The organism is Streptomyces sp. NPDC046900 (genome assembly GCF_040644975.1).
Classification (GTDB): Bacteria; Actinomycetota; Actinomycetes; order Streptomycetales; family Streptomycetaceae; genus Streptomyces.
Genome location: NZ_JBEYXD010000046.1, coordinates 1 through 55,415 on the forward strand (window position 1 = coordinate 1; position 55,415 = coordinate 55,415).

The window sequence follows — 55,415 nt, forward strand, 5'->3', positions numbered from 1 at the left end:
CTGACGTGGGAGAACGCCGACCGGCCCGTTCATGGAGCGCTCCGGTGCTCCCTCGCCCCTGGCGTACCTGTCGAACGGGCACGCCACGGGCGCGGTGCCCCCTAACCGTCCGCTGTCGCCGGAGCGATGAGCGGCTCCGGCAGGCTTCCGACAAACTGCAGGATCACCGTGAGCCCTCTCGTTACGTCACGCAGTCCCATTCGGAGGCGTGGGCATCTGCGTGAAGGTGCACGGCACTGTGAGCGGCAGCGTTGAGCTGCAAGCCCCCTGCCACACCTGTGCCCTGCAGCTGGCGTCGGCCGTGACGGGTCCGGGGGCCACCCACCCGGTCTGCGAGACTCGCGCGGTGATGACCTCGAACGAAACTGCTCGAGCGAACCTGCTCCACCGAGGTTTCGCCCTGGAATACACCACGCTCGGCTGGAACGTGATCGGCATCGTAGTACTCGCGGTGGCCGCGATCTCCGCTCGGTCGGTCGCACTGGCCGGGTTCGGCCTGGACTCCTTGATCGAGATCGGTGCGTCGACGGTCGTGGTCTGGGAGCTGAGCGGCACTGGAGAGGAGCGTCAGCGCCGGGCGCTGCGTCTGATCGGCGTCGGCTTCGCGCTGCTGGCCGTCTACCTGCTGGTGCAGTCCACCTTCGTGTTGGCGACCGGCTTCCACCCGCACCACTCGCCCCTGGGCATCGTGTGGACAGCGGTGACGGCGGCCGTAATGTTCGCGCTGGCCGCAGGCAAGGCCCGCACTGGGGCGGCCCTTGACAACCCGGTGCTCAAGACCGAAGGCCGGGTGACCCTGATCGACGGTTTGCTCGCCACCGGTGTCCTGATGGGGTTGGTGCTGAACAGCGCGCTCGGTTGGTGGTGGGCCGACCCGCTGGCCGGGTACGTGCTTGTCCATTACGCGGTGCGCGAGGTGAAAGAGATCTTCGTCGGCGAGCGATGAGTGCGCCCCGAGCCCGGCCGCCTCCGCCCGCTCCTCGGGAACTGGAGTGTTAACGGGTCGGTAAACAGCACCGCGGTCGGCGCCACGACCGACCTCACCAGCCGGCCGCGGTGAAAGGCAGGCTGCGCCTCCACGCTATGCCATACCTCGGCCCTCGTCCTACCGGGTCCTTCCAACCCGAGCACATCCGTGACTGGGACCGCCAACTCGAAGAGGTCGTGGCCTCACCGTAGTACCGACGGCTCATCTTCGACGCCGTGTCCTCCGTACTGAACGCGACCGTGGATGACCGTCTGCTGGCCTCCGACCCCTCCCGGGCCCGATCCGGTCAAGGCCTCTCGTTCCGCGCCCGCACGCGTCCACCCGTGGTCCCTTGATCAGGTATTCGGCGTGCGCGCTGGGCTGCCCGAGCGGTACCGAGCCATCGTCGACCTGGGCGCCGGGTGCGGGCTGCGACAGGGTGAGATCTTCGGCCTGGCCCTCAACAACATCAGCGATCTCGGCTGGCTGTACGTCCGCCAGCAGGTCAAGAAGGTGCACGGAACGCTGGTCTTCGCCCCGCCCAAGCGCGGCAAGCTCCGTGACGTGCCTCTCGACCCTGAGGTGTAGGCAGCGCTCCGTGAGCACATGGCGCGCTTCCCGTCGGTCGACGTGACCTTGCCCTGGCTGACCCCGACCGGCCCCAGGATCACGCACCCACTCGTCTTCACGAGCGGCATCGACGCTGCCATGTGGAGTCAGGCCTTCAAGGACCAGGCATGGACGCCCGCGCTGGCATCCGCCGGCATCATCCCCACTCCCGAGAAGGGACAGCGGTACGCAGCGGCCGACCTGGGCGGGCATGTCGCGCCAGGCCACTCCCTTGCGTAACACGTAGATAATGCGGGCCAGCGCCACGCGGTCCGATACCGGCAGACGCACGGGGTTGGGAACGGTTCCGATGGCGTCGGAGCAGGCCGGATTGGAAGCAGCGGAGCTGTGCACTCCCAGAGGTCATCAGGCACGAGGTCACTGGACACGGCCGCAGAGTCTGCCCGGACATGCCGTCAGACGCCATCCCGAACCGGCCAAGATCGGCGCAGGGGCAAGCGGAGATCCGTCCGGTTCAACGCCAGCCGCCGCAGCGAGGTTCCGAGTACTCGCCGAACGGCGGGTCGTAGAGTTCTCCATCCTCGGTCATCACCACGAAGCCAGGCTCGGTCTTTGCGGCCGCCCTCTGCAAACGGATGACTAGGTCGGTGACAGGCAGGGCACTCAGGGCCAGCGCCGCAGCCACGCGTTCACGTTTCTCGGCGATCTCCGGATTGTCTTTGGCCAGGTGCCTTTCGAGATGCTGGGCGGTGGCCTGCATGACCTTCACATCGCCGCTGCCGGAAAAGCGAAGACAGTCCTGCCATTCCAGCCCGATGATGACCTCCAGCGCGCCCGCAAGGTCGTCGGCGATCAGCCCGCCTTCCCCTTCGGAGTTCGCGAACACCACGGGCCGGCGGCCGCCTTCCTCCGTGCACAGGAAGTACGCCCCACCGGAAAAATCCCCTGCAATCGCCTCCAGCGGCGCCCCCGAGGCAAGCCTCAAGCCATCACCGCACTGCTTCCGTTCGATGTCGAACCCGAAGGATGCCCGCAGCAGTTCCTGGACGTCTGGCGTGTTCTGAATCAGATGGAGCAGCTGATCGCTTGAGGCCATGACGTGGACGATAGCCCGGGCCGCCGACATGCTGGGCTCAAGCCCGACCCGTTGGTCTACGAACGCGACAGAGGCCCCACTGCATCCGCTACCGCTACAAGTCATGCTGAATCGATCAGTAAGGCACCTCTAGGAGGCCGTGCTGGTATGCGAACAGGACAGCGTGGACGCGATCGCGTAGGGCGAGTTTGTCGAGGGCGTGGTTGACGTGCGTTTTGACCGTGGTCTCGGCGATGAACAGGGTGCGGGCGATCTCCGCGTTGGTGTGGCCACGGACAAGCAGCCCGAAGACTTCGCGCTCGCGCGCGGTCAGCTGGTCGAGCACGGTGGGCTGTGGGACAGGCCGTGGCGGAGGGTGGGTAAACGCTTTGAGCAGGCGTTTGGTGATTGTCGGTGACACGAGGGCCCCGCCGTCCGCTGCCGCGCGCACTCCCATGATCAGTTCCTCTGGGGGCGCGTGTTTGAGGAGGAAGCCGCTGGCCCCGGCCCGGAGTGCGTCGTACACGTACTCGTCCAGGTCGTAGGTGGTGAGCATGACGACGCGGGCGTTGGTCGGCTCGCTGAGGATATGCCTGGTCGCCTCCAAGCCGTCCATGCGGGGCATCCGGATGTCCATGAGGACGACCTGCGGTCTCAGCTCCCGGGCCAGTGCCACGGCCTCTCTGCCGTCCGCTGCCTGGCCGACCACGGAGAATTCGGATTGGGCCTCGAGCAGGGAAGCGAGCGCGGTGCGGATCATCGCCTGGTCATCGGCGAGCAGGATGCTGACCGTCATCGGTGTACCTCGCTGCGGCCTGATCGGGATAGGGGAGGGCGGCAGTCACGGCGAAGCCGCCGTCCGGCGTGGGACCGGCGCCCATGTATCCACCGTAGAGGTCCACCCGCTCGCGGATGCCGCGCAAACCGCGGCCGCCGTTCGGGGTCGCGGGGGCCTCGGTCTGTGGCGGCTCGTTGACGACGGAGAGTTCCAGCTGGCCGGTTTGGTATCCGAGCGCGATCCGCACCGGGGCGCCGGGTGCGTGGCGGGCCGCGTTACTCAGGGCCTCCTGGGCGATGCGGTAGATCGAGAGCTCCAAGCCGGGGGTCAACGGCCGCGGGATGGATCCGCCGATCGCGAGTTCGACCCGCATCCCGCGGGCGCGTGCCCCGGCAACGAGTTCTTCCAGCTCGGCGAGCGATGGAGCGGGGCGGCGATCGGGTGCGTGAGAGTCATCCCGGCGCAGGGCGCCGAGAAGGTGGCCGAGTTCGGTCAGGGCCTCCCGTCCGAGCTGTTCCACTGCGGACAGTGCCGCGCCCTGGTCCGCCGACGGGGTAATGCGGGCGACCGCGGCCTGCACGGTGATGGCGGAAAGCTGGTGAACCAGTACATCGTGCAGTTCGCGTGCGATGCGGGCACGCTCGGCCAGATGCGCGGCTTCGGCGGCGGATGCCGCCTCGTGCCGCCGGGCGGTTGCCGCGTCACCAATGAGGAACGCCGCCCCCAGGAGCGCCCAAAAGGCCCCGTTCATCCGGTGATAGTTGTCGAACAACCCGATGCCCGCCGCCGCCGCAAGCGACAGCGCGCCCAGCGTCTGCGCAATGCGCCGGTGCGCACCGTGGGCGCCAACCCCGTACGCCGCAACCAGTACCGCCGCGCCCGCGGCGACCTGATGCTGGTGCAGCGCTCCGCGCAGCAGATAGGCGCCGATGGTGATCCCCCACAGCGTCAGGGGAATCCGACGCCGCCACAGGAACGGCACCGACTGGGCCAGGGCCAGCAGCAGATAGCCGACGACCACCAACGTGTCCGCGGAGTGCCCCGGAGGCCGCCACCACCAGGGCACGTCGGGCAGCGACCACAGCACCAGAACGACCGTGACCAAGTGGTCGGCCCTCCTAGGCGACATCCGCATGCTGCCAGCGTAGGTGCGCACGGCCGGGCCCGTGGCGGTCATCCGAGGATGTCACTGCGGCGGAAGACGACTACGGCGCTCACCATGCACGCGGCTGCCAGCCCGGCCAGGGCAGCGCCTTCCACATCGATCCCCAGGTGGGTCGGCGTGTTCCCCGAAGCGTCGAAGAACCGCGACCAGAAGTTGTCCGGGACCGTGGTGATCGATTGCTGACCGGCGCCAAAACCCATCCAGTTCTGCACCCACGTCGCAGGTGTCCATCGGCCCAGCCCCGGCAGCGAGGCGGTGGCCAGCAGCCCCAGAAACACTCCCGAACACGTGCCTAGAGCGCCGACCGCGCTGCGGGTGAGCACCGACGCCAGCAAGCCCACTGAGGTGATCACGGCCAGCACCAGCCCTGCGCGGCAGAACTGCCCTATCGAGTGGGTCAGGGAGGCGTGCGCGGCGGGAAGGCCATAGGCGTGCGCCGCGATCGGCCCGGCAACGGCAAAGACCACCCAGCCCGCGGCCATCACCGCGACGGAGGCCAGCCAGACGCTCGCCCACTTGGCTGCGAGCACCTGTCCGCGGTGACCGCACTGCGTGAGCAGGGACTTGAGAGTATGCCCCGACCACTCTGCGCCCACATGGCCGCCGACCAGCAGCGAGACCACCAGCACTCCGGGTAGCGAGGCCATCAGGCCGGCGGCCTCGGCGCCCGCACCGGACGGGCTGAGCCGCTCAGCGGCATGCCGCGCACTGGCGAGCCTCGCCGGCTGTGCCTGCCGGTCCCGCAGCCGTTCGGTTCGCTCAGCCTCTGCACAGGAGACGTCTGCCGGCAGATGCATCGCCGTGCAACTGGGGATCGCGGCGGGCCGGACGTACTCTTCGGCGTTGCTCGCGCCGCCGACGGCGAGGAACAGGATGAAAACTACGAAACCGAGCGCGCAGCACCACAGCAGGGGGCGGTGGAGCTTGCGGAGTTCAGCGTGCAGCAGGCGCATCATCGGAATCCTTCGGTGACCGGCATTCGGAGGTCAGGTGCAGGAAGCGGTTCTCGAGCGTGGCGCGCTCGCGGCGTATCTCGCGCGCCCACAGGCCTGATCGGCCCAGGGCCTGGTTCACCGCCCGTGGGTCGGCCTGCTCGACCAAAAGCGCGTCCGGACCGCTCACGTGCGTCTGCCACCCCGTCAGGACCTGCTGGGCGTGCGGTAGCTCGTCGGGGCCCAGGGTGACCCGGACCATGGCGTGTTGCGCGGCAAGGTCGGCCACCGAGCCCTCCTCTACCAGTTGTCCAGCGTGCAGCACGGCGACCCGGTCACAGACCTGCTCGATCTCCGACAGCAGGTGGCTGGAGAGGAAAACGGTGGTCCCGACGTCCGCGAGTTCGCCCAGCAAGGTCCGCATCTCCTGGATGCCGACCGGGTCCAGACCGTTGATGGGTTCGTCCAGGATGAGCAGTGACGGCTGCCGCAGGAGTGCAGCGGCGAGACCGAGCCGCTGCCGCATGCCCTGTGAATAGGTCCGCACCCGCCGACTGGCGTCGGACGCTAGGCCGACCCGGTCGAGGGCGACCCGAACAGCCTCTCGTTGCCTGAGCGGTGGGCCGCTCAGCGCCAAAAGTTCCAGGTTCTGCCGGCCCGTCGCCCAGGGGTGAAAGCCCGGTTCCTCGATCATGGCCCCGATCTCGGCCAGGCCGACTGGGTCGGGCAGCGGCCGGCCGTGGATCCATGCTTGGCCGGACGTCGGACGCACCAGGCCCAGCAGCATCCGCATAGTCGTGGTCTTGCCGGATCCGTTGGGCCCCAGAAAGCCGAATACCTGGCCGGGCTCCACCGCCAGATTCAGGCCGTGCACCGCAAGCCTTGACCCGTACCGCTTGGTCAGACCCGCACAGCGAATTGCGTAATCCATGGCGGAAGACGCTAGGCTGCCGGGACCGTCATGTCGTCAGCGCAGAGACGAGTTCGGCCTCGTCGATACGACGAGGCCAGGTCAGGCACCGGCATATTGAGATGCCCCGCGATGGGACACACGCGGCAATGGATCTTGTACCGCGGTGCTCCGCACCGCCCACCCGAGGTTGCGATTCCTCCCGGGCGTGAACGCCCCAGGGTTCCTCGCAAGCACCCGCTGACGGGGAAGACATGACGTGAGTGGAACAACAGGCTTCCCTCGCCCGTACTATTGCTCATCCGGGCTATTCTCCGCAGTTACTGCTTCGCCAGTCGGACACCGGCCCGAAGGCACATGCGCTGGGCTCTTTGCGCCTGCGCCATAGAGACTGAGACGCCCGGTCAGGAAACCGAAGAAAGGTAACCCCCCATGTCACAGAGCACGACGGCCGCCACGGAACTGACGTCGCAGTACGCGGCGCAGGTGACCAGCGACCTCGAACGCAATATGAAGGAGCAGGAACGCATCAGCGCGGACATCACCGCACTCCAGGAGCAACTGGCCGCCCTGCGGCACGACCACTCCGTGCTGATCAACGTGCAGCAAGTACTGGGCATTTCACCGGCACCCATGCAGCATGCCGCCCCTCACAGCACCACGGTGCCCACGCCCCGCAAGAAGACCTCCGATAACCTGGAATCTGGCAAGCGGACGCGCGCGAAGAAGGCCACCGACCCGCAAGGGAGCACCGCAACCAAGAAGTCGGCCGCCAAGAAGCCCGTGAACAAGACAGCGGACGCGAAGACGTCTCAGCCCACACTGGTGGAACTCGTCCGCCGTCATCTCACCCGACAGAGCGAACCGCGCTCCGCAGCGGACGTCGCCACCGCACTCGACACGGCCAACCCTGAGCGCAACATCAAGATCACCGTCGTGCGCACCACCCTGGAAGGCCTAGTCGCCAAGAACCACGCCCAGCGCAACAAGCAGGGCGCATCCGTCTACTACACCGCCCCCCACACGGCCGAGCAGACGGGCACCCCGGCCGACGAGGAGCCCCAGGCCGAGTAGGGCCAGTTGGTTGCGCCGGAGGTCAGCAGCCCGGTGGCGAGCGAGGCGGCGCCGGCGAGCCCCGCCCGGACCGGCCGTCAGCGCCATCCGCGGACCAGACACGAAGCCACCGCAAACACGGCGCCGGTGCCCGCGAGACTCGTGCGCCGAACCAGCCCCCACAGGGTTTTCGGCACGAAGGAAGCGTTGGTCGTGCGGTTCACCAAACGGCCGGCAGGCCCCGTGCGCGACCGGACCGTCCTCGTTGCGCCTCACCTGCAGGCCCAGCACCGCTTCGTGCTGCAACCGAACCGACGGGGCGCTTCAGGCCGGACAAAGCCCCTGGGGCACTACACGGGCCGGCGCCCACCGTGCCGTCGGTCACAGCATCGCGACCGTGCTGCATCGAAGGCGCCGGACCGCGGCGCGTGGCCGGTCAGGGTTCACGGTATGGGGCGGTCAAGGTTCACGGTGCTCGTGGGCCGCCTGCTCCAGCGCCTCGGCCTCGGCCTCGGCAAGCCGTTCTTCGGCCTGCACGTCGATCGAGCGAGTCAGCAGCCAGTAGAGCAGCGCGGAGACCGGCAGCCCGACGAACAAGGAGATGTCGGCACCGCCCAGGGCGCGCGCGACGGGTCCGACGTAAAGGGTGCCGACAGAGAAGAACGGCACCATGACGGCGAACCCCACCAGGTATGCGGTGATGCCATGCCAGCCCCATCGCCCGTAGATCCCACGCGGATTGAAGATCTCGGCAATGGCGTAGTGCCCGCGGCGCACGACGTAGTAGTCCATGAGGTTCACCGCGGTCCACGGGATGAACAAGTACAGCACCAGCAGCAAGAAGTTGTTGAAGTTCTCCAGGAAGTGCGACGTCGCGGCCAGCGCACCAACCAGCGAGAGCGCCGCCGTCAGCCCGATGGTCACCAGCCGCAGAGCCAGCGTGGGGCGCACTCTCGTAAACGAGTCGACGGCGCTGATGAGGGTCAGCGATCCGCCGTACATGTTGAGCGCGGTGACGGACACCAGGCCCAGGGCGGCAAACAGCAGCACGATCGCACCGAAGCCGTCGAACACCCCATCCCCCGCGGCGTTGATCGAGCGGATCGTGTCGAAGTCCTTTCCGGCCCAGGCTGCCAGCAGCGCCCCCAGCGTCATCAGCCAGACGCCGCCGAGCCCCGACCCGAAGTAGGTCCAGTAGAACGTCTTGGCGACCGTCACGTCGGGGGGCAGGTAGCGCGAGTAGTCCGAGACGTAGATGGCCCAGCTGATCTGGTAGCCGGCGACCACGCCGAACTGGGCGAGGAAGGGGGTCCACGCGAAGCCGCCGAGGTCGAAGGAGCCCGGCGGGTAGTGCAGGGTCAGCAGGACACCCACCGTGAAGACGCCGAAGACGACCAGAAAGAGGTAGGTCAGGACCCGCTCGGCCCGGTGGATGATGTCGTAGCCCACCAGCGCGACGGCGAAGGCGACCACGGTGACCACGACCACCCAGAGCTTGACGCCACCATGGACCGTGGTGTGCAGGGCTTGACCGGCGAGGATCGTGTTGAAGACGTTGAACCCCGCGTACTGCACATAGGCGAACAGCCACACCAGCAGGGCACCGACGTAGCCGAACTGGGGGCGTGACTGGATCATCTGCGGCAGTCCCAACTGCGGCCCCTGAGCCGAGTGGAAGGCCATGAAGAAGGTGCCGATCACGGTGCCGGCCACGATCGCAATGAGCGACCAGATCAGATTGCCGCCCCCGGTGATGCCGATGAGCCCCACCGCCAGCGTGGCGATCTGCGCGTTCGACATGAACCACAAAGGACCCAGATGCCACAGCCTGCCGTGCCGCTCGTCCAGCGGAACATAGTCGATGGAACGGACCTCCAGGCCCGACACCCTCGGCCCTGTCGATGTGCTCACGGCGCCTCCCGCGTACTGATCCACCCCTGTGGTCGCAGTCATTCCCCACAGGCGGCCGCTCAAGTGCGCCCGGCGCACGCTGTGCCAGGACTTTGCCGGTCGCCTCCCCTAGCCGACCGCTCCCCCGCCGGCCGGCACCAGAAGGATCACGAGGACGTCGAGGGCGAGCAGCGCCCGGGGCCGCGTGCCGCCCAGGTCCTCGGGCTCGAACTCGTAGACGTTCCGGGTGCGGAAGTGGTCCTTGAACAAGCCCTGGTGCAAGGAGCGTCGGCGTACGGACACCAGCAGGTGCTGTGCGAGCTCGTCGAGGCCCTTGCGGCGGGTCCGTCGCTCAGGTCGTAGCGCTCTCTGCCGACCGCGCAGGCACAGGGCCACTCCCTGGCCACCGCCAGCCTCCTGGCCGCCCTCTACGGCCTCTCCCCCGCGATCGGTCTCCCTGCACCCCTGCTCGCCACGCACACCTCCGCCCAGGGCCACCACCAAGCCGACATGGATCTCCTCGCCCGCCTGTGCGGCCACCCCCACCAGACCGCAGAACTGCTAGACAGGCTGACAACCAGCCGCATCCTGAACCGCCTGACACCACCACCGGGACACCGATGAAGCCCTATGGCATCCCCCCACGAGCTCCCAGCGGCTCACTCTGCAGTACACCCCCGACATCACCACGTGCGCCGCCCCTAAAGCTCACCTCGAACTAAAGACATCACTCAAGAGACACAACTGGCTTAGCCCATACGTACTATCTCCATGCCGGGCTCTATCTCCATGCTGGGCTATTGCAGCAGGGACCGGCGTCGTCCACGCACTCCCCGCGGATGTTCTTGAGGGCGACCCGTCGGCCCGACGGCGACACAGCCAGATAGGCGAGCCCCATGCCGCCCGCGCAGTTACGAGGTCCGATGCGGTACTCCCCGACCATCGACGGCATCTTCTCGTCCTGACAGATCAAGGCCCTCTCCAAGGGCTCAGCAGTGACCAGGTCCTCCAACCGTGCTTGTTGAGGACCTTCTCCAGCTTTTCGCCATCCAGGGCATGCCGATCAGAGACTCTCGGAAAGCAGACGACCTTGTAATAGAGCGTGTACGCGTTATTCATGACTGCGGGAACCTCCGGTGGTGGGATCCGACGCCTGGCGGGGCCGGACGGCCCCCAGTCAATTACTTGCGGGGCGGGTAGGTAAGTGTGTGAGGGCGCTGCGGCGTATAGGGGGTGTGAAGCAGTTGGAGTTCAAGGAGTTCTACCGAGCCAGCCAGGACGTCTGCCTGAGGGCGGTCCTGGCGAGTGTGGGCGATCGGCAGCTCGCCGAGGATCTGGTCGCCGAGGCGTTCACGCGGGCCTGGGTGTCCTGGCCGAAGGTCAGCCGGCACCCGGCGCCGCGCGCATGGATCGTGCGCACGGCGTTGAACGCCCGGGTGTCGTTGTGGCGGCGGAGACGGAAGGAGGTCGCGCTGGAGGACGGCGCGCCTGATGTGCCCGATCCGCGGGAGGCCGAGCCTGGACTGGACCCCGGTCTGCTCACCGTGCTGCGTCAACTGCCGCAGCGGCAGCGGGAAGTGATCGCGCTGCGGGTCTTCCTCGACCTCGACACCAGGGCCACGGCCAAGGTGCTGGGGATCGCGGAGGGAACCGTCACCGCCCATTTGTCGCGAGCCGTCTCGGCGTTGCGCGGCCAACTCGTCACCGTCGATGACGGCACCGCCAACGACCAGGAGGTCGGACCATGAGCGAGCACGAGGTACTCAACGCACTGAGGGATTCCCTCGACGACATCACCATGTCCACACCGGTGGAGCGGATCGAGGCGGCCGGCCGCGCCCGTCGCAATCGGCGGCGCCTCGTCGGCACGGCCGGGGTCGCGGCCGCCGCGGCCCTCGCTATCGGGGTGCCCGCGCTGAGCAACCCTTCGACGGCTCCACCGTCGGCCGACGACAGCACCGGCGCGGGGTCGGTGCACGTCCAGACGGCCGCGTACACCGTCGACACCAAGAAGGACGGCACCGTCGTCGCCACCTGGGACAAGGCCGCGTATTTCAGCGACCACGCAGGGCTGGAGAAGGCGCTGCGCAAGGCCGGGTTCCCGGTCCTGATCAAGGAGGGTGTGTTCTGCAAGGGGCCGCACGACGACGGGAAGCTGAGTCCCAGCGGGTCCGGTCCCGGGGTCACGAACGTGATGAAGGGCGAGAAGGGCCACGATGGCAGGGTGACATTCACCTTCATCCCGGCCGCGATGCCGACTGGGAAGCAGCTGTTCATCGGCTACCTCAACGCCGCGCAGCTGGCCTCGGTCCATATGAACCCCGGCTCGGTGGAGCGGATCGTCCCGGCGCACGGGCCGCTGACATGCACCACCACGCCGCCGCCTGAACACCACTACAACTGAGCGGGCGCGGAGGGGACACGCCGCTGCGGGCCGGCCTCAGCCGCTCAACCGGCCGCTGGTGCGCCCACAGTTGCAGCGTCGTCGCGTCCAGCGCGGTGTCGGTACGGACAGGGCCCGAGCCCTCCCCACCAGGTCCCCGAAGATCTGCTCGACCTCTGTCGGCCGGCCAACCAGCAGGTCCCGGTACAGGGACGAGGACGCCAGCTTCGGGTCCCGTTCCGTCACCGTCGCCTCCGCGAGCGCCAGCTCGCTGACTCCCGACCGGATTACCGGGGAGCTTCTACCGTCGATGCCCAGGCGCGGCGTGGGTGCGCGGGCGGCGGTACGGGCGGGCGCGACCACGCGGCGTCTTCCTGGGAGTAGGTAGTCCACTCCCAGGAAGACGCCGCCCCAAAAGGTCCTCTACGCCGTCGCACAGGCCGCCTTCAGCGCCTCGGCTCGAGCCGTAGCCGCCGGGCAACGGCCCAGCAGACCCATCTGATGGTCTACGCAATATTGACCGGGGCTCCGGCCGGTGCTGCCGACGCTGGGCGTAGCGGTCTTCCCGTGGGGGGATTCAGTCATGCCTGCTCTGGCTCTCCTACGGGACTCGGCTCCTCGGGTTCCAAGGTTCCTCTACCGGCAGTAGAGGAGTGTTGTAGAGTCGGGGTATGGCAGCAGACGAGACGAGTATCAAGGTGAGCGCGGCCGCACGTGACCGGCTGGCTGTCCTGGCAGCCGAGCACGGCACGACCATCCGGGGACTGGTCGAGGAGCTCGCGGAGGGCACGCCCACCCAAGCCGAGTACGCCGAGCGCGCCGAGCTGGCCCGGGCGGAGCTGGCTTCCGCCCTCGGCAGCGCGCCGAGTCCGGAGGCCGAGGCCAAGGCCCGCGGTCTCCTGCAGCGCCTGGGCGCGCCCCAGGGCCCCCAGGCGGCCGCGTAGTGGCGGCGATCCCGGTCGTCCTGGATCACACGACCGCCACGGCGCTGCACGACCCGAAGGATCCGTTCAACGAGGCGGTCGCGGCTTTCTACGTGCAGGCCTCGGGTGGGCTGGGGACGCTGTACGCACCGGTACTGTCGCTGACGGCCGGCGACGTCGAACGCCCCGGGCTGCTCGGCTACATCCAGGGGCTGCGGTTCATCACCATCGAGGCGTTCGACACCGACGCCGCGGTCACCGCCACCGCTCTGCTGCGTTTCGGCCACTCCTGGGCCACTGTGCACGCCATCCACGCCGCCCGGCCCTCCGCCGTCTTCCCGACGGGACGTTTTTTGCTCACCCTGACGCCGAAGGCGTACGCGGGCACCGGCGTGCAGGCCGTACACCCCGACCACTAGCCGGCGGGGCAGCTTCAGGGGGCACGACCCTGACCGCAGCTCACCGAGCCGCGTCGCACCCGGAATACCGTACGATCGCGCTTCTGGTTGACGGAAGCGACGAACTCCTGGCGTATTAGCCTCCCTGTTTCGCTTGAGGTGGCCGAGTTGGGCTCATCGCGGTGGACTCGTGATTTTGGGTGCTGGTCGCGGTGCGGGCAGGGCTGTGGCCCGACGCTCGGGTCGGGTGCTCCAGGGTTCCTCGGGTCGTGGGTGGGCAGGGAGGGTACCGCGGTTCAGGTGGCCGGCCGTGGCAGGGCTGTGAGGCGGGTGAATGCGCTGGTCAGCTCGTGTCGCCAGGGCCAGGTCGCGGAGATCCGCAGGTGGAGTCGGCGGCTTCCGCGGGTGATGCGGGCGGTGGCGTGCAGCAGCGGGTAGCGGAGCTTCTTCGGTTCGGCGGTGGCCAACTCGCCTTCGAGCAGCAGTGTTTGGGTCCAGGCGAGTAGGTCGACGGCGGTCAGAGCCAGTTCGAGCCAGGCGGCGTTGATGTGGAAGTGGCGGGAGGGGAAGCGGCCGAAGCCGGTGGCCTTTCCGCAGCGGATGCGGTCCTCGACGCGGGCGTGCGCGCGGTGACGGACCTCCAGCAGTTGCAGGGAGCCTTCGCCATAGGCGGTGTCGGTGAGGAAGACCTGATGGCGCATGCCTTCGTCGAGGTCGAACAGGGAGAGCTGGGCGCCTGGATGCGGACGCTCGCGCCGCACGAGGATGCGTGTGCCGTCGGGGTAACCGGCCAGGTCCACCATGCCGGTCAGCTCGGCGACCTCGGCCCCCTCGCGCAGGGTGCCGTCCTGTTCCAGCGCGGGATGCCAGACATGGTCGGGCAGGGCTCGGATTGCTTGGCGGACTGGTTCGGTGACGGGGTGTCCGACGGAGAAGGAAGCGTGGACGCCCTGGTCGCGCAGGGCGCGTATGCGGTGCAGGAATGCTTTCGAGCCTCCGGCGCTGTCGGTGCGGATGAGGATGTCGGTGCCGTGGCGGTGGGCGCCGGGGATCTGGGCCAGGGCGGCATCCAGGCCCAGTTGGCACTGGTCACGGTGCTGCAGTTCGCCGAGCACCTGTCCGATCGGCTGGCCGGCGAGGCCGTGCGTACCCGCATCGACTGGAAGTACGCACTGGTGCGCCATGAGGCGCCACCACTCCGGGCAGGGATGAAAGGGACCTGCCTCCGGCCTGTCGCAGCAGGTCGGTGAAGCTGAGGGTAGCCCGAACGCGGAGACGCGCGGGAGGGCGGCAAGCAGCCCTGATAAAGCCGGGACGTGTCGGCACTGCCAGACGGTGCGGGTCCGGCGAGCAAGACGAGAAGCCGTACGAGAGGAACCAGTGTCTGAAGCCCCGTAATACTTCCACCGGCTCGAATCTGGCAGATCTGGGCCGGGTGCAGTGCTCGCCACCTGGGATTGCGTTGGTGGCGTCTCCGAAGTCGGTTAAGAGTGCCGATCAGGAGGCCATGCCGAAGAACTGCGGCGTAGGCATGGCGATGCTGCCGGGGCACAGCTGGGCGGCTCACTCGACGACCGGGTGGTGGTGAACGTGGGAAGCGGTCCGGTGCCGCCCTTCCCGTCCGGCAGCCAGCTGGATGGAGGGCAGGTTCGTCGTCGGCTGACGGCACCGGGTCGTGGCGGAGTCCTCGTAGTAGTCGGAGCGCGCGAGAGGCGCATACGTGGCGAAGGAGGACAGCAAGTCAGCCGTGGAAGGACTGGAAGGCTAGGAGGGTGTCGCCGGTGAATACCGACGAGCTGGAGTACGTCCTGATGAGGGCGGAACGCCGGGTACTGGAGATCCAGACGAAGCTGCACCGTTGGGCCCGCGAGGATTCTCATCGCAGGTTCGATGATCTGTTCAACCTCGTTGCCGATCCCGCGTTCCTCCTGGTGGCGTGGGTTCGGGTGCGGGGCAACAAGGGAGCCCGCACGGCCGGAGTGGACGGTGAGACCGCCTACTACGTGGAGACCGTGCGGGGCGTCGAGAACTTCCTCGACGGACTGCGGAACTCGATCAAGGACCGCAGTTTCTGCCCGCTACCGGTCCGGGAGCGCATGATTCCCAAGGCGGGCGGCAAGAAGCGCCGCCTGGGGATCGCCACCGTCCGGGACCGGGTGGTGCAGGCGTCCCTGAAGCTGGTGCTGGAGCCGATTTTCGAGGCGGAGTTCCTCCCGTGTTCCTACGGGTTCCGTCCGAACCACCGGGCTCATGACGCGGTGGCCGAGGTGCGTCATCTCGCCTCTCACTCCTATGAGTGGGTCGTGGAGGGCGACATCAAAGCCTGTTTCGATGAGATCTCGCATCCGGCCCTGATGGACCGGGTCCGCAGACGCATCGCAGACAAGCGTGTCCTGGCTCTGGTGAAGGCGTTCTTGAAGTCCGGAATCCTCGGTGAGGACCGGGTACTTCGGGAGACCAGTGCCGGAACCCCGCAGGGGTCGATTCTTTCGCCGTTGCTCAGCAACGTGGCCCTGTCCGTCCTGGACGAGTACATCGTCCAGGGACCGGGCGGGCCTGCAAGTACCTTCAACGACCGGCAGAAACGCCGTCGTCGCGGGCTGCCGAACTATCGGCTCGTCCGCTACGCGGACGACTGGTGCTTGGTCGTGTCGGGCACCAAGGCCGACGCGGAGGCACTGCGCGAGGAGATCGCCGGGGTCCCGCCACGATGGGCCTGCGCCTGTCGCAGGAGAAGACCCTGATCACCCACATCGACGATGGCCTCGACTTTCTCGGATGGCGCATCCAGCGTCACCGCAAGCGAGGCACCAACAAGCACTACGTCTACACTTATCCGACTCGCAAGGCTCTCAAGGCCGTCACGGGCAAGGTCAAGACGCAGTGCCGCAGGACAGGCACGGACCTGCCATTCGATGCCCTGCTCATCTGTCTCAACCGGATGCTGCGGGGCTGGTGCGCCTACTTCCGGCCCGGGGTGGCCAGCACAGCCTTTCAGTACCTGAGCTCCTACACCTGGGGCCGGGTCATCTTCTGGCTGCGGCGAAAACACCCGGGACTGAACTGGAAGCAGCTGCGACGCCGCTTCTGCGGTGGCGGCTGGTGGCCGGCCAGCGAGGAGAGAGAACTGTTCAACCCGGCGAAGGTACGCACTACGCGCTACCGTTACCGGGGTTCAGTGATCCCCTCTCCCTGGCCGGTCACGGGATGAGACATCGGGCGGAACCCAGAGCGGGACTTGTGGAGCGCCCGTTGCGTTGAGAGGCGCACGGCGGGTGCGGGAAGCGGTCCGGAGAAACGGGCCGGTCGAAAGGCCGGAACCGCGCTCCGGGCCGACTTCACGGCGTGGCCCTGGACGATCCCGGCTTCGACCACTCGGTGCTGTGCGAGTTCCGCGCCCGCCTCGTCGCGGGGGACGCCACCGAACGCGTCTTGAACCTGATGCTGCGACGCCTGGTGGAAGCCGGCCTCCTCGCGGCGCGGGGGAGGCAGCGCACCGACGCCACCCACGTCCTGGCCGCGGTACGCCGCGTCAGCCGCCTGGAGTTGGTCGGCGAGAGCATGCGCGCAGCACTGGAAGAACTCGCCCGCCAGGACGCCGGCTGGCTGGCTCCGCTGATCGAACCGGGCTGGGACAAGCGCTACGGGCACCGCGTGGAGATCCGCAAGGTCCCCGGCGGCGCGGCCGGGGTCGTCGCGCTCGCCGAGACCTTCGGCAACGACGGGCGCAGATTGCTGACCGCGCTGTGGGAACCCGGGGCCCCGCCCCGGCTGCGCCGCCTGCGCCAGGTCGAGATCCTCCGGCAGGTGTGGACGCACCACTTCTACTGGGATGCCACCGGCTCGCTGCGCTGGCGCGACGGCCACGAACTCCCCCCGGCCAGCTTGCGCTTCGACTCCCCCTACGACACCGACGCGCACTACTGCGTCAAGAACGGCACCAAGTGGAGCGGGTACCGCGCACATTTCACGGAGGCCTGCGACCCGGACCTGCCGGAGGTCGTCGTGCATGCCGCCGCCACCATCGCCCCCGTCCAGGACGGCACCCTCCTCGACCAGATCCACGCCGACCTCGCCGACCTGCACCTTCTGCCCGGCGAGCACCTGGTGGACGCCGCCTACCCCACGCCCGCCCGGATCGCCCACGCCCGGCAGGCCCACGGCGTCACGCTGACCGGACCGCTGCCCACCGGGTCCGGCCGCAAGGCGCCCCCGGACCCGGCCTTCGGCAAGGCGGCCTTCGCCGCCGACTGGGACACCCACCAGCTGACCTGTCCCACGGGCCAGACGAGCCTGCCCTGGAAGACCCTGACACTCCGTTGTACCCGTGAGGTGTCCACCGCGGGGATCCCGGCCACATCGACGCAGGATGACCCCCGGCCCGGAGCTCCTCGTCGTGTTCTCGGGAGCGGGAATGCGCATCGTCGAGAAACGTGGCATCGCGCCCCGGCACATTCACACGCATGCATTCACCCGACCCCCTGCACACGTGCACGGCGCCGAGGTCACCTCCTTGTCGCGCCTGACGGCACGCCGACGAGGGAGGAAAAACTCGATTGCGACAGCAGGCGGTCGGGGACTACCCGGAGCCCGGCCAACGCGCCGCTCCACCACGCCGGTTCGACGAAGCCCTGGAACTGTGCAGCACGCGCATCCGGGGCCGGATCGGTGGCGGGTCGTCCCGCTCAAGTGTCGACACGGGAGTGGGAGACAGCACCAAAGGCCACCGACCGCACGCGCAGGGGCGGGACCTTGCGCCATCGACGCCCCCTTGGTGTCGTACACACCCGCGCCGTCGGCTCCGGTTGGACAGGGCCAGCGGCGCGCGGGTTTCGATGCGATCAGGCCTTACGGGCCTGGATCTCCTCCGTGAGACGGGGCACGACCTCGAACAGGTCGCCGACCACGCCGTAGTCGGCCAGGTCGAAGATCGGTGCCTCGGCGTCCTTGTTGATCGCCACGATCGTCTTCGAGGTCTGCATGCCGGCCCGGTGCTGGATCGCGCCCGAGATACCCGCCGCAACGTACAGCTGCGGCGACACGCTCTTGCCCGTCTGGCCGATCTGGTGCGCGTGCGGGTACCAGCCGGAATCGACGGCCGCACGCGACGCGCCCACCGCCGCACCGAGCGAATCTGCCAGCGCCTCGATGATCCCGAAGTTCTCCGCGCCGTTGACACCGCGCCCGCCGGCGACGACGGTCTCCGCCTCGGTCAGCTCCGGGCGTCCCGTCGACTCACGCCGGGTCCGCGCGGTGATCCTGGTGCCGATGGCCTGGTCCGAGAAGACCACCGCCAGCTCCTCGACCGTGCCGGCGGCCGGGGCGGCCTCCACCGGGGCCGAGTTGGGCTTGACGGTGATGACCGCGATGTCCCGGGTCACACGCGAGCGCGTGGTGAAAGCGGCGGCGAACACCGACTGCGTGGTCACCGGGCCCTCAGGGCCGGCCTCGACGTCGATGGCGTCGGTGATCAGGCCGGCGCCGACGCGCAGCGCCAGGCGGCCGGCGATCTCCTTGGACTCGGCCGAAGAAGGCAGCAGGACCGCGGCCGGGGACACGGCGGCGCAGGCAGCCTGCAGCGCGTCGACCTTTGCGGCCACCAGGTACTCGGTGTACTCGGAGGCGTCGTGCACGAGGACCTTGACCGCGCCGTTGTCGCCCAGGGTCTTGGCGGCGGCCTGCGCGCCGACGCCAAGATACACGGCGATCGGCTCGCCCAGGCGGCGGGCCAGCGTGAGCAGCTCGAGGGTGGGTTTGCGCACGGCTCCGTCGACGTGGTCGACGTAGACGAGGATGTCAGTCATGGAACGTGTCTCCTGCGAATGAAGAAGAAGGACGGGGGTGGGTGGGCGTCGGCCGACCTCAGAGGTACTTCTGGGCCGCCAGGAACTCCGCGAGCTGCTTGCCGCCCTCGCCCTCGTCCGTGACGATCGTGCCCGCGGTGCGGGCCGGGCGCTCGGCCACCGCCTCGACAGCGGTCCAGGCACCCTTGAGGCCCACCTCGTCGGCGTCGATGCCGAGGTCCGACAGGTCGAGGGCCTCCACCGTCTTCTTCTTGGCCGCCATGATGCCCTTGAACGACGGGTAGCGGGCCTCACCGGACTGGTCGGTCACCGACACGACCGCAGGCAGGAACGCCTGAAGCCACTCGGACGCCGCGTCGCTGTCCCGGCGGCCCGTGACCTGACCGTCGGTCACCGAGACCTCGGAGAGGAAGGTGGCCTGCGGAACGTCCAAGCGCTCGGCCAGCAGTGCGGGCAGGACACCCATCGCGCCGTCCGTGGAGGCCATGCCGCAGACGACGAGGTCATAGCCGATGTGCTCGACGGCCTTGGCGAGCACGAGCGAGGTGCCCAGTGCGTCCGTGCCGTGCAGGTCGTCGTCCTCCACGTGCACGGCGCGGTCAGCGCCCATGGACAGCGCCTTGCGCAATGCCTCCCTGGCGTCCTCGGGGCCCACCGTCAGTACGGTGATCTCGGCGTCGTCCGACTCGTCGGCGATCTGGAGGGCTTGCTCGACCGCGTACTCGTCGAGCTCCGAGAGAAGTCCTGCGACGTCTTCACGGTCGGCCGTCGAGTCGTCGGCGAAGTGCCGGTCGCCGGTCGCGTCAGGCACGTACTTCACACAGACGGCGATCCTCAGGGTCATGGCTGTTCTTCCTTCTGCTTGTGCGTTGTCGTGCGGTTCGATCGTTGTGTCGGGGGGCGCGAGTCGTAGCCCACCGTCCACTCCGGCAGGGTCCCGGGCCATCGGTTGCTTTCGGTGTTCGCCGGCCGGCAGCGGCTGGCTCCCGCCGCCTCCGCGGGGCCGGCGTCCGCGCTCCGTCCGAGGGGCCGGTGCCGGCGGTCCGGACCGCGGCCGCGCGGGCCGCGGCGATCCGTTCCCGGGTGCGGGCGGCGCTCGCCTAGGTGCCGGCGGTCGGCGGCACGGCGCCCAGTTCGGTGAGCGGCAGGCCGAGCTGCGCCCGCTCGGTGATCCACCGGGTCGGCCGGTACCGCGGGTCACCGGTGCTGCGGTGGAGCCCTTCCTGGAGGTGGAGCAGGCGCTGGGCCCCGATCCGGTCGCCCCAGGCCAGCGGGCCGACGGGGTAGCCGAGTCCCGCCGTCACCGCGACGTCGATGTCACCGGGGGCCGCGATGGAGCGCTCCGCGACGGAGGCCGCCACCGAGACGATCGACGCCAGCACCCGCTGGGCGACCGAACCCGCCGTGTCGCGCACGACGGACACCGGGACGGCCCCGGCACCGTCGGCCGCCCGCGCCAGCACCGCGCGCGCGTCGCACACCGCGGCCTCCTCGGACGCCGGGGTCATGGCCAGTACCCGGCGGCGGGCGGTGAGTGACAGTGGGTCGACGCCCAGGGTGCGCTCGGCCGGCAGGCCGCCCTCGGCGATCACGGCGGCGACGGTCGTTCCCCAGACCGGGGACAGCACGAGAGCCTGGTCCGAGGGCGCGGATCCCTTTTCGACGGCCGCCCCCGACTCGCCGAGCACCGTGCTCAGTGTGTCGCTGTCCCGGCCCTCACCAGCGACCCACACCGGCCGGTCGGCATCACCGGTGACCGGCTGTTCCGGCAGGTCGGCGGGCGCCGGGATGCCCGGGCCGTACGCGTAGAAGCCGCGCCCGGTCTTGCGGCCGTGCAGACCCGCCGCCACCCGGTTGGGAGCGAGGTAAGAGGGACGCAGCCGGTCGGAGTGCCGGAAGCCCTCCCAGATGGAGTCGGTCACCACGGCCGTCACGTCCAGGCCGGTGAGGTCCATCAACTCGAAGGGGCCCATGCGCAGTCCGAGGACGTCGCGGACGATGCGGTCGATGCCCGTCGTGTCGCAGACGGACTCCTCCAGCAGCGCGAACGCCTCGGTGACCAGGCCGCGGCCGACGTGGTTGATCAGGAAGCCGGGGGTGTCCGACACGACCACCGCGGCGTGTCCGGTACCCCGAACCAGCTCGGCGAGGGTCTGGGGGATCTCGGGGCGGGTCAGCGCACCCGGGATGACCTCGACGATCTTCATCAGTGGTACGGGATTGAAGAAGTGCAGGCCGCAAAGGCGGGACGGGTCGAGGAGTCCCGACGCGATCTGCGTCACAGGCAGCGAGGACGTGTTGGTCGCGAAGACCGCGCCCGCGGGCAGGACGTCCTCCATCTGCCGGAACAGCTCAGTCTTGGTGCCCAGGTCCTCGCGGACCGCCTCGATGACGAGCTCCACGTCGTCGCCCGGCGCGGCCGGCGAATCCACCGAGAGCATCCGCGCCGAAGCGGCTTCGGCGGCCTCATCGGTCATCCGCTGCTTCTGGACGGCGCGTTCGAGCATGTGCCGGACGAACCCGATGGCCTCGCCCACGGCCTCCTGCCGTACATCGGCGAGTTCGATGGTGTGGCCGGCGACCGCCGCCCACTGGGCGATACCGCGGCCCATGGCACCGGCACCGACAATCCTGATTCGCATGTGGATCTCGCGTCCCTCTCGGTTCTCGGTTGCCGGCTCCCGCCCCGGTGGGACGGGAGCCGGGGCCACCGTCCTCGCCCGGCCGTCGCGGTCCGCAGCCGCCGGCGGGACGCGTGCCCCTTACTGCCTCCCGTGCCCGGATCCCGTTGACACGCATCGAGGTCGAGCGCCTGCCGACGTGAGCGGCCGCGGTCCGAGCCGGACCGTGGGCTCCGCTCGTGCGCCACATCAGGACTCCAGTCCCCTTACGTCAGTCCAGACCTGCGCATCCGCGAGCCCCTCAGCCGCGAAGGCACCACCGCCGCGGACGGTCCAGGGGACCGCCTCCCACATCGTGTTCGTTCCGACCACGGCTGCACGCTGCTCGGAGCGGTTGCGTGGACGGTCTTACGGTGCCAGCCGCAATCCATTAGTGTCCAATACCAAATGGCACACGCTTTGAGACGTTCATTCGATGAATGACTGGGATCCGTCCCGGAGTCGGAACAGTGGGAACCACCATGGAACTGCGCCGCCTGGTCGCTTTCGTAGCCGTCGCCGAGGAGCTGCACTTCGGCCGTGCCGCCAAGCGGCTCCAGATGGCCCAGCCACCGCTGAGCCAGCAGATCCGGCAGTTGGAGAAGGAGCTGGGGGTCCAGCTCTTCGAGCGCAACACCCGCTCGGTCAAGCTCACCAGCGCGGGCCAGTCCTACCTGGAGCCGGTACGTACCGTGCTCAAGGACCTCGACCTGGCCACACGGGCCGCCAAGGCCGCCGGGCTGGGCCACTACGGGCAGGTGACCGTGGGCTTCGCCGGCGCCTCCAGTCATGAGAGCCTGCCCCGGCTGACCCGTGCCGTCAGAGCCGTCCACCCCGGCATCGAGCTGGTCCTGAAGGGTCAGACGTACGCCAACGCGGGGCTGGCGCGCGTCGCGGAGGGCTCGCTGGACCTCGCTTTCGTACGGCCGTCGGCCACGCACCCGGGCGTGAGACTGCGGGTCATCGGCGAGGAGGAGATGATCTGCGCGCTGCCCTCCTACCATCCCCTGGCCCAGCGTGATCGCGTCCCGATCGCCGCCCTGGCCGAGGAGCCCTTCGTGAGCTTCCCCGCCAACGCCGGGTCCAGCCTGCGCGACGCCACGTTCCAGGCGTGCGACTCGACCGGCTTCACGCCGCGGGTGGTCCAGGAGGCTCCGGACTCCCACACCATCCTGGCCCTGGTGGCCGCCGGAGTCGGGGTGACACTGACCCTGACGTCCTGCCTGCACGTCCAGCAGACCGGCCTGGTGTACCGCCCGCTGGCCGGGCCGCCCATCCGGCTCCAGGCGGCCCTGGCCTGGCGTACGGACAACCCGTCGGCCGCGCTGCGCTCGGTCCTCGCCGTGGCCGAGGAGGCCCTGCCGACCCCCACCCTGAGCATCTAGACGATTTTCGTCCGAGTTGGACGTGAATCAAGTATTGGATCTTCCTGGTGTCGTGGTGCGAGGCTCGGGGGTGAACGGCTCTGCCGGAGAACTTCCCCACCAGGGAAAGGCTGTCGCATGTCCGAACACGCCGACGTCGTCATCTGCGAGCCGCTGCGAACGCCGATCGGCCGCTTCGGCGGCGCGCTCGCGAACCAGCGGCCCGCCGACCTGGCGGCGCTCGTCATCGCCGAGATCGTCGGCCGCACCGGGATCGACCCCGAGCGGATCGACGAGGTGATCCTCGGACACGCCTACCCGACCTCCGACGCCCCCGCGATCGGGCGGGTCGCCGCCCTCGACGCGGGGGGCTGCCCGACTCGGTGACCGGCATCCAGATCGACCGCCGTTGCGGATCGGGCCTCCAAGCCGTGCTCGACGCCGCCATGCAGATCCGCAGTGGCTTCAGCGATGTCGTCGTCGCGGGCGGGGTGGACGTCATGAGCGCGGCCCCCTTCTACACGCACGACGGCAGGTGGGGCATCAGGAGGCCGAGCCTCGAACTCCACGACGCCCTGGCGCGCGGCCGGGCCACCGCCGGCGGCGTCAACCACCCGATCCCCGGCGGCATGATCGAGACCGCGGAGAACCTTCGCCGCGAGTACTCCATATCGCGCGAGGACCAGGACGCCCTCGCGGTGCGCTCCCAGCAGCGCACCGCGGCCGCCATGGCGGCCGGGCTGTTCAAGGACGAGATCGTCCCCGTCACCGCGCGCACCCGCAGGTGCGAGGTCACCGTGACCGAGGATGAGCACCCCCGCCCCGCCACGACGGCGGAGCAACTGGCCGCGCTCCGGCCGATCATGGGCAAGTCCGACCCGGAGGCGACCGTCACCGCGGGCAACGCCAGCGGTCAGAACGACGCGGCAGCCGCGTGTCTGGTGACCACCCGCGCCACCGCCGAGCGCCTGCGCCTGAACCCGCTGGTGCGACTGGTGTCCTTCGCCCGCGCCGGGGTGGCCGCCGAGACCATGGGGCTCGGCCCGGTGCCCGCCACCCGTAAGGCCCTGGAGAGGGCCGGGCTGTCCCTCACCGACATGGGCCTGATCGAGCTCAACGAGGCCTTCGCCGCCCAGGTACTGGCCTGCACGCGGATGCTGGGTCTGACCGACGGCGACCACGAGCGGATCAACGTCAACGGCTCCGGCATCTCGCTCGGCCACCCCGTCGGGGCGACCGGCGCCCGGATCCTGGCCACCCTCGTGCGCGAGATACACCACAGGGAGACCCACTACGGCCTGGAGACGATGTGCATCGGCGGAGGCCAGGGCCTGGCCGCGGTGTTCGAACGCATCACCGGCTGACGCCCCGCCGGACCGTACACACCGACCGGCCGATGGCCGGCCGTCGTCCAACGAGGCAATGAGCCAAGGAAATCGGAGCCCATCGTGACAGTGACCGTCAACGGCATACCGGAGATCGCGAAGCTGGCCGGCCGCGATCTCGGACACTCCGAGTGGAAGGAAGTCACTCAGGACCTCATCGATACCTTCGCGGCAGTCTCCGGCGACGGCCAGTGGATCCACACCGACGTCGCGCGCGCGGCCGAGGGCCCGTTCGGGCGCACGATCGCGCACGGCTACATGGTGCTCAGCTGGGGCATCCCCATGGTGGCGGAACTCCTGCAAGTCACCGGCGTGGGCATGGCCCTCAACTACGGTGTGAACAAGGTCCGTTTCCCCGCACCCGTGCCGGTCGGCAGCAAGATCCGCCTGCACGCCGAGATCACCGAAGTGCGCGAGGTGAGCCGGGGCGGGATCCAGGTACACCGCGCCTTCACCTTCGAACTCGAAGGATCCGAGAAGCCCGGCTGCGTCGCGGAGTCCCTCACGCACTACTACCCGTAAAGAGGCCATCCCGGAGAAACAACGACCTTGGCGGCCAGGCACCCTCGATTTCTCTGGCCGCCAAGGTCGTTCACGTGTCTCCGGCCGGTGACGCGCGACGCCGGCAGAACAACGCCCTCCAACTCTCCACCGGCGGCTGTGCTCCGCGACGCGCACTCGCCGGCACCAACCTGGTCGCCCGTCAGGAGTCCGTACAGCACAACACCCCCGGCCGCGAGGACCGGGGTCGCAGTTCCAGGGACTTCAGCCGGCGTAGCGCCTCGGCTCGTCCACCCTGAGGTGTCTGGGCGAAGGGCGCGGACCGGACGCCTCTCCCCCGGTCGCGGACCCGACCACCTGTCCGTCGTCCGCGCCGTCACGGTCCCGCGGCGGCAGGAGACGGCTGAGAACACCGGGGAGGTACGAATTATCCGCGAGCGACGAAACCGGCTTCAGATGCGCCAGTACGTCGGATAGGTGGGTATGTCGCGCCAAGGGTGGGACGAGGGCGAGGTGTGCGAGGCAGTCGAGGTCGTAGCGCAGCGCGGCGAGACCGGGTTCGGTCAGTTCGACGGCGCCTGAGCGGCGGTGGGCCTGACGGGAGCCGATTCCGTAGACCGGGCCGAGCGCGTGTCCGGGACGCGCGGTGAGCAGGGTGGTGCCCTGGTCGTCCGCGTCGGGGAGGAACGCCCGGTCATGGGCCCCGGCCTCGGCCAGGGCCCGGGTGAGGACCGCGGGTTCGATCAGGGGCAGGTCGGCGGGGAGCGCGGCGATCCCGCACCCGGGTCGGCCGGCGCGGGCGGCCAGTTCGCCTTGGCGCAAGGCCCCGTTGAGACCCTGGCCGGTCCCGAGGACGTGTCCGACACCGAGGTCGACGACGGGTTCGAGGTCCTGGATCCGGTCGACCACGACGATGACCGTGGACACGCCGGGGGTGTGCTGCGCGGCGGTCACGGTGTCGCGGAACAGGGCACTCGCGACCCGCTGCCGGTCGCGGGAGTCGAGTTCGAGGCGGCTCTTCGCCAGGCGGAGGTCTTTCTGCGGGATGACTACGGACCAACGCACTTCGGAGCGCGGACGGTTGTCGCGGTGTCCGCCCATGTCGGCAGAATTGCAGGCGTGGTCGTTCCCACCCCCGTCCCGGTGGCTGTGGTGGTGCCGCTTGGTGGTCATCTTACGAATCCGACGCTCAAGGGCACGACCCGGTGGACTTCCGTGTCGAACCGGCGGGCGGCTTCCGCGCGTTCCGCGCTGACCCGGCCGTAGGTCGTCGAACGCTGCCGGGCCGGGCGGCCGGCCGCCGCGGCGAGGGCCTCGATGTCCGCGATGGTCTTCATCGACCCGTTCGTCGAGCCTGCCATCCGGCTGATGGTCTCCTCCATCAGCGTCCCGCCCAGGTCGTTGGCACCCCCGCGCAGCATCTGTTCGCACTGCTCGGGCGACAGCTTCACCCATGAGCACTCGATGTTGTCGACATACCCGTGCATCAGCAGGCGCGCGAGGGCGTGGACGGCCCGGTTGTCCCGGTGGGTCGGGCCCGGCCGCGCGATCCCGGCGAGATAGATCGGGGAGGAATGGTGCACGAACGGCAGCGGCACGAACTCGGTGAACCCGCCCGTCTCCCGCTGGATGGCGACCAGGGTCCGCAGGTGCCCCACCCAGTGCCGTGGCTCGTCGACGTGTCCGTACATCATGGTCGCGGTCGTGGGGATCCCCAGCCCGTGTGCGGTCTTCACCACCCGGATCCACTCCGCGGCGGGGAGCTTGCCCTTGGTCAGGATCCAGCGGACCTCGTCGTCGAGGATCTCCGCGGCCGTGCCCGGGATGGAGTCCAGCCCCGCCTCGCGCGCCCCGGCCAGCCACTCGGCGACGGAGATCCCCATCCGGGACGCGCCGCTGATGATCTCCATCGGGGAGAACGCGTGCAGGTGCATGTCCGGACAGCGCTCCTTGACCGCGCGGGCGAGGTCGTGGTGGACGCTGCTGGGCAGGGCCGGGTCGATACCGCCCTGCATGCACACCTCCGTCGCGCCCACGGCCCAGGCCTGCCCGACCCGGTCGCCGACCTCGCCCAGCGACAGCCGGTAGGCGTCCACATCGGTCTCCCGCTGCGCGAACGCGCAGAACCGGCAGCCGACATAGCAGACGTTGCTGAAGTTCACATTGCGGTTCACCACGTAGGTGACGGTCTCACCGACTGCGGACCGACGGACCTGGTCCGCGAGCCGGCACATCGCGTCGAGCTCCGGACCGTCCGCGTAGGCCAGTGCCAACGCCTGCGCGTCCGTGATGCCCGCCGGGTCTCGTTCGGCCGCCCGCAGGGCGTCGGCGACATCGCTGTCGAGGCGCTCCGGCGCACTCGCGCCAGCCCCGGTGGGGAGGCTGTTGACCTGGTCGGCCAGGACCTGCCAGTCGCCGAACACGTTGTCGAAGTCACCGCGCGCGGTGGTGAGCCGGCCTTCCCGGTCGATCGCGGTGTGCAGGTCGGTCCGCCCGGACGAGACGGCCTCGGCAGCTTCCTGCCACGGCATGCCCACCGGCAGCACGTCCGCGGCCAGGCCGGTGTCCGGTTCCGCGAGTGCCCGCAGGTGCGGCTGGACGCGGGCGTCCGCCCACGGGCTGCCCGCACGGATGTACTCCGGCTGCGCCGCGAGGCGTTCGCGCAGTTCGAATCCGGCGCCGGCGCTCAGTTCCGCGAGGCGCTCCAGCTGCGGCCAGGGCCGTTCGGGGTTGACGTGGTCGGGTGTTAGGGGTGAAACGCCGCCCCAGTCGTCGACGCCGGCCGCAAGCAGGAGCCGCAGCTCGTTCGGGTCGGACAGGTTCGGCGGAGCCTGGATCCGCATCTTCGGACCCAGCAGGATCCTCGCGACCGCGATCACCGCGAGGTACTCCTCCAGATCCGCGTCCGGCACCGACCTCATCGCCGTGTTCGGCTTCGCCCGGAAATTCTGCACAATCACTTCCTGGACCGCCCCGTACTGCCGGGCGATGCGACGGATCTCCAGGATCGACTCGACCCGGTCTTCGGCACTCTCGCCGATACCGATCAGGATCCCCGTCGTGAAGGGGATACTGCTGCGGGAGGCGTCCTCGATGGTCCGCAGCCGCACCGCGGGGTCCTTGTCCGGAGACCCGTAGTGGCAGCCCCCCGGCTCCGCCCACAGCGACCGCGCCGTCGATTCCAGCATCAGGCCCATCGACCCCGCGACCGGCTTCAGGCGCTGCAGCTCCGTCCAGCTCATCACCCCCGGGTTCAGATGCGGGATCAGGCCGGTCTCCTCCAGCACCAGGATCGCCATCGACCGCACATACGCCAGGGTGTCCTCGTAGCCGTGGGCGTCCAGCCACTCCCGGGCGGCCTTCCACCGGTCCTCCGGACGGTCCCCGAGCGTGAACAGGGCCTCCTTGCAGCCCAGTCGGGCTCCCTCGCGGGCGATGTCGAGGACCTGCCCCGGCGTGAGGTAGGCCTCCTCGACCCGGCCCGGAGTGGTCGCGAACGTGCAGTAGTGGCACCGGTCCCGGCACAGCCGGGTCAGCGGCACGAACACCTTCTTGCTGTAGGTGACGATGCCGGGCCTCCCCGCGTCGAGGAGACCCGCCGAGCGCATGGACCCGGCCACCTCGCACAGCGAGGCCAGGTCGCCGCCGCGCGCCCCGAGCAGGGTCGCCGCCTCCCGGCGGTCGATGTTCTTGCCAGCCCTGGCTCTGGCCAGGGCACGGCGTACGGATGCCGAAGTCACCGCGGTCTCCTCATGTGGACGCTCGAGCGTGGTCAGTGGGCGCGCAGGCCCATGGACCGCGCGATGAAGTTCAGCTGCACCGACGGCGGGCCCGCCACGACCCGCGCGATGATCCCGTCCGAGTGGTGCATCGGCAGGGTGTGGTCGCGGACGTAGCCGTACGCGCCCTGCAGTTGCACCGCCAGCGCCGACGCCTCTGCGTAGATCTGGCCGCACAGGAACTTCGCCATCGTGCTCTCCGTCTCGCACGGCAGGCCCGCGTCGAAGAACGCCGCCGACCGCTGCACCGCGCAACGCGCCGCGTCCTTGCGGACGAACATCTCCGCGAGCGGTAGCGTCACACCCTGGTACGACGAGATCGTCTTCCCGAACTGCTCGCGCTCGTTGGCGTACTCGACCGTCATGTCCAGGACCTGTCCGACACTGCCCAGGAACCCTGAGCTGATCATGACCCGTTCCAGGACCAGCCGCTCCTTCAGGATCTGCCAGCCCTGGCCCGGCTCGCCCAGCAGGGCCTCGTCCGGTACCAGGACGTCGTGGAGGAACACCTCGTAGATCCCGCTGATGTTGCGGCCCAGGGCCGGCATACGGCGGATCTCCACATCCGGGTGGTCCGACGGGACCAGGAACACGGCCAGGTCGTCGCGCTTGCGACCGCTGTCGCCGATCTTCGCGAACAGCTCCATCATCGTGCCCGGGATCCCCGCGCCCTCGCAGTACGTCTTCTGCCCGTTCAGCAGCCAGCCGCCCTCGACGCGCTCCGCGGTCGTCGACACGCTCGCCGCGTCCGAGCCGACATCGGGCTCCGAGACCGCGATGGAGAACCGGCTGTCGCCGCGCAGCACGGGCTCGGCGTACTTCTCCTGCTGTGCGAGGGTGCCCCAGCGGATCAGGTCCCGGATCCCGCTGATGTTCAGGTTCAGCAGCGCGACCAGGTCCGAACTGGCCCGCCCGACCTCCTCGCACAGCGCGATCAACAGGCCAGCCATGCCCTCAACGGGCTCGTCGTCCGCGACGATGTCGTACCAGCCCAGCTTCGCGATCTCGCGGTAGAGGTGTTCGGGGTAGGAGCCCTCCTCGTCCCAGATCCGCACGTCACGCTGGGGAGCGTGACGTGCGATCACAGCACGGGCCGTGGCCCGCAACTGTTCCTGGTCCTCGGACTCGATGAACGGGTTCGCACTCATGGTTGTCGCCTTTCCGAAGGGGATCGGGCGGCCGTGTGGATCGGGTGGTCCGAACGGCGCGGTCGCCACAGGGGAAGTCAGGTGGTGAGCGCCGTCCGGAGGGTCTGGACAAGATCGGACGGCGCGGCCGCGAACTGCTCGGCGAGGTGCCGGGCCCGGTGGCCGAGGTCTGCGGCCTCGACCACGTCGACCAGGCCGAGCCGGGCCAGGTCGTCCCCGGTGAAACGTTCATCCGCCACCAGCAGCCGGAACGCCGCCGCGGGACCGACGCAGGCCCGCAGGCGCCGGACCGTCTGGTCCGGGGGCAGGAAGCCCAGCCGAAGCTCCGGGAAGCGGAACATCGCGCCCGGAGTCGCCAGCGTGACCACAGCGGCGACGGCCAGCGCCCATCCTCCGCCCACCGCCGGACCCTGCACGGCGGCTACCGAGGCGGGGAACGCCTCGACGAGGTCGCACGCATCCTCGATCAGCCGCCGCCGCAGACCCGGCCGGCCCACCGCGGTGCCGTCGTCCGACCGCACATCGGCGCCCGCGCAGAAGGCCGGGCCCTGCGCCTTCAGCAGCAGGACGTCGACGCCCTGTTCGCGGGCGTCCCTGAGCGCCGCGACCAGCTGCTGGAGCAACGGGAGGTTCATCGCGTTACGCGCGTCGGGGCGGTTCAGCGTCACCGTCACGACGCCGCCCTCGATCTCCGACAGGCACAGCGGTGTCCCGTCCGCAGCGGCGTTCATATGAACTCCGGAAGGACTTTGGTGGTGAGCAGGTCCACGGCTTCCGCCGGGTCTGGGCCGACGGGAGCTCCGAGGTATGCCTCGGTGAAGCCGGCCCTGCGGGCGTAGTCGAGGAGTTCTACGAGCAGCTCGATGCAGTCGCCGGGCGTTCCCGAGATGACGAGCTGGTCGGCCACGTACTGGGGCAGGAGTTCGGCCGCGGCGGCGACGCCCCGGCCCGCGTGGACGGCCTCGCGGGTCGCCGCGTAGTCGGACTGTTCGAAGCCGACTTGCTGCAGGTTCTCGTGCGGCTGCTGGGACACGATCAGGGCAGCCTGCATGCGGGCGGCGGCGGTGGCGCGGTCGCGGTCCGCCGAGATGGACATGTTGACCCCGTATATGCGCGTGAACTCTGAGCGGTCGCTGCGCTCCCGGCCGGCTTCGAGGCGATCGAGGTTGCTGACCGCGTCGAACTGGCCGCTGCGAAAGGCCGCGAGGCTGTGCGCCGGGAAGTTGCTCGCGCAGATCACACCGTCGGCCAACTCGCCCGTCATTTCCAGGACCTTGGGTCCCGTGCCGGCCACGATCACCCGGACCGCGGGGTCCTCGACCCAGTCGAGGGACGCGCGACCGTCCTCGCGCAGGCCCAGGTCCGCGCAGGTGAGGGGGTAGTCGCCCATACGGACGGTCTCGCCCCGCCAGAGCGCGCGGCAGAACCTGATGAGCTCGGCGACGCGGCCGACGGGCTGCTGCCGCTCCATCAGGGCGCGCACCAGGCCACCGCCGGTTCCGATCCCCATGCTGACCTGGCGGCCCTCCGGCATGAACTCGGCCAACGTGGCCATCGTGGACGCCTGTTCCAGGGGGTTGCGCCCGAACGGGAACGTCACCGCCGTGCCGACACCGGCTCCGGTCCTGGCCGCGATCGCCCCCAGGACGGCGCCCGCTCCTCGTGACTGCATCTGGTCGGTGACCCAGATCGTCTCGAAGGTCCGAGCAGCGACTTCGGCGACCTCGACCAGGCTCGGTCCACTCGCCCAGGCGTGTAGCTGAATGCCCTTGATCATCGACTCTCGATTCACGATGGTGAACTGTGTCCACGATATTGAACAGAAGGATGCAAAATCCATTCCGGCCGGGGCTCTCAACGCCTGCCGGTCAGTCACGGTGGGCCGAATGCGCGACCGCATCCGCCCCCACCGGAAAATCAGCGATGAGCTGCCACGTAGTCGGGCTCCGTGAGGTATGTGCTCACGATTTCCTCGATCAACGGGCCGTCAGCCTCACTGCGTTCCTTCAGCTCGATCCACCGCGGATCCGCCCTGAAGGCATCCCAGAACGCGATTGCCGCGTCGACGTCCTCGAACGCGCAGAGGTAGTAGATCCGCCGCCGGTCGTCGACGACGTGCCAGAAACCCCTAAGGTCCAGACCGGATTCCCTGAAGAGGGCCACGGTCTCGTCGGCGAAGCGCCGGTGCAGGTCTTCGGTCCTATCCGGCAGCGCGATGTACTCGCGCAGTTCGAGGATCATGCCGGGATCCCGGAGACCGAGACGCCCGAGCGGGTCTTGTAGCGTCGGTTGATGTTGATGAGCACGGCCGTGAGCGGCTCCAGCTGACGGGCCAGGCGCAGGGCACCGCCGTCGATACCGGGACGGCCGGTGATCGTCGCTGCGAGCGCGGCGACCTTCTCCTTGGCGTCCTTGTCGTCGCCCACCACCAGGACGTCCTCGTGGCCGAGGGGGCCTTCCGCCTCCCACAGGGAGACCGCGGACAGGTGATGGAACGCCCCCACGACCACCGCGTCGGGCACGAGCTCCTGGGTCTGCTCGGCGGCGCTGCCGTCCTCGACGGCCAGGCCGTACGCGCCGCGCTTGTCGAAGCCGAGCGGGTTGACGCAGCTGATGACCAGCTTCCCCGCCAGGGCTGGCGCGAGAGCCTCGACCAGCTCCTTGTGTCCGTCCCAGGGCACGACGATCAGGACGGCCTCGGCCGCCTCGACGGCGCCCCGGTTGTCCAGGCCGAGCACGTCGACGGCCGAGCCGGCACGCGCGCGGATCTCGGCCGCGGCCTCCTCGGCGCGCCCGGCCGAGCGGGATCCGATGGCGACCTTGTGGCCGGCGCGGGCGAAGTGCAGGGCCAGGCCCTTGCCCTGTGGACCGGTACCTCCCACAACGGCGATGGTGTGGTTGTCCATGGTTCGTGCTCCTCAAGAATGTGCCCGCGACCGGCGGTGCGGGGTCACAGGCCCGGCGGTGCGGTGCCGGGCCTGTGAGTCTGGTGGGATCAGCCGGCGGATCGCTCCGGGCCGGCCTCCGGGTAGTCGTCCGGTACCCGGCCGCCGCTGCGTACTGTGATGGCCCGCGCGGCGGTGACCAGGTAGGGGGCCAACTCGTCGATGTCCTGCGGCGTGAGATCCGTTCCCATGCCGAGGAGGCTGATCACGAGGCAGGGTTGCCCGTCCCGGTCGAAGACGGGGAAACCCATGACGTTCAGCTCGGGGGCGTACTCGCCGAAGACGACTCCGAAGCCGCGGGAGCGCACTTCCTCGCGGCGCGGATCGTCGGCCGCGGCCTGCACGCCGTCACGCCACGCGTCGGCCAGTCGGCTGAGCAGCGGCGCGTCCCGGTCGAATCGGGAGCCGATCTCGATCGTGATCTTGATGTCCTTGCGGCTCTCGATCTTCGCGATCGCGGTGAAGTGCCCGTCAGGCATCGGTGAAATCGCGAGGCACGCCAGTTCGGTCCGCTCGGCCAGCCGCTCCATGAACGGCCGCGCCTCGGTGACCGGGGTGGTCCTGGTGACCGCTGCCACGCCGTATTCCACGAGCAACGGTCCCAAGTTGTAGCGCCGAGTGTCGGAGCTGTACTCGATGAGACCTTCGCTGACCATCGTCCGAATCAGGTTCGACGCCGTGCTCTTGGCCAACCCGCACGAGTTGGCGAGTTCGGTGACCGTCGCCCCGCTTCTGTGCCGGACCAGGTGATCGAGTACCCGTACCGTGCGCGATACCGCCGGCACGAGAACCCCGGATCCCTGGTCGGCGGCATCGTCGTCGACGTTCACGCCGCTGGATTCGGAAGGCCCCATCGCCACGTCTCCTGCTTTCCGGTCAGGGAAGTCTCAGTGCTTGGCTGAGTCCCCTACCAACTCGACAAAGTGGAACAGCGTACCGTCGGGGTCCGCCGCGAAAAGGATCTTCCACCCGTTCACTCCGTCGGGAGCCATGACGGTCTGGGGGGTGTGCAGGAACTTGACGCCCGCGTCGCTCAGGCGGTCGTACTCGCCCTGGATGTCGTCCGTGAGGATCGAGAAGCGGCACAGGCCGGGGTTGACGGTGTCGGCGATGGACCGCTCGCGGGTCGCTGGCACGTCGCGCCACTCGATGATGTCGAGCATCGCCTCGTCGGGCGAGTTGTTCAGGCGCATGTGCGCGAAGCGCAGCTTGCTGCCCTGTGCAATCATGAACGCCCGCGCGAGGTTGACGTCGTCGACCTCCTTGTCCTGCACGACCTCGAAGCCCACGAGCTTGTAGAACTCGATGGTGCGGTCCATGTCGGTGACGTTGAGACCGACATGCCAGAATCTACGCATAGGTGGTCCCTCTCGTGATGTGTGTCTGTATGTGACATCCGGGCACGGACGCCGCCGGGGGCAGTGCCGGGGTAGGGCGTGGAGAGCTCCGGGTGGTGCTCCGTGGCTCCGGGTCCCGCGCGGGGCCGGTTCCGGGATTGGCGACATTCGCCGTTCAGTGCGTCGCCGGAGCAAGCTCGCGCCGGAGGAGCTTCCCGGTCTCGGTCCTCGGGAGGGACGAAACCACCTCGAACTCACGGGGTTTGGCGTGCGGCCCGACCGTGGCGGCCACCAGGTCGCACAACTCGGATCGGAGCGCCTCTCCGACCTCGGCGCCGGCCTCGGCGCCGGTGAACCGCAGGAAGACCTTCACCCGCTGGCCGATCTTGTCGTCCGGGATGCCGACCGCGGCGGCCTCGGCCACCAGCGGGTGCTTCACCAGGGCGTCCTCGATCTCCGAGGGGCCGATCCGGTAGCCACGGCTCTTGATGACGTCGTCCGCCCGGCCCAGGTACTCCAGGCGCTGTCCGTGGGCACGCCTGGCTAGGTCGTTCGTCCGGTGCCAGTCACCGGCCGGGGGCACCGGGCTCTCGGTCTTCGCATCCCAGATCCCCAGCAACGCGACCGGGTCGGGAAGCCGCAGGGCGATCTCTCCAGCCTCACCGTGGGCGACCTCCCGGCCGTCCTCGCCGAGCAGCGCGATGGTGTGACCCGGATACGGGGCGCCCATCGTGTCGTCATCGACGGACCCCAGCGTCGCCGAGTCACCGATGAGACCGTTCGCCTCGGTCTGACCGTACGCCTTGTTCACGGCCTGCGACAGGTGCAGCCGGGACCACGCCATCTCGGCACGCCCCGCCGGCTCGCCGCCGGTGACGACGGCACGCAGCCTGCGCTCCGGCGCCCGGCCGTTCGCCTGCAGCAAGCGCAGGACCGAGGGCGGCAGGAACGCGGTCGTGACACCGCACCGCGCGAACAGGTCCAGCGTGGCGTCCGCGTCGAAATGCGTCTGCCGCTGCGCGACGACCGGGACGCCGAACGACCACGGGACGACGAGCCCCAGCATGAGGCCGCCGATCCAACCCCAGTCGGCCGTCCCGTAGTAGACGTCCCCGGGCTGGAACAGCTCGAAGGCGTAGTCCACTCCGGCGTGGCCGAGCAGTACCTGGTGGCCGTGCAGGATGCCCTTGGGCAGGCCACTGGTGCCCGAGGTGTACATCAGCAGGGCGGGGTGCGTCGGACCGACCGGCCAGGGAGCGTCGGAGTGGTTGTCGACCTTCCGGCCCGCGATCCCCTTCCCCTCGGCACCATCGACCGTCATCACGACACGGCCCTCGACGTCGCAGCCCGTCGACCGCAGCCGCTCGAGACCCAGCCCGTCCGTGACGAGGACCTTCGCCCCCGAGTCGGTCAGGCGGTGGGCGACGGAGCTGCCGGCCAGGAGCCGCGGGATCGGGAGCAACACCGCCCCGGCTGCCAGCACCCCGAAGACGGCCTCCGCCGCTGCCGGCGAGGGATCGAGGTAGAGCGCGACCCGGTCGCCCGGAGCGACGCCCTGCGCGCGCAGCACATCGCTGATCCGCAGCGAGGCCTGCTGCACCTCGCCGAACGTGATCTGGCCGACTTCCTGGGGTCCGGCCGTGAGCACGGCCACCGCGTCCGGATCCTGCGCGAAGAGCGCGTCCTGCGCGATCGAGTAGTCCAGAGCGGGCGACCACCGGGCGAGGCCCCGCAGTTCCCGCAGGTGGGCGACGACCGGCACGTCGGCGCCCTGTGGCGCTAGTCCAGACGTGCCCATACGCTCTTCTCCTTCGTGAAGCTCTCGATCGCGCTGCGACCGAGGTCACTGCCGTAGCCGCTGTGGCGGAACCCGCGGTACGGCGAAGCCGGGTTGAGTACGCCCCAGCTGTTGATCCACACGTTTCCGGCGTCCAGCGTCCCCGCGAAGCGCAGGGCCCGGCCGACATCGCGGGTGAACACGCCGGCTGCGAGTCCGTAGAACGTGTCGTTCGCCAGCTCGATCGCCTGCTCCTCGCCCTCGAACGGCAGCACACCGAGGACGGGCCCGAAGATCTCCTCGCGAGCGATCCGCATGTCCGGGGTGACGTCCGTGAACAGCGCCGGCTGGTAGAAGAAGCCCGGACCCTCTGCCGGAGCCTCGGTGCTGCCCGCCAGAAGACGGGCGCCCTCCTCGGCACCCGACACGACATAGGAGTGAACCGAATCGCGCTGCGCCGCGTTGACCAGCGGGCCGATCTCCGTCTCGGGATCGAGCGGGTCGCCTACCCGGGCCGCGTCGACCCGGGCCTTGACCAGCTCCACGACCTCGTCGTAGATCGGGCGCTCGACCAGGAGTCGGCTGGGCGCGGTGCAGGTCTCGCCCTGGTTGCCGTACATCGCTGTGAAGACCACGTCGGCGATCGTCTTCGGGGACGCGTCCGCGAAGGCGACCAGCGCCGACTTGCCGCCCAGCTCCAGCGAGGCGGTGATCAGCCGGTCCGCCGCCATCCGGCCGATCTCCTGGCCTATCTCGGTCGAACCGGTGAAGGTGACCTTGCCAACACCCGGGTGCCGGACCAGTGCGTTGCCCGCCACCGAGCCGCGGCCCGGCAGGACGTTCACGACGCCGGCGGGGATGCCGGCCTCCAGGGCCAGCTCGCCCAGCGCCACTGGGACGAGGGGTGCCAGCTGCGCCGGCTTGAGGACGACGGAGTTGCCCATCGCCAGCGCCGGCGCGATCTTCCAGATCGACTGCACGGCGGGGAAGTTCCACGGGGTGATCGCACCGACCACACCGATCGACTCACGCACCGTGTAGTTCAGGAAGCGACCGGGGGCTGGGATCGTCCGTCCCTCGATCTTGGTCACGAGGCCGGCGAAGTACTCGACGGTCTCGACCATGACTGGCAGGTCGATCGCCGAGGACTCGCGGATCGGCTTGCCCATGTCGCGGGTCTGCACCTCGGCGAGCTGCTCCTTGTTCGCCTCGATGAGCGCCGCGTAGCGCAGCATCAGGCGGGTGCGCTGCGAGGGCCGCATCCGCTTCCACGCCTTGGCGCCGGCCTGTGCGGCCTCGACGGCACGGGCGACGTCGTCCACGCTCGCCTCGGCGACCTTCGCGATGACGCTGCCGTCGGCGGGGTTGACGGTATCGAACGTGGCCCCGTTCGAGGCGTCTGTGAGCTGGTCACCGAGGACCAGCGGAACATTTGAGGTCAGTGCACGCATGATCGACTCCTTTACGGTCGGGCCTCAGGGGAGACGGTGCGCGGTCGGCAGGACCGCCTCGGCGAGAGCCTGCAGCTCCTCCATCGCGGACTCGAGCGTGGCGTGCTCGAATGAGGTGTCGCAGATGAAGTGCGTGACACCGAGGTCGCCGTACGCCTCGATCGTCTCGGCGTTGTAGGGCGCCTTGCGCAGCGGGCGCGCCGTGAGCGTGATCTCGCTCATGTCGCGGCCGGCCTCGGCCACGTACGACCGCAGTGTGGCGAGGTAGCCCGCGTAGTCCTCCGGGCCCACGGCCAGCGGGTGCCAGCCGTCACCGATAGCGGCGATGCGGCGCAGCGATGCCTCGCTGTAGCCGGCAAACCAGACCGGGATTGTGCCGCGCACGGGCTTGGGGAACATCATGAAGTCGTGCAGGTTGTAGAAGTCGCCGTCCCAGGAGACCTCGTCCTCGGTCCACATCTGGCGCATGGCCTTGACCATCTCGGTCACCCGGCGGCCGCGGTCCTTGAACGGCGCGCCCAGCGCCTCGAACTGCTCCTTCATCCAGCCGACGCCGATGGCGACGGACAGCCGGCCCTTTGACAGGACGTCGATGCTCACTAGTGTCTTCGATGTCTGCACCAGCGGGCGCCACGGCAGGATCAGGCAGGACGTGCCCAGCTCGACCGTCTCCGTCGCGGCCGCGGCCCAGGTCAGCGCGGTGAGGCAGTCCAGGTAGGGGGTTTCGGGCGCCCAGAGGAACTTGCCGTCGGCGGTGTACGGGTAGGCCGTCTCCACCTTCGTGGGCAGGGCCACGTGGTCAGTCATCCACAGCGAGTCGAAGCCGATCTTCTCCGCGTAGCGGGAGACCTCGCTGATCGCGTCCGGTCCGGCCCAGGGACCGGCGCCGGGGATCCTGATACCAACCTTCATGTGATGCTCCTGTCAGGACGTTGTGATTTCACAAGATGTTGTGAGGTCAGCGGACGACTCGCGCTGCCAGCAGCCGCGCGATGTCTTGGTCGTTGTGTCCGAGCTCCTTGAGGAGCTCGGCGCTGTGCTCGCCCAGGACGCTCGGCGGACGCTCCACACGGCCGGGAGTGTCCGACAGCTTGATCGGCAGGCCTGGCACCCGGACCTCGCCGAGGGCCTTGCTCTCCAGGTCGACGACCAGGTCGAGCGCGCGGATCTGGGGGTGCTCCACGGCCTCGTCGTAGGCGAGGACAGGGGCGCAGATAATGTTCTGCTCGGTGAGCAGGGTGACGATGTCGTCCCGGTCGCGCTCGGCGAACCAGGGAGCGAGCACCTCGTCGAGCTCCTCGCGGTGGGACAGCCGGCTCGCGGCGTTCGCGAACCGCTCGTCGTCGAGCAGGTGCTCGGCGCCCGCCGCCTTCACGAACCGCTCGAAGTGCCGGTCGTTGAAGGCGACCATGTGGACGGCCCCGCCGTCACGCGTCACGTACGCGTTGTACGGCGCGTAGAAGTTGCTCGCGTTGCCGACGCGCGGCGCCACGTAGTCGGCCAGCATGTACTGGCCCAGCCACGGAGACTGCAGGTGGAACAGCGAAGCCACCAGCGAGACTGAGCCGTTCTGACCGGCTCCGGTCTTCTGCTTCGCGAAGAGCGAGACCAGGGCCGCGATGGCGACAAGGTAGCCGGCCGAGCTGTCGGCCACCGGCGGGCCGGCCTTGATGCCGCGGCCGTCGGTGTCCCCGGTGGCCTGGATCATGCCGGTGAGGGCCTGGGCAACAGGGTCCAGCGCGGGCCGGCCGACCATCGGGCCGCTGTCACCGTAGCCGCTCACGTTCAGGCAGATCAGGTGGGGATGGCGCTCCCGGAGCTCTTCGGTGGTCAGGCCGAACTTCGCCTGCACAGCGGGGAGCATGTTCTCGATCAGCACGTCGGCGCCGGCGCACAGCTCGTGAAAGAGGTCCCGTCCCTCCTCCGTGCGCAGGTCGAGTGCGATCGCCCGCTTGTTCCGGTTGACCCCGGCGTAGACACCGCTCATACCGTCGCGGCCAGGACCGAACGTACGAGACTCGTCCCCTGCGAGGGGCTCCACCTTGATCACATCGGCACCGAAGTCAGCCAGGATCGACGCGCCCAGCGGGCCCGCAACCATCGTCGCGGCGTCGATCACCCGCGTTCCTGCCAAAGCCCGAACCTGCTGAGTCATCCTTGGCCACCCTGTTCATTATCTCGAACTGGCGTCAGCATTTGGAACGACCATAGGTATGCTCTTCATCGGCGTCAAGGCTCCTCCGGAGACTTCCGGGAAGGGCGCCCTCAGCCCCGGACCCTGATGCCGGGCCGTCGACGACCGGACCGGAGGGCTGGTGCGCAAGCGTGAAAAGTCAGCAACTCGCTTCATCTGAAAGCAACTTGGAGTTCAACCCACCGCGCGCCATCGGAGAGTGGCGGGAGTTGGACGCACGGCAGCGAGGAGGGGCCGGGTACGAACGGCCACCGGTGCCGGGTCGGCCCGAACACGGCGCGAGCGAACGGGAATCGGGGCGAAGACGGATGCGGGCGGGTGCCGACCGGATCGAGAGCCGGGCGGCAACCTTCTTGCCTGCGAGGGCGCGAAAAAGCCTCGACCGACAGGAGTCGATCAAGGAATCCGACGCTCACTGGGGGTTTCGCTCGCACGTTCAGCCGCTCCGGCGTCGACGTGTACAGTTCTGCCGATCAACCACACCCCCGGGAACTGGCAGCGTTCCGTCGCCTTTGCCCTACCGTTGGAAAACCCTTAGACACCGCGAGGTTCCGGGCTTTCCAGCGCCCCGTGCGGCCGTCGGCCCACTCAGGCCGACCACCTCCGCACATCGGATATGTGGCGAATTCCACACCGAAAGCAGCAGACCACCGCCCTCGATGGGCGGCCAGAAACCCCGACCGCCCGAGCGATCGCGTTCCCTGCCAGCAAGGACCGTGCCTCAGCGACCTGTGCGACGGCTGGCTCGCGACCCCGGTACGAACTCCCCCGTCCCGGAAACACCTCGGCCGTTCCCGGACTCGGTCGACGGCAGGACCTCATCCGGGCACAGTCACCTCTAAGGAAAGTGCATGTACACGATCGATCTCGCCTACGTGGGGCGTGGCCCCCACGAAGAGCTGGTCACATACATCGCGGATCAGCAGGACTTCTACGCCGACGCCGGTGTCCACGTCGCTGTGCGGGACGGCTCCATCTGGGACCAGGAACGACTACGCCGCGGGGCCGTCATCGGCCTGGGCAGGACGCTGCTGTCCCGGCTGGTCGGCGGCATCCCCTGGGTCGCGCTCAATGTGAACACCCAGCGGCCCCAGTTCTGGTTCCTCTCCCGGCCTGGCCTGGACTCCCTGGCCGACCTGGCCGGGAAGCGCCTGGCCGTGCATCCGCACCACACGGGACCCGGCTGCTTCACCCGCATCATGCTGCGCCAGGCCGGACTGGACCCGGACCGCGATGTCGAGACCATCGTCCGTGCGCCCGGCGACTACAGCATGGATCTGCGCCGGCTGCGCGAGGGCACGATCGACGCCGCCGTGGTGGGTGACGCCCTGGCGCCCGAAGCGGTGGCCGCCGAGAACGGCTGGAAGGTACTGGCCTTCGCCGGCGACCTCTTCCAGATCCCGACCGTCGGTGTGTCCGTCGACCCGACCTACACCGATCCGGAGGACCCGGCGGTCCAAGCCGTCGTGCGAGCCCACCGGCGCGCGTTGCGGGTGATCCGGGACGAGCCCGACACAACGGTCCGGTACCTCCGGGCCTTCCTCAACGGACACACGGAAGAGGAAGTCCGGGCGCACTACGAGAGGTTCATCGCCCCCTCGTTCGGCATCGACGGCCAGGCAGACCTTGCCTCCGCCGAGGCAGCCGTCAAAACAGTCGCCGCCGAACTGAGTGTCCCCGCCACGTTCACCGCAGCAGATTTCTACCGCACCGCACCCGCCACGGCTTAGGCCGCGGTGTCCTTTCGGAGCACTACAGAGAGGCTGACTTGTGAAAGAGTTCCTGATCGAGGTCACCACCAACATTCCCGAAGGAACCGAGGAGGCCGAGGTCGACCGCCGTCGCGCCGCAGAGGCCGCCCGGGCCGTCGAGTTGATTTCCTCCGGCCACCTGGTCCGGATCTGGCGTCCGGTAGGAGAGACGCGCAGCATCGCCCTGTGGCGGGCCAACGACGAGGCCGAGTTGCGTGACAAGATACTGAGCACCCTGCCGCTGTGGTCCTGGATGACGTCCGTCGTCACCCCCCTTGAGTCGCATCCGAGCGACCCTGGCAAGGCCGACGCAACCATCTGACCTGCGCCTGCACGGTGGAACTGACCCTGCATCGTGCAGGGCGACGAGGTCGCGGTGAACGCGCTGCTCGACCACCCGGATGTGGCGGCCGTGTCGTTCGTGGGCTCCACGCCGGTCGCGCGCCACGTCTTCAGGAGGGCGTCCGCCGGCGGCAAGCGCGTGCAGGCCCTCGGCGGCGCGAAGTACCACATGCTGGTGCTGCCCGACGCCGACCTCAATGCGGCGGCCGAAGCCGCCGTGTCCGCCGCCTACGGCTCCGCGGGCCAGCGCTGCATGGCCGTCTCCGTGGTGGTCGCGGTCGGCTCGGCGGGCGACGCGCTGGTCTCCCGGATCGCCGAGCGCGCCGCGAAGGTCAGGATAGGACCGGGCAACGACCCGACGTCCGAGATGGGCCCGCTCGTCACCAAGGCGCACCGCGACGAGGTCGCGCAGTACGTCGCGGGCGCGGCCGCCCAGGGAGCCGACGTGGTGCTCGACGGCCGCGGCTTCACTGTCGAGGGCCTGGAGAACGGGCACTGGATGGGCATCACGCTCCTCGACAGGGTCAGCACGGACTCGGACGCGTACCGCAACGAGATCTTCGGTCCGGTCCTGTGCGTGCTCCGGGCAAAGACCTACGAGGAAGCCATGAACATCATCAACGGCTCCCCGTTCGGCAACGCCGGCGCCGTCTTCACCCGCGACGGCGGCGCGGCCCGCCGGTTCCAGTTGGAGGTCGAGGTCGGGATGGTCGGCGTGAACGTGCCGATGCCGGTGGGCTACCACTCGTTCGGCGGCTGGAAGGACTCGGCCTTCGGCGATCAAGGTGTGGGCGTTGGTGAGCTCAGCGATGGCGTCGCTGTTTTGCCTGAGAATGTCCTCCTCTGTGGGGGTTGGATAGTATTCTGGCAGTTTCGTGATCTTTTCGAACAGTTCACTGCCGGCCGCGTCGTAGAGCCAGCGGGGCGGGAGCGATTTCGGCGAGGATGCCATTCCGCGCATCACGTCGGACTGGAGAGCCTTTCAACTCGCCCTGGCTGCTGGGAGGTTGCGACGGGAGCGGGGCGGCATCGGCAGCAGTTCGAAGGCGTGATCCGGCGGTTCAGCGGGGCAACGAGAACAGCGACGGTCACTGTGGTGGCAGGCACGGAACTTGTGGGCACCGCGGCTTACCAGGGGCCGTGGTGGACCAGGCCCAGGGTGAGGGCGGCCACTGCGGTGGCCAGGAACGCGACCCCGCCTACGATGTCGCGGGAGCCCACCCGCACGTGGGCGATGATGGCGCCGATGAAGTACAACACGAGGCCGGAGGCGGCGAGAGTTCCCAGTAGCGGTACGGCGAGCCCGGCCAGCAGCCCCACGGTGCCCGCTGCCAGCAACGTGCCCAGTACCGGCACATACTTCCGAGGTATGCCCTTCATGTCCGCCTGGGTCTTGGGGTATTCGTGGCCGATCAGGTAGGTGACCGCGGCGGCACCGTTGAAGACCGCGCCGAGGATGCTGACCGTAACGAAGGCGATGAACACGTTCTCTCCGCTCTGCGGGGACAATGGTGCTGGGCGCCATGTTGCCGTGCGCGGGTGATCGTACATGTCGCCCCGACGCGAGCAACTGGCCGTATGTGCTGCTCGTTGTGGCTCAGCAGTCGGTCGACCTCACCCGCACGAAGCGCCGCTCACACGCCCTCCACCCGTGCGCTGAGCCGTTCCAGGGTGCGCCGGCCCTCGCGCCGGACCCCGAGCGGGAAGAGCGCCGGGCGGCCGGGAATGCGCAGGCCACCGGTGAAGGCGACCAGGGTGCCGCCCGCAGTGGGCCTGGCGGCGATGCCCACCAGGACGAAGCGGCTCTGCAGCAGGCACCATCCGGGGCGCAGCACCCCGTCGAAGCGTGCCCGCAGACCGTGCTGGCTGGTGGCCACGCCTTCGATCCGATCGCCGTCGGTCCGGGTCACCCGCAGCCGCCGGGTGTCGGGCACGATCCGGGCCAACTCGCCCTCCAGGTCGGCGAGAAGCGGCCAGACCTCGTCGAAGGGCGCGGCGACGACCCGTTCGACGACATGGGCCCCGCGTACGCCGGCGGCCAGGGTGTGCAGCCGTCGTACCGGGTCCAGGGCCGCGGTGGGCCAGTTGACGGTCATTGCGACCACGCCTTCCTGAAGGAGTCGCGCGCCCGGTGCAGCCGGGATTTGACGGTGCCGACGCGCAGCCCGAGCAGCCGAGCGGCCGACTGCTCGTCCAGCCCCTCCACATCGCGCAGCACGAGGACCGCCCGGTGCTCGGGAGAGAGCCGGGACAGGACGTTACGGATGTCCGTGGCCAGCTGCGGGTCGCCGGGGCTGGGCAGTGTGTCGAGTTCGGCCGGGACCGAGCGGGCGGACCGCTGGGCCACGCGCAGTGCCTCACGGGCGGCGATCGCCCGCACCCAGCCGTGCAGAGCGGCCGGTTCCCTCAGGGAGCGCAGGCTGCGGAAGACCGCGACCAACGTTTCCTGTACGGCGTCCGGACCCTCGTCGAGGGCGATGGGCGCGCAGATCCGACCGACGAACGGGGCGAGTTGGTCGAGCAGGTCGTTCATGGCGAGCGTGTCACCGCGCTGGGCGGCGCGCACCAGCCGTGACAGCTCGGTGCGGTCGGCGCGGTTATCAGGCACGGCTGAAGTCTTCCATCCGCTCGGCGGGGGCCGCCGTCGGCGAGGTGCGCCCCGACCGTACGACCAGGATCGCGCCGGCCGCGGTCACCAGGGACAACGGCGTGTAGAGGCAGGCGTTGAGCCACTGGAAGGTGGCCCCGGCCCGCTCGTCGAGGCCCGCTTCGATGCCGCACATCCACACCAGGCCGGCCGCGGCGCGGGCGGAGACTCCGGCGGCCACCGCCGTCGTCCCCGCCTGCAGCACTCGTCCCCAGCGGTGCCCGCGGCCGAGGCGGACCCGCGCCCGCACTATGCCGGCCCCGGTCAGCAGCAGCGTCGCCAGCGGCAGCAGATCACGCGGGGCGAAGGGGACGTCCATGCCGAGCACGGCCAGCGAGAGCCCGAGGCGGTCTCGAGCCGGCCAGGTGGCGCCCATAGCCCAGTAGAGGTGCAACAGCCCGTCGAGGGCGAGAACGCTCGACACGGCTGCCGCGGCGCGTCGAGCGGTGCGCTCGCGCTTGCTGACTTTCTGCATGGTGACCTCCCCAAGGAACGCGGACGACGCGCTTGCGTCACTCTCCAGAGGAGCCGTAACCGCGATTCGTTCCACGGAACACGGCCCGCGTCGTTACCGGCCCTCGGCCCGTTCCACCGAGAGATACGGCGACGGACGGCGCCGGGTACGGGTGAGCACGGTGTCGAGGCTGAGCGGGTGCCGTTCGGCCGCGGCCAGCCCGAGCATGCCGACCGCCAGCACGAACACGCAGTAGTGGAACTGTTCGGTGACCGGTAGTGAGACGGTCATCGAGGTCCCGAAGCAGGCCAGCAGGCACGCGGCACCCAGCGCCGTGAGCCGCAGCTGGACGCCGAGCAGCAGGGCCAGGCCGAAGGTGATCTCGCCGATGGTGGCCAGCACCGCGAGGGGCGGCGCGAGTCCACCGGGCAGGAACGAGGCCACCTGGCGGGTGTAGGTGGTGAAGTGTGCGAAGTCGCCCCAGTTCACGTTCGGCGACCCCGGCCTGCCGAAGACGCCGAACCGGTCGCCGACCGAGAGCAGGAAGTCGGCGGCCATCAGGATCCGGACCGGGACACCCGTCCACGGGTACCGGCCCGCCAGCGCGGCGAATCCGCCGAGCACCACCAGCACCGAGACCCCGAACAGGTCGGCCCCGTGGGTCAGGAACCAGATCGACTGCACGCAGAGCGCCGCCCACAGGGCGGTGCGGACAAGGAGCTTCACAGCGAGCCTCCAGAGGTGACGGCACGTACATGGAGATGGAGAGACCTGCCCGAGCGGACGTTCCCTGTGAGGTCGGCCACAGCGTCGACGGCCACCGCTGTAGATGCCAAGAACCACGCCGCGCTGGTCACGCCGCATGTTGGTACACGTGCAGGATTCGGCCGACGCGGTCGCGTCGGTGGACGTCGAGGTGGGTGAGCTGGTCGAGTTCGGTGATCGGTTCGGGCACAGGACGTAGCGACGCGGCGTTTGAGAGATACGGCAGGGCCCCGCCCAGTGCCCGGCATGACAAGCTGGGCTTCCCACTGCCCGAACCCAGGAGGTCACCATGACTGCGCAGTCGCCATCGCAAGAAGGTTCGGAGCCTACTGACGACGAAAGCCCTGCCCTGGCGCCCGGCGATGACAGCCAACATGAACTGAAGGACAAGTTTCGCCAGGCCCTGGCACGTAAGCGCGGCATGCAGACAAACGCCGCGGCGCTCGCTGCGAACACCGATGCGTCGAAGGCCCGCGGCGCTCACGGCCCGGCTGGTGGCCGGCGCTCGTTCCGGCGAAAGAGCGGCGGCTGAGCTCAAACCGGCCGCCGGACGGGGACACCGCCCGGCGGCCATGCCGATGGTGGTCGCGTGGCGTTCTGCCGGGTGGCGGAGGCAACCAACCCCAGCTTCCGCCAACAACAGCGCGGTGCTCTACGTCCTTCCGTCACGGCCACGGATCGCGCCCATCTGCCGGACGCGATCCGTGGCCACTTGCTGACGAATACCACCGGGCCGGCACTCGTGGCCGTGCTACACCGCCCGCAACGCCGACACCGCCCGGCGCACCTATGAGGTCGGCCAACGCACCCGCGCCCTTGCCGAGCAAGGCCATGTCACTGACCGCTACACCAAGGCCATCGAGCAGCCCGGATCTGCCGAACTCGCCGCCCGCCCCGGCGACATCTACTGGAGCACATCGCCCGCGACTCGGCCGGCGACCACTCCCCCGTCGTGGAAGTCCTCACCGCCTTCGTCCGCGCAGCTCCCCCTCCAAGAGGTTGTCTCAGTCGGCTGTTGGATGGACGCGCAGTCGTAGGCGTTCGCCCTGCGGCCCGAACATGATCAGGTATTCGACCGGCCCGCCAGGGCTGGCGTTGGCGACTCCGTGAGGGGTGCGGGTGTCGAACTCGGCGACTTCCCCGGCGGTGAGGACGAGGTCGTGGTCGCCGAGCGCCAGCCACAGCCGTCCGGACAGCACGCACAGCCATTCGTACCCTTCGTGGGACACCTGTCGTGGTCGTAGCGGCTGCTTGCCGGTTGCGGACAGGACGTGCTTGTGGGCGTGCAGGCCCCCGACGTACCGGGTCAGCGGCAACACCGCCTTGTCCTCCACCGGACGCTGGGGCGAGGGGCTGGGCGGCTTCTCCGCCGTGGCGGATACGGTGCCGGCCAGCTTGTCCAGCGAGACGCCGTACTCCTTCGCCAGGAGCAGCAGCAGTTCCAGGTTCGGCTTGCGTCGACCGTTCTCGATCCGGGACAGCGTGCTGAGGGAGATGCCGGTCGCGCGGCTCACGTCGGTGAGCGAGGCTCCGTGCCGCTCACGCGCGGCTCGCAGCCGTGGCCCCATGCCGGCCAGCGCACGAGCAATATCGTCGTCCGTCATCGGCCTCACCCCTCTCCAGCCAGTCCCTGTACGCAGCCTGCTGGCCTGCTAGTTTGCCAAACTGGCAACGCTGGTCGCATCTGCCAGGCACCGCGACGCATGATCGATGCGTAACTGCGGCCACCTGGGAGTCCGAGGAGAAGCCATGCATCAGTCCACGCCATCGGCAGAGTGGCGCCACCGCACCATCGACGCACCCGCCCGGCGGCTGCACCTGGTCGAACAGGGCACCGGGCCGCTGGTCCTGCTCGTCCACGGCTTCCCCGAGTCCTGGTACTCCTGGCGTCACCAGCTCCCGGCACTCGCGGCGGCGGGATATCGGGCGGTCGCACTCGACGTGCGCGGCTACGGCCGCTCCTCCAGGCCGTCCGCGCCGCAGGAGTACCGGATGCGGGCCCTCGTGGATGACAACGTCGCCTTGGTGCACGCCCTGGGTGAGGAGACGGCGGTGATCATCGGGCACGACTGGGGCTCGAACATCGCGGCAATCTCCGCCCTGCTCCACCCCGAGGTCTTTCGCGCGGTGGGCCTGCTGAGCGTTCCCTATGCCCCGCCCGGTGGCCCTCGCCCCAGCGATATCTTCGCGCATATGGGCGGGGACCAGGAGTTCTACGTCTCGTATTTCCAGGAGCCGGGCCGGGCCGAGGCCGAGATCGAGCCCGACGTCCGGGGCTGGCTCGCGGGCTTCTACGCGGCCCTGTCCGCCGACACCATGCCGGCGCAAGGGGAGCCTGACCCGCACTTCGTCAGCAGCGGCGGAACGCTGCGCGACCGGTTCCCCAAGGACCGGCTGCCCTCCTGGCTCGCCGAGACCGATCTCGACTTCTACACCGGGGAGTTCGAACGCACTGGCATGACCGGAGCACTCAACCGCTACCGGAACATGGACCGCGACTGGGAAGACCTCGCCGACGTCAACGGCTTGCCGATCAAGCAGCCGTCCCTGTTCATCGGCGGAAGCCTGGACGCCTCCACAAACTGGATGGCCGACGCGATGAACGCCTATCCGGCGACACTTCCCGGACTGGTCTCCTCCCACCTGCTGGACGGATGCGGCCACTGGCTCCAGCAGGAACGCCCCGACGAGATCAACCGACTGCTGACCATCTGGCTTGAAGCGGTGTCTTAATCGGCGCTTCTGCGGTAGCAGATGAGGGCGCCGGCGATGCCGACGAAGACGAGGAAGTGTTCAACCTTGCGCTCGTAGCCACGGTGCAGGCGGCGGCACCCGTTCAGCCAGGACATCGTGCGCTCGGTCACCCAGCGGTGCCGGCCCAGGCGGCCGCAGTGCTCCTTGCCGCGTTGGGCGACGCGGCACGATCTGCCGGCGTCGGAGCCAGCTGCGCAGGTGCTCGAAGTCGTAGCCTTTGTCTGCGTGCAGCTTGGGCGGTGGCGGCACCTTGGGCCGCAGCGGGAGCGGATCGGCGGGATTCCAGCCAGCGGAAGGCGGTGCCGCTGCGTCCACCCCGACCGGCACATCTCACGCCGTCGGCTCGTCCAGTTGCTCTGCCGCCAGGCTCACCGGTGGCAGCCACAACCGCAGCCGCACGCCCTGCGGCAGTGGTTCAGCGGCCACGCCGCCGCCGTGCGTCTCGGCGATCTGCCGGACGATCGCAAGTCCGAGCCCGGAACCCGGCAGGGATCGCGCGGCCGGTGAACGGTAGAAGCGGTCGAAGACGAAGGGCAGGTCAGCCGCCGGGATTCCGGGCCCCTGGTCGCACACCGACACCGCACCGTCCGCTGTCGTGGATACGGTGACCTGCCCGTTTTGGGGACTCCACTTCACCGCGTTGTCCACAAGGTTGCCGATCGCCCGCTCCACCGCGTCCGGGTCGGCGTGCACCATGCACGGCGCCAGCTCCGCGGCGAACCGTAGCCGCGGCGAACGCGCCGCCGCCCGGTCCAGCGCCCGCTGGGCCAGCAGGTCGATCCGGGTGTCCTCGGTGTGCGTCCGCACACCGCTGTAACGCCCCAGATCCACCAAGTCGTTGACGAGAGAGGTCAGCTCCGCGGCCTGCGCGCGGGCCTCGCCGAGCAGCGCGGGGGCCTGCGGATCGGCCAGGCCCGGGCCCTCGCCGAGCAGTTCCAGGTTGGTGGTCAAGCTGGTCAGCGGCGTGCGCAGTTCGTGCGAGGCGTCCGCGACAAGCCGCCGCTGCGCGCCCACCGACTCCTCCAGCGCCGCCATCATCGCTGCGAACGACCGGGTGAGGCGGGCTATTTCGTCCCGGCCGTCGGTGTGCAGACGGGCCGTCAGATCCTGTGTCGCCGTGACGTGTTCGACGGTATCGGTCAGCCGCCGCACCGGCCGTAGCACCCGCCCGGCCGCCAACCGGCCCGCCACCGCGGCCAGTAGACAGCCGCCCGCGGTGATCCCGACCAGCAGCACAGCAAGCTGCCGCAGGGTGCCGTGCACGACCGCAGTTGGTACGTAGGTGCGCACCAGGCCACCGCGGCTGTCCGCCAACTGCGTGGTGTAGACGCGGTAGTGCCTGTCATCCCAGTCGGCGTCGCGGAAGTACGCGGGGTGGACGCCCTCGGCGACCTGGACGTCCACGTCGCTGACGTCGACGAACCCGTCACTCGGGCCCTTGGCGACCGGCGGCAGGACGAACTGCAGCGTCGTGGAGCCGACAGAGACCGGCTTCGTTGGGATGGCGACCTCGTCCGGTCCCTCGCCGTCCTGCTCCGCCAGCGCGCTCTTCTGCTTGAACTCCTTTACCACCTGCGGCGCTTGGTCTGCGGCCGACACCAACTCCGCGTCGCGGCGCTCGTTCAGGTTGACGCTCAGCGCCGGATACAGCACCACCGAGGCCAGCACCAGCGCAGCGAGCACCGCCGCGGCGCCCGCGGACGCCAGCCTGTTGCGCAGGCTCACGGCTCCTCCCGCAGCACGTACCCGAGCCCCCGCACGGTCTGGACGAGCCGCGGCTCACCGCCCGCCTCCAGCTTGGCCCGCAAGTAACTCATGTACACCCACAGGGCGTTGGACGACGGCCCGAAGTCGTAGCCCCAGACCGAGTCGAAGATCAGCGTACGGCTCAGCACCCGGCGCGGATTGCGCAGGAAGAGCTCAAGCAGCGCGTACTCCGTTCTGGTCAGGTCCAGGACGCGGCCGCCCCGGGACGCCCGGCAGGCGGAGGTGTCCACCTCCAGGTCGGCGAAGCGCAGCACCTCCTGGTCGGCGCCGCTGCGCCGCAGCAGGGCACGGATCCTGGCACGCAACTCCTCCAGAGCGAAGGGCTTTGCCAGGTAGTCGTCCGCACCCGCGTCGAGGCCCGCGACCCGGTCGGCGACCAGGTCGCGGGCGGTGAGCATCAGGATGGGGGTGCGGTCCCCCCGGGCCCGCACCCGGCGGCACACCTCAAGGCCGTTCGGTTCCGGCATGAGGATGTCCAGCACCACGGCGTCCTGCCGCCCGGCGGCCAGCGACTCCAGCGCGGCGGTACCGTCCGCCGCGACGGTGACCTCGTACCCGTCCCGGGTCAGGGCGTGCGCCAGCGAACGGCGCACCGCGTCATCGTCGTCAACCACCAGCACTCGCATGGCGCAAGGGTGCCTTACCGCTTGTCAGCGCGACGTCAGTTCGACTCAAGCCCGGGCGCCACGGCTGGCTTGCCGTCCCCGGGCTTCCCGTCACCCGGCTTGCCCGGTGCGGGCTCACCCGGCTTGCCGGGAACCGGCTTGCACTCACCGCGCTTGCCGTTGCCATGCTTGCCGGACCTGCCGTCCTTGCCCGGCGCCGGCTTGTCCTCGCCCGGCTTCCCCGGGGCCGGCTTGGCCGTCACCTTCTTGAGCTGGATGATCGCGTCCGTGAGCTGCTGCGGGCTCACCCCGAGCTTGGCGGCGATCGCCGCGTACGCCGGGGTGGTCTCGTCGATGTGCCCCTTCGGGCCGGTGGCGAGCTTCTGCAGGGCGTCCAGCGCGGCCTGGGCCTTCGCCGTCGACACGCCGAGAATCTTGGCGAAGTCAGCGGCGCTGAAGGCGGAGGCACCGCCCTTGTCCCCCTTGCTGCCCGGGTCACCCGGCTTCGTACCGCCCGGCGCCTCCTTGAAAAGGTTCTGCAGCAGCACCCGCGCCTTGGCCACGGGCATGCCCGTCGTCTTGGCGAAGGTCGCCACGATCTGGTCGGTGAGCTTGCCGCCGTTCGCGCCGAGCGCGATCTTGACGTTCCTGAGGGCGTTCTCCAGCTTGCTGTCCGGCTTGTCCGGCGAGCACTGGACGACGGTCTTGCCGTGGCCCGTGCTGCCGGCCCCCTTGCCGTCGGACGTGCCGGCCGCTGCGGCCGAGCCCGCTCCCACGGCGAGAACGAGAGCTGTCGCGGCGGCCAGCGCTGCGGTTGTGGGGCGCATCGTGCGCCTCCTTTCTGGTAGCTGCTGCCACCACACCAGCCGCCGCTTCAGGCCACCCGAGCCGAACCTTAGGACTTCCCTAGAACGGGCCTGATCCGCCTGGTACTCCAGCCGTAGATCGTGATCTTCATGTCTGATGCGCGGCTCGCCGGTGGTCATGGCCGGCCCAGGCTCGGGCCTGATGGCGGCGTCTCCAGTGGGACCAACCGAACCGGTGGGCCGCATCGCGGATGGGCCCGGCGCGGACCTCGGGCCGGACTGTGGAGCACGGCCGTGCCAGCGAAACGGGACAGTCGATCAGGATCGCCGGCCCTTTGAGTCGAGGGGGTTCAGGCGAAGTGCGTCGACGGTCAGGTCGAGAAGTCGGTCGACTTTCTCCGTTGCGTCGGTCGCCGTGGTCGACAGGAACACGCCGAGGAGCATCATCGTGACGTCCTCGGGATCGACGTCCGAGCGCAGCGAACCGGCCTCGGTGCCGCTGCGCAGCATCAGGGCGATGGCCGCCGTTATACGTTCCCGCGTCGCGGGCGTGGCGATGCTCCCCGACGCCCAGCCGGCGCGCAGCGTGTCGGACATGCCGCGCTTGATCTTGAAGAACGCCGCGTACCGGGTCATCCATGTCCGCAGGGCGGCCGCGGGCTCGAGTTCGTCGAGCAACTCCGGTGCGCTGGAGACGACTTCGTCGAGCTCCGCGGCGTAGACCGCCTCCACGAGCGCCTCCCGGGTCGGGAAATGCCGGTAGAGGGTGCCGATCCCGACGCCGGCGGCGCGGGCGACCGCGTCGAGGCGGACGGCGTCCGGCGTCGCTGCGAAGGCGTCCCGGGCGGCATCGAGGAGTCGGTCACGGTTGCGCCGTGCGTCGGCGCGGGCCGGGCGGGCGGGCGCTGCCGCGTCCCGGCCAGTGGCCGTGGGCTCGGTCCCAGACAAAACGGAGAACCTCCGGTTAATGCTACGTTGGACGAAGCGGAGAGACTCCGCTTCATCCATGCTCCCACGCGAAGGAGACAACCGATGGCTTCCCCCACCGGATCCGATCAAGTCACCGCCTCCGGCGCACCGCGCGCCGGTGGAGCCGGTCGGCTCGCGAACCGCGCAGTCTCCCGGATCGGCTTCGGCGCAATGCAGCTGGAACGGCTGAAGGGCGATCGCACGGCGGCGATCGCACTGCTGCGCCGCTGCATCGACCTGGGCATCGATCACATCGACACGGCCCAGTTCTACGGACACGGCTTCGTGAACGAGATGATCCGCGAGGCCGTCCGGCCCGAGGACGACGTCATGGTGGTCAGCAAGGTCGGCGCCGAGCCCGATTCGGACGGCCCGCTTCCGCTCCGCCTCGCGCAGCGCCCCGAACAGCTGCGCACCGCCGTCGAGGACAACCTGGCCACCCTCAAGGTGGAACAGATCCCCCTGGTCAACCTCCGCCGTACGGACACCGGGCCCGGTCTGCGCGCTGAAGGAGATCAGGTCGTCCCTCTCGACGACCAACTTGCCGTGATGACCGCCCTGCGTGACGAGGGCAAGATCGGCGCGATCGGCCTCAGCGGCGTCTCCCTCGACGTCCTGCGCAGCGCGCTGCCCGCGGGCATCGCGTGTGTTCAGAACGCCTACAGCCTGCTGGCCCGCGACGACGAGGACATGCTCCGCCTGTGCCGGGAGGAGGGGATCGCCTGGGTTCCGTACTTCCCGCTCGGCAGCGCCTTCAACGGCATGCCGAAGGTCACCGACGAGCCCGCCGTCATCACCGCCGCACGTGAGCTGGGCACCACACCAGCCCAGGTCGGGCTGGCCTGGCTGCTCCACCATGCCCCGAACGTGCTGCTGATCCCCGGCACGGCCGACCCCGAGCACTTGGAGGCGAATGTGCGGGCCGGAAAGGTCACGCTCGACCCGGCGACGCTCATCGCCTTGGACACCGCCCCTTCACGCTCGGGAGACATCGCACTGGACTAGGGATGTCGTTGGATCACCGGGCAGACCAGAGGAAGGTGCCGGCGATGTGGAGTCCGGCCAGGTAGATGGCCGCGCTCTGTGGGGCGTTCTCCGCGATCGTGTGCCGGATGCCCCGGCGCCGCAGGTAGGTGCGGCACGGACCGGTGCTGTAGCCCCTGTCCGCCGCGACGGCGGCCGGCTTCTTGCGGCGTTTCCCCGGCCCGGGCCGGGGATCCCGGATCTTCTCCGCGCCGGCACGAACTGGGTGCAGTCCGCCCCCTGTTCCGCCGTGACGATCAGGGACAGCGGGCGGCAGTGGCCGTCGGCGCTCAAGTGGATCAGACTGGTGAAGCCGCCACGCGAACGGCGAGAAGCCGGGATTGACGCGAGGCAGGCTCGAAGCGGGCAGCGTGCTCCGCGTCTTCGCCAGGAGGCGTGGAATGGTGATCGCCCGAAGCACAGGCCGGCGGCGCGGGGAGGCACGGCGGTCATCGGGGACCGGCGCCGAGTTCGTGGCGCACGTACTGTGCGCGCACCGAGCGGACGCCAAGGGCGACGGCAGCGCCCACGATCACCACGAAGCCGAGCATCACCACGCGGGCGGACACGTACTGCGTCGCGATGCCCAGTGCGACGACCGGCACCGACAGACCGAGGTAGGCGCCGAGGAAGAAGAAGGCGAGCGCCTCGGCCCGGGACTCGGGCGGGGCGGTCGCCCCGGCCGCGGTCAGTGCGCTGCGGAAGGCCAGTCCTCCGCCGGCGCCGGTCAGCACCCCGCCGATCACGAACATCGCCAAGCTGGGCAGCCACATCCCGCCCACCAGCAGGGCCAGGCCGGGAACGAGCACGAGCGGGCCCGTGCGCAGCGTGAGCGCAAGCGAGGCGCGGCTCAGCGCTATCTGGGCCACCGCTCCCGCGGCGAACGCGGCGAACGCCACGGCCCCGGCCACCGCATGGGAGCTCTCGTGCAGGGTCCCGGCCAGGAAGGAGGGCGCCAGGGAGTTGAAGATTCCGTAGACGGCGAACGCACCCAGGCCTGTCGCGACAGCAGCGAAGAACATCCGGCGCGCGTGCTCCGGCACCGCGATGCGCTGCGGCCGGTACCGCGGGGCCGGATCCGGCAGGTCCGCGGTCTCGGGCGAAAAGGCGACCAGGACGGCCAGCGCGGCCAGCGCGACGAGGAACACCACGTACGGCAGCACGAGCGGCTGGGGGGCGTACTGGGCGAGCAGCCCGGCGACCAGCGGACCGAACCCGATGCCGCCGAGGTTGGCCGCGGTGGCGACGATCTGGGAGCGGCGCAGCGAGCCCGACCGTCCGCGCCAGGTTCCCAGGTGCAGTTCGCTCAGATACGCGGTGGCCGTCGCTGTGGTCAGGCCGACGGAGACACCGGAGAGGACGCGGGCCACCAGCAGGCCGGGCAGGCTCGGCGCGAGCACGAAGACAAGCGCGCTGACGATGTTGAGCAGCAGCGCGGGCACGAGCACCCGCTTGCGGCCGATCCAGTCGGAGAGGTGGCCGGCGAGGAAGAGGCTGGCGATCACACCGACCGCGTACACGGCGTACACGACGGTGATCATGATCGTGGAGAAGTGGTCGCGCCGCTGATAGAGCACGTACAGGGGGGTCGGCACGGCCGAAAAGCCCATGTTCACCAGAAAGGCGAGCGTGGTGGTCCAGAAGCCGAACGAGTGGTGCCGATGACGTCGGGTGGGTCGGTGGCGGTGCGCCCGCGGCTCCGCCCGCCCTGCGGGGATGACAGACAAGTACGGCTTCCTTTTCCAGGTGCTTGCTCGAAACAGCAGCGGCGTGGTCTGCCCTGCCGAGTCGCCCTTCAGGCTCCCTGGCTCGCTTTATGATGTCCAACGAAGAAAATCGATAGGGATCATCAATGGGCTGCATGAGTGCGGGAGGAGCACGACGTGGAGCTTCGGCACTTGGAACACTTCGTGGCCGTCGCCGAGGAGGGCAGCTTCACCCGCGCCGCGGCCCGGCTGCATCTGGTGCAGTCGACGCTCTCTGTCTCCGTACGGTCCCTGGAGCGTGAACTCGGCGGAAAGCTGTTCAACCGCACTACGCGCCAGGTCGAACTCACCGACGCCGGCCGTGCCCTGCTCGACGAGGCGCGCACCGCCCTCGCGGCGGTGGACGCGGCCCGCGACGCCGTCGCAGCCGCGCAGGG

The 55,415-nt window shown here is 69.4% G+C and carries 56 protein-coding genes and 5 pseudogenes (1 of these 61 running past the window's edge); 21 read left to right on the plus strand and 40 right to left on the minus strand.

Annotation, left to right across the window (positions count from 1 at the left end):
- Positions 1-238 precede the first annotated feature (238 nt).
- The 3 genes from ABZ904_RS32495 (at position 239) to ABZ904_RS32505 (ending at position 1,816) form a co-directional block, all read left to right on the plus strand.
- On the plus strand, positions 239-946 hold the full coding sequence (locus ABZ904_RS32495) for a cation transporter (RefSeq protein ID WP_359410221.1): 708 nt from the start codon (positions 239-241) through the stop codon (positions 944-946).
- 390 nt (positions 947-1,336) lie between these two features.
- A complete protein-coding gene (locus tag ABZ904_RS32500; RefSeq protein WP_359410220.1) occupies positions 1,337-1,555 on the plus strand; it encodes a hypothetical protein in 219 nt (72 codons plus the stop codon).
- An 18-nt stretch (positions 1,556-1,573) separates the two neighbouring features.
- Positions 1,574-1,816, plus strand: a complete 243-nt coding sequence (locus ABZ904_RS32505; protein ID WP_359410219.1) for a hypothetical protein — start codon at positions 1,574-1,576, stop codon at positions 1,814-1,816.
- 235 nt (positions 1,817-2,051) lie between these two features.
- On the opposite strand, the gene ABZ904_RS32510 is transcribed toward ABZ904_RS32505, so the two are convergent.
- From ABZ904_RS32510 to ABZ904_RS32530, 5 genes are all read right to left on the minus strand, one after another.
- Positions 2,052-2,633, minus strand: a complete 582-nt coding sequence (locus ABZ904_RS32510) for a hypothetical protein (RefSeq protein ID WP_359410218.1) — start codon at positions 2,631-2,633, stop codon at positions 2,052-2,054.
- A 115-nt stretch (positions 2,634-2,748) separates the two neighbouring features.
- Positions 2,749-3,408, minus strand: coding sequence for a response regulator transcription factor (locus ABZ904_RS32515; RefSeq protein ID WP_361827348.1), 660 nt, complete (start codon positions 3,406-3,408; stop codon positions 2,749-2,751).
- Positions 3,380-4,567, minus strand: coding sequence for a histidine kinase (locus ABZ904_RS32520; RefSeq protein WP_361827351.1), 1,188 nt, complete (start codon positions 4,565-4,567; stop codon positions 3,380-3,382). Before ABZ904_RS32520 ends, ABZ904_RS32515 begins: the two co-directional genes overlap by 29 nt.
- Complete coding sequence (locus ABZ904_RS32525; protein WP_361827354.1) at positions 4,564-5,508, minus strand: ABC transporter permease; 945 nt, start codon at positions 5,506-5,508, stop codon at positions 4,564-4,566. Before ABZ904_RS32525 ends, ABZ904_RS32520 begins: the two co-directional genes overlap by 4 nt.
- The gene (locus ABZ904_RS32530) at positions 5,489-6,418 is read right to left on the minus strand and encodes an ABC transporter ATP-binding protein (protein WP_361827357.1); all 930 of its coding nucleotides are present in this window, start codon (positions 6,416-6,418) and stop codon (positions 5,489-5,491) included. Before ABZ904_RS32530 ends, ABZ904_RS32525 begins: the two co-directional genes overlap by 20 nt.
- 411 nt (positions 6,419-6,829) lie before the next feature.
- Here ABZ904_RS32530 and ABZ904_RS32535 point away from each other — a divergent pair, with 411 nt between their 5' ends.
- Entirely contained in the window at positions 6,830-7,471 is a 642-nt protein-coding gene (locus ABZ904_RS32535) for a hypothetical protein (protein ID WP_359410213.1), read from the plus strand.
- Positions 7,472-7,909: 438 nt separating this feature from the next.
- Here ABZ904_RS32535 and ABZ904_RS32540 read toward each other — a convergent pair whose 3' ends face one another.
- Together ABZ904_RS32540 and ABZ904_RS32545 are read right to left on the minus strand one after the other, a co-directional pair.
- Positions 7,910-9,361: a cytosine permease gene (locus ABZ904_RS32540; RefSeq protein WP_361004746.1), complete on the minus strand. Its 1,452-nt coding sequence runs from the start codon at positions 9,359-9,361 to the stop codon at positions 7,910-7,912.
- A gap of 108 nt (positions 9,362-9,469) precedes the next feature.
- The gene (locus ABZ904_RS32545; RefSeq protein WP_359410211.1) at positions 9,470-9,880 is read right to left on the minus strand and encodes a hypothetical protein; all 411 of its coding nucleotides are present in this window, start codon (positions 9,878-9,880) and stop codon (positions 9,470-9,472) included.
- Positions 9,881-10,575: 695 nt separating this feature from the next.
- On the opposite strand from ABZ904_RS32545, the gene ABZ904_RS32550 reads away from it, so the two are divergent.
- The gene (locus ABZ904_RS32550; RefSeq protein ID WP_359410210.1) at positions 10,576-11,088 is read left to right on the plus strand and encodes a SigE family RNA polymerase sigma factor; all 513 of its coding nucleotides are present in this window, start codon (positions 10,576-10,578) and stop codon (positions 11,086-11,088) included.
- On the plus strand, positions 11,085-11,744 hold the full coding sequence (locus tag ABZ904_RS32555; protein ID WP_361004743.1) for a hypothetical protein: 660 nt from the start codon (positions 11,085-11,087) through the stop codon (positions 11,742-11,744). Before ABZ904_RS32550 ends, ABZ904_RS32555 begins: the two co-directional genes overlap by 4 nt.
- 36 nt (positions 11,745-11,780) lie before the next feature.
- Here the strand turns inward: ABZ904_RS32555 and ABZ904_RS32560 are convergent, their stop codons facing one another.
- Entirely contained in the window at positions 11,781-12,086 is a 306-nt protein-coding gene (locus ABZ904_RS32560) for a ketopantoate reductase C-terminal domain-containing protein (protein ID WP_359410208.1), read from the minus strand.
- Positions 12,087-12,394: 308 nt separating this feature from the next.
- Here ABZ904_RS32560 and ABZ904_RS32565 point away from each other — a divergent pair, with 308 nt between their 5' ends.
- Both ABZ904_RS32565 and ABZ904_RS32570 read left to right on the plus strand, forming a co-directional pair.
- Complete coding sequence (locus ABZ904_RS32565) at positions 12,395-12,667, plus strand: hypothetical protein (RefSeq protein WP_359410207.1); 273 nt, start codon at positions 12,395-12,397, stop codon at positions 12,665-12,667.
- The gene (locus ABZ904_RS32570; protein ID WP_359410206.1) at positions 12,667-13,065 is read left to right on the plus strand and encodes a hypothetical protein; all 399 of its coding nucleotides are present in this window, start codon (positions 12,667-12,669) and stop codon (positions 13,063-13,065) included. The genes ABZ904_RS32565 and ABZ904_RS32570 overlap by 1 nt, the downstream gene beginning before the upstream one ends.
- 275 nt (positions 13,066-13,340) lie before the next feature.
- On the opposite strand, the pseudogene ABZ904_RS32575 reads toward ABZ904_RS32570, so the two are convergent.
- Both ABZ904_RS32575 and ABZ904_RS32580 read right to left on the minus strand, forming a co-directional pair.
- A pseudogene (locus ABZ904_RS32575) lies at positions 13,341-14,123 on the minus strand (transposase); the annotation flags it as partial.
- 484 nt (positions 14,124-14,607) lie between these two features.
- On the minus strand, positions 14,608-14,784 hold the full coding sequence (locus tag ABZ904_RS32580) for a hypothetical protein (protein ID WP_359410205.1): 177 nt from the start codon (positions 14,782-14,784) through the stop codon (positions 14,608-14,610).
- A gap of 41 nt (positions 14,785-14,825) precedes the next feature.
- Here ABZ904_RS32580 and ABZ904_RS32585 point away from each other — a divergent pair, with 41 nt between their 5' ends.
- The 3 genes from ABZ904_RS32585 to ABZ904_RS32595 all read left to right on the plus strand — a co-directional run bounded on the left by ABZ904_RS32585 (position 14,826) and on the right by ABZ904_RS32595 (position 17,958).
- Positions 14,826-15,788, plus strand: a complete 963-nt coding sequence (locus ABZ904_RS32585) for a reverse transcriptase domain-containing protein (RefSeq protein ID WP_361827364.1) — start codon at positions 14,826-14,828, stop codon at positions 15,786-15,788.
- Positions 15,755-16,255, plus strand: coding sequence for a group II intron maturase-specific domain-containing protein (locus tag ABZ904_RS32590; RefSeq protein WP_359407033.1), 501 nt, complete (start codon positions 15,755-15,757; stop codon positions 16,253-16,255). The genes ABZ904_RS32585 and ABZ904_RS32590 overlap by 34 nt, the downstream gene beginning before the upstream one ends.
- Before the next feature lie 134 nt (positions 16,256-16,389).
- Positions 16,390-17,958, plus strand: a complete 1,569-nt coding sequence (locus ABZ904_RS32595; RefSeq protein WP_361827367.1) for a hypothetical protein — start codon at positions 16,390-16,392, stop codon at positions 17,956-17,958.
- Here the strand turns inward: ABZ904_RS32595 and ABZ904_RS32600 are convergent.
- The 4 genes from ABZ904_RS32600 to ABZ904_RS32615 all read right to left on the minus strand — a co-directional run bounded on the left by ABZ904_RS32600 (position 17,886) and on the right by ABZ904_RS32615 (position 21,841).
- Positions 17,886-18,848, minus strand: a complete 963-nt coding sequence (locus tag ABZ904_RS32600) for an electron transfer flavoprotein subunit alpha/FixB family protein (protein WP_361827370.1) — start codon at positions 18,846-18,848, stop codon at positions 17,886-17,888. The genes ABZ904_RS32595 and ABZ904_RS32600 overlap by 73 nt on opposite strands.
- A 58-nt stretch (positions 18,849-18,906) precedes the next feature.
- Positions 18,907-19,692 (minus strand): electron transfer flavoprotein subunit beta/FixA family protein, encoded by a 786-nt coding sequence (locus ABZ904_RS32605; RefSeq protein WP_359407024.1) that lies wholly within the window; start codon positions 19,690-19,692, stop codon positions 18,907-18,909.
- A gap of 256 nt (positions 19,693-19,948) precedes the next feature.
- The gene (locus ABZ904_RS32610) at positions 19,949-21,490 is read right to left on the minus strand and encodes a 3-hydroxyacyl-CoA dehydrogenase (protein WP_361000154.1); all 1,542 of its coding nucleotides are present in this window, start codon (positions 21,488-21,490) and stop codon (positions 19,949-19,951) included.
- Positions 21,491-21,718: 228 nt separating this feature from the next.
- On the minus strand, positions 21,719-21,841 hold the full coding sequence (locus ABZ904_RS32615; protein ID WP_359407018.1) for a hypothetical protein: 123 nt from the start codon (positions 21,839-21,841) through the stop codon (positions 21,719-21,721).
- A 149-nt stretch (positions 21,842-21,990) separates the two neighbouring features.
- On the opposite strand from ABZ904_RS32615, the gene ABZ904_RS32620 reads away from it, so the two are divergent.
- The 3 genes and pseudogenes from ABZ904_RS32620 (at position 21,991) to ABZ904_RS32630 (ending at position 24,779) form a co-directional block, all read left to right on the plus strand.
- Positions 21,991-22,893 (plus strand): LysR family transcriptional regulator, encoded by a 903-nt coding sequence (locus tag ABZ904_RS32620; RefSeq protein ID WP_359407045.1) that lies wholly within the window; start codon positions 21,991-21,993, stop codon positions 22,891-22,893.
- A gap of 117 nt (positions 22,894-23,010) precedes the next feature.
- Positions 23,011-24,236: pseudogene (locus ABZ904_RS32625) on the plus strand (acetyl-CoA C-acetyltransferase).
- A gap of 84 nt (positions 24,237-24,320) precedes the next feature.
- On the plus strand, positions 24,321-24,779 hold the full coding sequence (locus tag ABZ904_RS32630; protein ID WP_361827374.1) for a MaoC family dehydratase: 459 nt from the start codon (positions 24,321-24,323) through the stop codon (positions 24,777-24,779).
- A 243-nt stretch (positions 24,780-25,022) separates the two neighbouring features.
- On the opposite strand, the gene cofC is transcribed toward ABZ904_RS32630, so the two are convergent.
- The 13 genes from cofC to ABZ904_RS32695 all read right to left on the minus strand — a co-directional run bounded on the left by cofC (position 25,023) and on the right by ABZ904_RS32695 (position 39,350).
- The gene (cofC, locus tag ABZ904_RS32635; protein WP_359407012.1) at positions 25,023-25,931 is read right to left on the minus strand and encodes a 2-phospho-L-lactate guanylyltransferase; all 909 of its coding nucleotides are present in this window, start codon (positions 25,929-25,931) and stop codon (positions 25,023-25,025) included.
- Positions 25,928-28,534: a bifunctional FO biosynthesis protein CofGH gene (locus ABZ904_RS32640; RefSeq protein WP_361827421.1), complete on the minus strand. Its 2,607-nt coding sequence runs from the start codon at positions 28,532-28,534 to the stop codon at positions 25,928-25,930. Before ABZ904_RS32640 ends, cofC begins: the two co-directional genes overlap by 4 nt.
- A complete protein-coding gene (locus ABZ904_RS32645; protein WP_359407009.1) occupies positions 28,531-29,685 on the minus strand; it encodes an acyl-CoA dehydrogenase family protein in 1,155 nt (384 codons plus the stop codon). The genes ABZ904_RS32640 and ABZ904_RS32645 overlap by 4 nt, the downstream gene beginning before the upstream one ends.
- Positions 29,686-29,762: 77 nt before the next feature.
- Entirely contained in the window at positions 29,763-30,416 is a 654-nt protein-coding gene (locus ABZ904_RS32650; protein ID WP_361000147.1) for an enoyl-CoA hydratase/isomerase family protein, read from the minus strand.
- Entirely contained in the window at positions 30,413-31,477 is a 1,065-nt protein-coding gene (locus tag ABZ904_RS32655; RefSeq protein WP_361000144.1) for an LLM class flavin-dependent oxidoreductase, read from the minus strand. The genes ABZ904_RS32650 and ABZ904_RS32655 overlap by 4 nt, the downstream gene beginning before the upstream one ends.
- A 125-nt stretch (positions 31,478-31,602) precedes the next feature.
- A complete protein-coding gene (locus ABZ904_RS32660; protein ID WP_359407000.1) occupies positions 31,603-31,926 on the minus strand; it encodes an NIPSNAP family protein in 324 nt (107 codons plus the stop codon).
- Positions 31,923-32,591 carry an NADPH-dependent F420 reductase gene (gene npdG, locus ABZ904_RS32665; RefSeq protein ID WP_359406997.1) on the minus strand — a complete coding sequence of 223 codons (669 nt, stop codon included), beginning with the start codon at positions 32,589-32,591 and terminating at the stop codon, positions 31,923-31,925. Before npdG ends, ABZ904_RS32660 begins: the two co-directional genes overlap by 4 nt.
- Positions 32,592-32,680: 89 nt before the next feature.
- Positions 32,681-33,484, minus strand: a complete 804-nt coding sequence (locus ABZ904_RS32670) for an IclR family transcriptional regulator (protein WP_359406994.1) — start codon at positions 33,482-33,484, stop codon at positions 32,681-32,683.
- 33 nt (positions 33,485-33,517) lie between these two features.
- A complete protein-coding gene (locus ABZ904_RS32675; RefSeq protein ID WP_359406991.1) occupies positions 33,518-33,988 on the minus strand; it encodes a VOC family protein in 471 nt (156 codons plus the stop codon).
- A 154-nt stretch (positions 33,989-34,142) separates the two neighbouring features.
- A complete protein-coding gene (locus ABZ904_RS32680) occupies positions 34,143-35,765 on the minus strand; it encodes an AMP-binding protein (protein ID WP_361827380.1) in 1,623 nt (540 codons plus the stop codon).
- Positions 35,747-37,195, minus strand: a complete 1,449-nt coding sequence (locus ABZ904_RS32685; RefSeq protein WP_361827383.1) for an aldehyde dehydrogenase family protein — start codon at positions 37,193-37,195, stop codon at positions 35,747-35,749. Before ABZ904_RS32685 ends, ABZ904_RS32680 begins: the two co-directional genes overlap by 19 nt.
- A gap of 24 nt (positions 37,196-37,219) precedes the next feature.
- A complete protein-coding gene (locus tag ABZ904_RS32690; protein WP_359406982.1) occupies positions 37,220-38,107 on the minus strand; it encodes a TIGR03619 family F420-dependent LLM class oxidoreductase in 888 nt (295 codons plus the stop codon).
- Positions 38,108-38,153: 46 nt separating this feature from the next.
- On the minus strand, positions 38,154-39,350 hold the full coding sequence (locus tag ABZ904_RS32695) for a CoA transferase (RefSeq protein ID WP_361827387.1): 1,197 nt from the start codon (positions 39,348-39,350) through the stop codon (positions 38,154-38,156).
- A gap of 890 nt (positions 39,351-40,240) precedes the next feature.
- Here ABZ904_RS32695 and ABZ904_RS32700 point away from each other — a divergent pair.
- From ABZ904_RS32700 to ABZ904_RS32710, 3 genes and pseudogenes are all read left to right on the plus strand, one after another.
- Positions 40,241-41,119, plus strand: coding sequence for an ABC transporter substrate-binding protein (locus ABZ904_RS32700; protein ID WP_361827389.1), 879 nt, complete (start codon positions 40,241-40,243; stop codon positions 41,117-41,119).
- 40 nt (positions 41,120-41,159) lie between these two features.
- On the plus strand, positions 41,160-41,462 hold the full coding sequence (locus ABZ904_RS32705) for a muconolactone Delta-isomerase family protein (protein ID WP_359407039.1): 303 nt from the start codon (positions 41,160-41,162) through the stop codon (positions 41,460-41,462).
- Between the two features lie 30 nt (positions 41,463-41,492).
- Positions 41,493-42,299 (plus strand): annotated as a pseudogene (locus ABZ904_RS32710) (aldehyde dehydrogenase family protein); the annotation flags it as partial.
- Positions 42,300-42,317: 18 nt separating this feature from the next.
- Here the strand turns inward: ABZ904_RS32710 and ABZ904_RS32715 are convergent.
- From ABZ904_RS32715 to ABZ904_RS32740, 6 genes and pseudogenes are all read right to left on the minus strand, one after another.
- Positions 42,318-42,443: pseudogene (locus ABZ904_RS32715) on the minus strand (L-histidine N(alpha)-methyltransferase); the annotation flags it as partial.
- 167 nt (positions 42,444-42,610) lie between these two features.
- Positions 42,611-42,967, minus strand: a complete 357-nt coding sequence (locus tag ABZ904_RS32720) for a DoxX family protein (protein ID WP_359406973.1) — start codon at positions 42,965-42,967, stop codon at positions 42,611-42,613.
- A 149-nt stretch (positions 42,968-43,116) separates the two neighbouring features.
- Positions 43,117-43,578, minus strand: coding sequence for an SRPBCC family protein (locus ABZ904_RS32725; protein WP_361000123.1), 462 nt, complete (start codon positions 43,576-43,578; stop codon positions 43,117-43,119).
- On the minus strand, positions 43,575-44,090 hold the full coding sequence (locus tag ABZ904_RS32730; protein WP_361000120.1) for an RNA polymerase sigma factor: 516 nt from the start codon (positions 44,088-44,090) through the stop codon (positions 43,575-43,577). The genes ABZ904_RS32725 and ABZ904_RS32730 overlap by 4 nt, the downstream gene beginning before the upstream one ends.
- Entirely contained in the window at positions 44,083-44,604 is a 522-nt protein-coding gene (locus ABZ904_RS32735; RefSeq protein ID WP_361000118.1) for a DUF3995 domain-containing protein, read from the minus strand. The genes ABZ904_RS32730 and ABZ904_RS32735 overlap by 8 nt, the downstream gene beginning before the upstream one ends.
- 93 nt (positions 44,605-44,697) lie before the next feature.
- Positions 44,698-45,309, minus strand: coding sequence for a DoxX family protein (locus ABZ904_RS32740; RefSeq protein ID WP_361827394.1), 612 nt, complete (start codon positions 45,307-45,309; stop codon positions 44,698-44,700).
- A gap of 328 nt (positions 45,310-45,637) precedes the next feature.
- Between ABZ904_RS32740 and ABZ904_RS32745 the strand changes: the two genes are divergently transcribed.
- On the plus strand, positions 45,638-45,880 hold the full coding sequence (locus ABZ904_RS32745; RefSeq protein ID WP_359406958.1) for a DUF5302 domain-containing protein: 243 nt from the start codon (positions 45,638-45,640) through the stop codon (positions 45,878-45,880).
- Between the two features lie 472 nt (positions 45,881-46,352).
- Here the strand turns inward: ABZ904_RS32745 and ABZ904_RS32750 are convergent, their stop codons facing one another.
- Positions 46,353-46,952: a helix-turn-helix transcriptional regulator gene (locus ABZ904_RS32750; protein ID WP_361827397.1), complete on the minus strand. Its 600-nt coding sequence runs from the start codon at positions 46,950-46,952 to the stop codon at positions 46,353-46,355.
- 145 nt (positions 46,953-47,097) lie between these two features.
- Between ABZ904_RS32750 and ABZ904_RS32755 the strand changes: the two genes are divergently transcribed.
- A complete protein-coding gene (locus ABZ904_RS32755) occupies positions 47,098-48,081 on the plus strand; it encodes an alpha/beta hydrolase (protein WP_361000108.1) in 984 nt (327 codons plus the stop codon).
- Here the strand turns inward: ABZ904_RS32755 and ABZ904_RS32760 are convergent.
- The 5 genes and pseudogenes from ABZ904_RS32760 to ABZ904_RS32780 form a co-directional block, all read right to left on the minus strand.
- A pseudogene (locus ABZ904_RS32760) lies at positions 48,078-48,398 on the minus strand (transposase); the annotation flags it as partial. The gene ABZ904_RS32755 and the pseudogene ABZ904_RS32760 sit on opposite strands and share 4 nt — an antisense overlap.
- A gap of 34 nt (positions 48,399-48,432) precedes the next feature.
- Entirely contained in the window at positions 48,433-49,827 is a 1,395-nt protein-coding gene (locus ABZ904_RS32765; protein WP_361000105.1) for a HAMP domain-containing sensor histidine kinase, read from the minus strand.
- Complete coding sequence (locus tag ABZ904_RS32770; RefSeq protein WP_361000102.1) at positions 49,824-50,495, minus strand: response regulator transcription factor; 672 nt, start codon at positions 50,493-50,495, stop codon at positions 49,824-49,826. Before ABZ904_RS32770 ends, ABZ904_RS32765 begins: the two co-directional genes overlap by 4 nt.
- Before the next feature lie 35 nt (positions 50,496-50,530).
- On the minus strand, positions 50,531-51,301 hold the full coding sequence (locus ABZ904_RS32775) for a hypothetical protein (RefSeq protein ID WP_359409148.1): 771 nt from the start codon (positions 51,299-51,301) through the stop codon (positions 50,531-50,533).
- A 297-nt stretch (positions 51,302-51,598) separates the two neighbouring features.
- Positions 51,599-52,228, minus strand: a complete 630-nt coding sequence (locus tag ABZ904_RS32780; protein WP_359409146.1) for a helix-turn-helix domain-containing protein — start codon at positions 52,226-52,228, stop codon at positions 51,599-51,601.
- 84 nt (positions 52,229-52,312) lie between these two features.
- Here ABZ904_RS32780 and ABZ904_RS32785 point away from each other — a divergent pair, with 84 nt between their 5' ends.
- The gene (locus ABZ904_RS32785) at positions 52,313-53,254 is read left to right on the plus strand and encodes an aldo/keto reductase (protein WP_361000099.1); all 942 of its coding nucleotides are present in this window, start codon (positions 52,313-52,315) and stop codon (positions 53,252-53,254) included.
- 467 nt (positions 53,255-53,721) lie between these two features.
- On the opposite strand, the gene ABZ904_RS32790 is transcribed toward ABZ904_RS32785, so the two are convergent.
- Positions 53,722-54,999 (minus strand): MFS transporter, encoded by a 1,278-nt coding sequence (locus ABZ904_RS32790; RefSeq protein WP_361000096.1) that lies wholly within the window; start codon positions 54,997-54,999, stop codon positions 53,722-53,724.
- 156 nt (positions 55,000-55,155) lie between these two features.
- On the opposite strand from ABZ904_RS32790, the gene ABZ904_RS32795 reads away from it, so the two are divergent.
- Positions 55,156-55,415, plus strand: partial view of a LysR family transcriptional regulator gene (locus ABZ904_RS32795; protein WP_361827403.1) — the 5' end (the start) only. 655 nt of this gene lie beyond the right edge of the window; only the first 260 of its 915 coding nucleotides appear in the window; it begins with the start codon at positions 55,156-55,158; the stop codon falls past the right edge of the window.

Coding starts and splice junctions, on each gene's coding strand:
- ABZ904_RS32505 (WP_359410219.1), top strand. CDS start 1,574: ATGGCGCGCTTCCCGTCGGTCGACGTGACCTTGCCCTGGCTGACCCCG.
- ABZ904_RS32510 (WP_359410218.1), bottom strand. CDS start 2,633: ATGGCCTCAAGCGATCAGCTGCTCCATCTGATTCAGAACACGCCAGAC.
- ABZ904_RS32515 (WP_361827348.1), bottom strand. CDS start 3,408: ATGACGGTCAGCATCCTGCTCGCCGATGACCAGGCGATGATCCGCACC.
- ABZ904_RS32520 (WP_361827351.1), bottom strand. CDS start 4,567: ATGACCGCCACGGGCCCGGCCGTGCGCACCTACGCTGGCAGCATGCGG.
- ABZ904_RS32525 (WP_361827354.1), bottom strand. CDS start 5,508: ATGCGCCTGCTGCACGCTGAACTCCGCAAGCTCCACCGCCCCCTGCTG.
- ABZ904_RS32530 (WP_361827357.1), bottom strand. CDS start 6,418: ATGGATTACGCAATTCGCTGTGCGGGTCTGACCAAGCGGTACGGGTCA.
- ABZ904_RS32535 (WP_359410213.1), top strand. CDS start 6,830: ATGTCACAGAGCACGACGGCCGCCACGGAACTGACGTCGCAGTACGCG.
- ABZ904_RS32555 (WP_361004743.1), top strand. CDS start 11,085: ATGAGCGAGCACGAGGTACTCAACGCACTGAGGGATTCCCTCGACGAC.
- ABZ904_RS32565 (WP_359410207.1), top strand. CDS start 12,395: ATGGCAGCAGACGAGACGAGTATCAAGGTGAGCGCGGCCGCACGTGAC.
- ABZ904_RS32590 (WP_359407033.1), top strand. CDS start 15,755: ATGGGCCTGCGCCTGTCGCAGGAGAAGACCCTGATCACCCACATCGAC.
- ABZ904_RS32600 (WP_361827370.1), bottom strand. CDS start 18,848: ATGACTGACATCCTCGTCTACGTCGACCACGTCGACGGAGCCGTGCGC.
- ABZ904_RS32605 (WP_359407024.1), bottom strand. CDS start 19,692: ATGACCCTGAGGATCGCCGTCTGTGTGAAGTACGTGCCTGACGCGACC.
- ABZ904_RS32610 (WP_361000154.1), bottom strand. CDS start 21,490: ATGCGAATCAGGATTGTCGGTGCCGGTGCCATGGGCCGCGGTATCGCC.
- ABZ904_RS32620 (WP_359407045.1), top strand. CDS start 21,991: ATGGAACTGCGCCGCCTGGTCGCTTTCGTAGCCGTCGCCGAGGAGCTG.
- cofC (WP_359407012.1), bottom strand. CDS start 25,931: ATGACCACCAAGCGGCACCACCACAGCCACCGGGACGGGGGTGGGAAC.
- ABZ904_RS32645 (WP_359407009.1), bottom strand. CDS start 29,685: ATGAGTGCGAACCCGTTCATCGAGTCCGAGGACCAGGAACAGTTGCGG.
- ABZ904_RS32650 (WP_361000147.1), bottom strand. CDS start 30,416: ATGAACGCCGCTGCGGACGGGACACCGCTGTGCCTGTCGGAGATCGAG.
- ABZ904_RS32660 (WP_359407000.1), bottom strand. CDS start 31,926: ATGATCCTCGAACTGCGCGAGTACATCGCGCTGCCGGATAGGACCGAA.
- npdG (WP_359406997.1), bottom strand. CDS start 32,591: ATGGACAACCACACCATCGCCGTTGTGGGAGGTACCGGTCCACAGGGC.
- ABZ904_RS32670 (WP_359406994.1), bottom strand. CDS start 33,484: ATGGGGCCTTCCGAATCCAGCGGCGTGAACGTCGACGACGATGCCGCC.
- ABZ904_RS32675 (WP_359406991.1), bottom strand. CDS start 33,988: ATGCGTAGATTCTGGCATGTCGGTCTCAACGTCACCGACATGGACCGC.
- ABZ904_RS32680 (WP_361827380.1), bottom strand. CDS start 35,765: ATGGGCACGTCTGGACTAGCGCCACAGGGCGCCGACGTGCCGGTCGTC.
- ABZ904_RS32685 (WP_361827383.1), bottom strand. CDS start 37,195: ATGCGTGCACTGACCTCAAATGTTCCGCTGGTCCTCGGTGACCAGCTC.
- ABZ904_RS32690 (WP_359406982.1), bottom strand. CDS start 38,107: ATGAAGGTTGGTATCAGGATCCCCGGCGCCGGTCCCTGGGCCGGACCG.
- ABZ904_RS32695 (WP_361827387.1), bottom strand. CDS start 39,350: ATGACTCAGCAGGTTCGGGCTTTGGCAGGAACGCGGGTGATCGACGCC.
- ABZ904_RS32700 (WP_361827389.1), top strand. CDS start 40,241: ATGTACACGATCGATCTCGCCTACGTGGGGCGTGGCCCCCACGAAGAG.
- ABZ904_RS32725 (WP_361000123.1), bottom strand. CDS start 43,578: ATGACCGTCAACTGGCCCACCGCGGCCCTGGACCCGGTACGACGGCTG.
- ABZ904_RS32735 (WP_361000118.1), bottom strand. CDS start 44,604: ATGCAGAAAGTCAGCAAGCGCGAGCGCACCGCTCGACGCGCCGCGGCA.
- ABZ904_RS32745 (WP_359406958.1), top strand. CDS start 45,638: ATGACTGCGCAGTCGCCATCGCAAGAAGGTTCGGAGCCTACTGACGAC.
- ABZ904_RS32750 (WP_361827397.1), bottom strand. CDS start 46,952: ATGACGGACGACGATATTGCTCGTGCGCTGGCCGGCATGGGGCCACGG.
- ABZ904_RS32755 (WP_361000108.1), top strand. CDS start 47,098: ATGCATCAGTCCACGCCATCGGCAGAGTGGCGCCACCGCACCATCGAC.
- ABZ904_RS32770 (WP_361000102.1), bottom strand. CDS start 50,495: ATGCGAGTGCTGGTGGTTGACGACGATGACGCGGTGCGCCGTTCGCTG.
- ABZ904_RS32775 (WP_359409148.1), bottom strand. CDS start 51,301: ATGCGCCCCACAACCGCAGCGCTGGCCGCCGCGACAGCTCTCGTTCTC.
- ABZ904_RS32785 (WP_361000099.1), top strand. CDS start 52,313: ATGGCTTCCCCCACCGGATCCGATCAAGTCACCGCCTCCGGCGCACCG.